The 57,671-nt window shown below is 71.4% G+C and carries 47 protein-coding genes, 2 pseudogenes and 1 riboswitch (1 of these 50 only partly in view); of the genes and pseudogenes, 22 read left to right on the top strand and 27 right to left on the bottom strand.

The genetic code is table 11. The features are described from left to right. Positions 1-282 precede the first annotated feature (282 nt). From AB0O21_RS09320 to AB0O21_RS09285, 8 genes are all read right to left on the bottom strand, one after another. On the bottom strand, positions 283-876 hold the full coding sequence (locus AB0O21_RS09320; protein WP_365168225.1) for a ferredoxin: 594 nt from the start codon (positions 874-876) through the stop codon (positions 283-285). Continuing rightward, positions 873-1,418 (bottom strand): ferredoxin, encoded by a 546-nt coding sequence (locus AB0O21_RS09315; RefSeq protein ID WP_365168223.1) that lies wholly within the window; start codon positions 1,416-1,418, stop codon positions 873-875. Before AB0O21_RS09315 ends, AB0O21_RS09320 begins: the two co-directional genes overlap by 4 nt. A 13-nt stretch (positions 1,419-1,431) precedes the next feature. Further along, positions 1,432-2,817 (bottom strand): aminotransferase class V-fold PLP-dependent enzyme, encoded by a 1,386-nt coding sequence (locus AB0O21_RS09310; RefSeq protein ID WP_365168221.1) that lies wholly within the window; start codon positions 2,815-2,817, stop codon positions 1,432-1,434. Between the two features lie 212 nt (positions 2,818-3,029). Next, positions 3,030-3,146: riboswitch (SAM riboswitch) on the bottom strand. An 88-nt stretch (positions 3,147-3,234) separates the two neighbouring features. Next, on the bottom strand, positions 3,235-4,299 hold the full coding sequence (gene trpD, locus AB0O21_RS09305; protein WP_365168219.1) for an anthranilate phosphoribosyltransferase: 1,065 nt from the start codon (positions 4,297-4,299) through the stop codon (positions 3,235-3,237). 177 nt (positions 4,300-4,476) lie between these two features. Further along, positions 4,477-6,108 carry a ubiquinol-cytochrome c reductase cytochrome b subunit gene (locus tag AB0O21_RS09300; protein WP_365168217.1) on the bottom strand — a complete coding sequence of 544 codons (1,632 nt, stop codon included), beginning with the start codon at positions 6,106-6,108 and terminating at the stop codon, positions 4,477-4,479. Then, positions 6,105-7,163, bottom strand: a complete 1,059-nt coding sequence (locus AB0O21_RS09295) for a Rieske 2Fe-2S domain-containing protein (RefSeq protein ID WP_365168215.1) — start codon at positions 7,161-7,163, stop codon at positions 6,105-6,107. The genes AB0O21_RS09300 and AB0O21_RS09295 overlap by 4 nt, the downstream gene beginning before the upstream one ends. Then, complete coding sequence (locus tag AB0O21_RS09290; protein ID WP_365168213.1) at positions 7,160-7,969, bottom strand: c-type cytochrome; 810 nt, start codon at positions 7,967-7,969, stop codon at positions 7,160-7,162. The genes AB0O21_RS09295 and AB0O21_RS09290 overlap by 4 nt, the downstream gene beginning before the upstream one ends. A gap of 76 nt (positions 7,970-8,045) precedes the next feature. Further along, positions 8,046-8,666 carry a heme-copper oxidase subunit III gene (locus AB0O21_RS09285; RefSeq protein ID WP_365168210.1) on the bottom strand — a complete coding sequence of 207 codons (621 nt, stop codon included), beginning with the start codon at positions 8,664-8,666 and terminating at the stop codon, positions 8,046-8,048. Between the two features lie 200 nt (positions 8,667-8,866). Between AB0O21_RS09285 and AB0O21_RS09280 the strand changes: the two genes are divergently transcribed. Then, entirely contained in the window at positions 8,867-9,268 is a 402-nt protein-coding gene (locus tag AB0O21_RS09280; protein WP_365168207.1) for a hypothetical protein, read from the top strand. Between the two features lie 72 nt (positions 9,269-9,340). Here AB0O21_RS09280 and AB0O21_RS09275 read toward each other — a convergent pair whose 3' ends face one another. The 4 genes from AB0O21_RS09275 to coxB all read right to left on the bottom strand — a co-directional run bounded on the left by AB0O21_RS09275 (position 9,341) and on the right by coxB (position 13,809). Next, the gene (locus AB0O21_RS09275) at positions 9,341-10,588 is read right to left on the bottom strand and encodes an Ig-like domain-containing protein (RefSeq protein ID WP_365168205.1); all 1,248 of its coding nucleotides are present in this window, start codon (positions 10,586-10,588) and stop codon (positions 9,341-9,343) included. 124 nt (positions 10,589-10,712) lie between these two features. After that, complete coding sequence (locus AB0O21_RS09270) at positions 10,713-11,111, bottom strand: cytochrome c oxidase subunit 4 (RefSeq protein WP_365168202.1); 399 nt, start codon at positions 11,109-11,111, stop codon at positions 10,713-10,715. Then, complete coding sequence (gene ctaD / locus AB0O21_RS09265; RefSeq protein WP_365168200.1) at positions 11,108-12,841, bottom strand: cytochrome c oxidase subunit I; 1,734 nt, start codon at positions 12,839-12,841, stop codon at positions 11,108-11,110. Before ctaD ends, AB0O21_RS09270 begins: the two co-directional genes overlap by 4 nt. Next, a complete protein-coding gene (coxB, locus tag AB0O21_RS09260; protein WP_365168197.1) occupies positions 12,838-13,809 on the bottom strand; it encodes a cytochrome c oxidase subunit II in 972 nt (323 codons plus the stop codon). Before coxB ends, ctaD begins: the two co-directional genes overlap by 4 nt. A 283-nt stretch (positions 13,810-14,092) precedes the next feature. Here coxB and AB0O21_RS09255 point away from each other — a divergent pair, with 283 nt between their 5' ends. Then, positions 14,093-15,472 (top strand): aminotransferase class V-fold PLP-dependent enzyme, encoded by a 1,380-nt coding sequence (locus AB0O21_RS09255; protein WP_365168194.1) that lies wholly within the window; start codon positions 14,093-14,095, stop codon positions 15,470-15,472. A 162-nt stretch (positions 15,473-15,634) separates the two neighbouring features. Here the strand turns inward: AB0O21_RS09255 and AB0O21_RS09250 are convergent, their stop codons facing one another. Then, the gene (locus AB0O21_RS09250) at positions 15,635-16,612 is read right to left on the bottom strand and encodes a carbohydrate kinase family protein (RefSeq protein ID WP_365168192.1); all 978 of its coding nucleotides are present in this window, start codon (positions 16,610-16,612) and stop codon (positions 15,635-15,637) included. A gap of 133 nt (positions 16,613-16,745) precedes the next feature. Between AB0O21_RS09250 and AB0O21_RS09245 the strand changes: the two genes are divergently transcribed. After that, the gene (locus AB0O21_RS09245) at positions 16,746-16,985 is read left to right on the top strand and encodes a hypothetical protein (RefSeq protein WP_365168190.1); all 240 of its coding nucleotides are present in this window, start codon (positions 16,746-16,748) and stop codon (positions 16,983-16,985) included. Between the two features lie 77 nt (positions 16,986-17,062). Beyond that, a complete protein-coding gene (locus tag AB0O21_RS09240; RefSeq protein ID WP_365168188.1) occupies positions 17,063-18,544 on the top strand; it encodes a hypothetical protein in 1,482 nt (493 codons plus the stop codon). A gap of 109 nt (positions 18,545-18,653) precedes the next feature. Here the strand turns inward: AB0O21_RS09240 and erpA are convergent, their stop codons facing one another. Continuing rightward, positions 18,654-19,010 (bottom strand): iron-sulfur cluster insertion protein ErpA, encoded by a 357-nt coding sequence (gene erpA, locus AB0O21_RS09235; protein ID WP_030010511.1) that lies wholly within the window; start codon positions 19,008-19,010, stop codon positions 18,654-18,656. Between the two features lie 300 nt (positions 19,011-19,310). Here erpA and nadA point away from each other — a divergent pair, with 300 nt between their 5' ends. The 3 genes from nadA to AB0O21_RS09220 all read left to right on the top strand — a co-directional run bounded on the left by nadA (position 19,311) and on the right by AB0O21_RS09220 (position 23,301). Continuing rightward, entirely contained in the window at positions 19,311-20,498 is a 1,188-nt protein-coding gene (nadA, locus tag AB0O21_RS09230) for a quinolinate synthase NadA (protein WP_365168185.1), read from the top strand. Between the two features lie 84 nt (positions 20,499-20,582). Further along, the gene (locus AB0O21_RS09225; RefSeq protein ID WP_365168183.1) at positions 20,583-20,972 is read left to right on the top strand and encodes a hypothetical protein; all 390 of its coding nucleotides are present in this window, start codon (positions 20,583-20,585) and stop codon (positions 20,970-20,972) included. Next, complete coding sequence (locus AB0O21_RS09220) at positions 20,959-23,301, top strand: TCP-1/cpn60 chaperonin family protein (protein ID WP_365168181.1); 2,343 nt, start codon at positions 20,959-20,961, stop codon at positions 23,299-23,301. The genes AB0O21_RS09225 and AB0O21_RS09220 overlap by 14 nt, the downstream gene beginning before the upstream one ends. 64 nt (positions 23,302-23,365) lie before the next feature. Here AB0O21_RS09220 and AB0O21_RS09215 read toward each other — a convergent pair whose 3' ends face one another. From AB0O21_RS09215 to AB0O21_RS09205, 3 genes are all read right to left on the bottom strand, one after another. Further along, positions 23,366-26,485: an efflux RND transporter permease subunit gene (locus tag AB0O21_RS09215; protein ID WP_365168178.1), complete on the bottom strand. Its 3,120-nt coding sequence runs from the start codon at positions 26,483-26,485 to the stop codon at positions 23,366-23,368. 146 nt (positions 26,486-26,631) lie between these two features. Beyond that, on the bottom strand, positions 26,632-27,360 hold the full coding sequence (locus tag AB0O21_RS09210) for a response regulator transcription factor (RefSeq protein WP_365168176.1): 729 nt from the start codon (positions 27,358-27,360) through the stop codon (positions 26,632-26,634). 33 nt (positions 27,361-27,393) lie between these two features. Beyond that, complete coding sequence (locus AB0O21_RS09205; RefSeq protein WP_365168174.1) at positions 27,394-28,215, bottom strand: adenosylcobinamide-GDP ribazoletransferase; 822 nt, start codon at positions 28,213-28,215, stop codon at positions 27,394-27,396. A gap of 70 nt (positions 28,216-28,285) precedes the next feature. Here AB0O21_RS09205 and AB0O21_RS09200 point away from each other — a divergent pair, with 70 nt between their 5' ends. Next, on the top strand, positions 28,286-29,062 hold the full coding sequence (locus AB0O21_RS09200) for a hypothetical protein (protein ID WP_365168171.1): 777 nt from the start codon (positions 28,286-28,288) through the stop codon (positions 29,060-29,062). A 71-nt stretch (positions 29,063-29,133) separates the two neighbouring features. Here the strand turns inward: AB0O21_RS09200 and AB0O21_RS09195 are convergent, their stop codons facing one another. Together AB0O21_RS09195 and AB0O21_RS09190 are read right to left on the bottom strand one after the other, a co-directional pair. Continuing rightward, entirely contained in the window at positions 29,134-29,412 is a 279-nt protein-coding gene (locus AB0O21_RS09195) for a hypothetical protein (protein WP_365168169.1), read from the bottom strand. Between the two features lie 13 nt (positions 29,413-29,425). Beyond that, complete coding sequence (locus tag AB0O21_RS09190) at positions 29,426-30,220, bottom strand: PspA/IM30 family protein (RefSeq protein WP_365168167.1); 795 nt, start codon at positions 30,218-30,220, stop codon at positions 29,426-29,428. A gap of 255 nt (positions 30,221-30,475) precedes the next feature. On the opposite strand from AB0O21_RS09190, the gene AB0O21_RS09185 reads away from it, so the two are divergent. Then, positions 30,476-31,075, top strand: a complete 600-nt coding sequence (locus AB0O21_RS09185) for a DUF3043 domain-containing protein (protein ID WP_365168165.1) — start codon at positions 30,476-30,478, stop codon at positions 31,073-31,075. 74 nt (positions 31,076-31,149) lie between these two features. Beyond that, positions 31,150-31,860 (top strand): class I SAM-dependent methyltransferase, encoded by a 711-nt coding sequence (locus AB0O21_RS09180; protein WP_365168162.1) that lies wholly within the window; start codon positions 31,150-31,152, stop codon positions 31,858-31,860. 278 nt (positions 31,861-32,138) lie between these two features. Here the strand turns inward: AB0O21_RS09180 and AB0O21_RS09175 are convergent, their stop codons facing one another. After that, positions 32,139-32,351 carry a hypothetical protein gene (locus AB0O21_RS09175; protein ID WP_365168160.1) on the bottom strand — a complete coding sequence of 71 codons (213 nt, stop codon included), beginning with the start codon at positions 32,349-32,351 and terminating at the stop codon, positions 32,139-32,141. Positions 32,352-32,442: 91 nt separating this feature from the next. On the opposite strand from AB0O21_RS09175, the gene AB0O21_RS09170 reads away from it, so the two are divergent. The 6 genes from AB0O21_RS09170 to AB0O21_RS09145 all read left to right on the top strand — a co-directional run bounded on the left by AB0O21_RS09170 (position 32,443) and on the right by AB0O21_RS09145 (position 39,664). After that, on the top strand, positions 32,443-33,648 hold the full coding sequence (locus tag AB0O21_RS09170) for a bifunctional adenosylcobinamide kinase/adenosylcobinamide-phosphate guanylyltransferase (RefSeq protein WP_365168157.1): 1,206 nt from the start codon (positions 32,443-32,445) through the stop codon (positions 33,646-33,648). A gap of 34 nt (positions 33,649-33,682) precedes the next feature. Continuing rightward, the gene (locus tag AB0O21_RS09165; protein ID WP_365168155.1) at positions 33,683-34,588 is read left to right on the top strand and encodes a DMT family transporter; all 906 of its coding nucleotides are present in this window, start codon (positions 33,683-33,685) and stop codon (positions 34,586-34,588) included. A gap of 32 nt (positions 34,589-34,620) precedes the next feature. Next, the gene (gene cobT / locus AB0O21_RS09160) at positions 34,621-35,685 is read left to right on the top strand and encodes a nicotinate-nucleotide--dimethylbenzimidazole phosphoribosyltransferase (RefSeq protein WP_365168153.1); all 1,065 of its coding nucleotides are present in this window, start codon (positions 34,621-34,623) and stop codon (positions 35,683-35,685) included. Positions 35,686-35,769: 84 nt separating this feature from the next. Continuing rightward, positions 35,770-37,665, top strand: coding sequence for a phosphatidylglycerol lysyltransferase domain-containing protein (locus AB0O21_RS09155; protein ID WP_365168151.1), 1,896 nt, complete (start codon positions 35,770-35,772; stop codon positions 37,663-37,665). Beyond that, positions 37,662-38,396 (top strand): hypothetical protein, encoded by a 735-nt coding sequence (locus AB0O21_RS09150; RefSeq protein ID WP_365168149.1) that lies wholly within the window; start codon positions 37,662-37,664, stop codon positions 38,394-38,396. Before AB0O21_RS09155 ends, AB0O21_RS09150 begins: the two co-directional genes overlap by 4 nt. A 35-nt stretch (positions 38,397-38,431) precedes the next feature. Next, a complete protein-coding gene (locus AB0O21_RS09145; protein ID WP_365168146.1) occupies positions 38,432-39,664 on the top strand; it encodes a histidine kinase in 1,233 nt (410 codons plus the stop codon). 203 nt (positions 39,665-39,867) lie between these two features. On the opposite strand, the gene AB0O21_RS09140 is transcribed toward AB0O21_RS09145, so the two are convergent. From AB0O21_RS09140 to AB0O21_RS09120, 5 genes are all read right to left on the bottom strand, one after another. After that, positions 39,868-40,686: an endo alpha-1,4 polygalactosaminidase gene (locus AB0O21_RS09140; protein WP_365168144.1), complete on the bottom strand. Its 819-nt coding sequence runs from the start codon at positions 40,684-40,686 to the stop codon at positions 39,868-39,870. Beyond that, positions 40,683-41,354 (bottom strand): spherulation-specific family 4 protein, encoded by a 672-nt coding sequence (locus AB0O21_RS09135; protein ID WP_365168141.1) that lies wholly within the window; start codon positions 41,352-41,354, stop codon positions 40,683-40,685. Before AB0O21_RS09135 ends, AB0O21_RS09140 begins: the two co-directional genes overlap by 4 nt. Continuing rightward, positions 41,351-43,057 carry a hypothetical protein gene (locus AB0O21_RS09130; protein ID WP_365168138.1) on the bottom strand — a complete coding sequence of 569 codons (1,707 nt, stop codon included), beginning with the start codon at positions 43,055-43,057 and terminating at the stop codon, positions 41,351-41,353. The genes AB0O21_RS09135 and AB0O21_RS09130 overlap by 4 nt, the downstream gene beginning before the upstream one ends. Beyond that, positions 43,054-44,568: a GT4 family glycosyltransferase PelF gene (pelF, locus tag AB0O21_RS09125; protein ID WP_365168136.1), complete on the bottom strand. Its 1,515-nt coding sequence runs from the start codon at positions 44,566-44,568 to the stop codon at positions 43,054-43,056. The genes AB0O21_RS09130 and pelF overlap by 4 nt, the downstream gene beginning before the upstream one ends. Positions 44,569-44,677: 109 nt before the next feature. Continuing rightward, positions 44,678-46,687, bottom strand: a complete 2,010-nt coding sequence (locus AB0O21_RS09120; protein ID WP_365168134.1) for a hypothetical protein — start codon at positions 46,685-46,687, stop codon at positions 44,678-44,680. 364 nt (positions 46,688-47,051) lie between these two features. On the opposite strand from AB0O21_RS09120, the gene AB0O21_RS09115 reads away from it, so the two are divergent. From AB0O21_RS09115 to aceE, 5 genes are all read left to right on the top strand, one after another. Beyond that, on the top strand, positions 47,052-48,578 hold the full coding sequence (locus AB0O21_RS09115; RefSeq protein WP_365168132.1) for a leucyl aminopeptidase: 1,527 nt from the start codon (positions 47,052-47,054) through the stop codon (positions 48,576-48,578). Positions 48,579-48,887: 309 nt separating this feature from the next. After that, the gene (gene lpdA / locus AB0O21_RS09110; RefSeq protein WP_365168130.1) at positions 48,888-50,276 is read left to right on the top strand and encodes a dihydrolipoyl dehydrogenase; all 1,389 of its coding nucleotides are present in this window, start codon (positions 48,888-48,890) and stop codon (positions 50,274-50,276) included. A 54-nt stretch (positions 50,277-50,330) separates the two neighbouring features. Further along, positions 50,331-52,076, top strand: coding sequence for a 2-oxoglutarate dehydrogenase, E2 component, dihydrolipoamide succinyltransferase (gene sucB / locus AB0O21_RS09105; RefSeq protein WP_365168128.1), 1,746 nt, complete (start codon positions 50,331-50,333; stop codon positions 52,074-52,076). A gap of 218 nt (positions 52,077-52,294) precedes the next feature. Next, a complete protein-coding gene (locus AB0O21_RS09100) occupies positions 52,295-52,918 on the top strand; it encodes a GntR family transcriptional regulator (protein ID WP_365168326.1) in 624 nt (207 codons plus the stop codon). A gap of 219 nt (positions 52,919-53,137) precedes the next feature. Next, on the top strand, positions 53,138-55,822 hold the full coding sequence (aceE, locus tag AB0O21_RS09095) for a pyruvate dehydrogenase (acetyl-transferring), homodimeric type (protein ID WP_365168126.1): 2,685 nt from the start codon (positions 53,138-53,140) through the stop codon (positions 55,820-55,822). 96 nt (positions 55,823-55,918) lie between these two features. On the opposite strand, the pseudogene AB0O21_RS09090 reads toward aceE, so the two are convergent. After that, positions 55,919-56,344 (bottom strand): annotated as a pseudogene (locus AB0O21_RS09090) (cellulose-binding protein); the annotation flags it as partial. A 216-nt stretch (positions 56,345-56,560) separates the two neighbouring features. Next, a pseudogene (locus AB0O21_RS09085) lies at positions 56,561-57,343 on the bottom strand (serine/threonine-protein kinase); the annotation flags it as partial. Positions 57,344-57,469: 126 nt separating this feature from the next. On the opposite strand from AB0O21_RS09085, the gene AB0O21_RS09080 reads away from it, so the two are divergent. Further along, positions 57,470-57,671, top strand: partial view of a DUF4240 domain-containing protein gene (locus AB0O21_RS09080; RefSeq protein ID WP_365168324.1) — the 5' end (the start) only. It continues 317 nt past the right edge of the window; 202 of the gene's 519 nt are visible here — the first part of the coding sequence; its start codon is at positions 57,470-57,472; its stop codon lies beyond the right edge, outside the window.

The following is a 57,671-nucleotide window of genomic DNA, read 5'->3' as shown; positions in this document are numbered from 1 at the left end:
CTGCGGGGACGCCCCGCCGTGCCCCCGCTCCGCCCCCGCGGGTCGGGAGTGTGCTGTTGGGGTGGGGACACGCAGGAGGGTCCCCGCAGGACGAGCGCGCAACCACCCTCACGTGACGAAGCGGTGCCCGCAGGCGCGAGGACGAGGAGACACTCCGGAGGGGCACCGCCCCAACCCGACCGGTCCCGCCCCAGCGAAACTCCAGCCCCGCCGGCGATTGAGGCGCGGGGTCCGGGGCGGAGCCCCCGGAACGGCGCCGCACCCGGCGGCGAACGGCGGCGGTCACGCTCCAGGCAGCCCTGGCAGGCTTTCCGCGGGCCCGGCCGGGCGCCCCTCGGCCAGCCTGAAGAGGTAGCTCCGGAGGTACGGGCCGAGGTCGTGGTCGATGTGGGCGACGTACGCGCGGGCTCCGGCCGCGGCATCGCGCCGGTCCTCCCGTTCGGAGACCGACCACGTACGGTCCAAGGCCACGGCCCACTCGCGTACGCGCCCCCGCTCCCGCCACCAGTCCCGGACCAGCTCCGGGGTCCAGTGCGCGTCGCCGTCGCCTCCGTACCCGTCGAGGACCTCGCACTGGACCGCGCAGATCAGGTCGTAGACCTCGTGCGGGTTGCGGGGCTGGCGGAAGACGAACTCCTGGCCGTAGCCGTCGTCGTCGTACAGCACGTTCGCGGGCGCGCAGACGCGCCCCGTCCAGCAGGTGTCGGTCTCCGACGCGTAGAACGGGCCCGGGACACTGCGCCAGTCGCGCTTCTCCCACCCCTCGGGTGCCGGCCCGGACCAGTCGTGGCGCACCGGATCCGTCCAGTGCCTCCCCGGCGGCAACGGCTTGCCGACCACGGCCCGGACGGTCGGCAGCGGGTCCCAGTACGTCACGCGCCCAGCTCCGGCAGGCTCTCCCCGGGCCCGGCCGGGCGGCGCTCCTGGAGCCAGAAGAGGTAGCCGCGCAGGTAGTCCGCGAGGTCCCCGTCGATGTGGGCGACGAACGCGCGGGCTCCCGCGGCCGCCTCGCGCAGGTACTTGTCGGTCTCCGCCGACCAGCTCTGCTCTGTGCGCACCGCCCATGCGCGGACCTCGCCCCGGTCGCGCCACCAGTCGCGGACCAGTTCGGGGGTCCAGTGGTCGTCACCATCGAGGCCGTACCCGCCCCAGGGCTCGCACCCCACCGCGCACAGGACGGCGCGGGTCTCCTCCACCGTGCGCGGTTGCCGGAAGACGAACTCCTGGCAGAGGTAGTCCCCGTCGTCGTACATCACGTGGTCCGGCGCGCAGTTCCGTCCGGTCAGGCAGTTGTCCGTCTCGGCCCCGTAGAACGGGCCCGGCACATTGAGCCGGTTGCGCTGCGCCCACTTCTCGGGGGACGGCTCGAACCAGTTGGTGGTCGCCCGGACGGTGGCCATCGGGTCCCAGTAGGTCATGATCCGCAGCCTGTCAGACGGCCGGGACGCAGCGGCCCTCTTCCGTGCGGTACTGCCACTTGGCGCCGTCCGAGACGAGCTCCTTCACCGCGCGGACGAAGCGCTCCACGTGCTCGTCGGGGGTGCCGGCGCCGAAGCTGACGCGGATGGCGTTGAGGGAGCGCTCGCCCGGGGCGGCCTCGGGGGCTCCGCATTCGCCCTGGGCCTGGGGCTCGCTGCCCAGCAGGGTGCGGACCAGCGGGTGGGCGCAGAACAGGCCGTCGCGGACGCCGATGCCGTATTCGGCGGAGAGGGCCGCGGCGAAGTGGGAGCTGTTCCAGCCGTCCACCACGAAGGAGATGACGCCGACGCGCGGGGCGTCGTCCCCGAAGAGGGACAGGACGCGGACCGCCGGGACCTCCGCCAGGCCCTCGCGGACCGTGCGGATGAGGTGCTGCTCGCGGGCGACCAGGGTGTCGAAGCCCGCCTCGGTCAGGGCACGGCAGGCGGAGGCGATGGAGTACACGCCGATGACGTTCGGGGAGCCGGCCTCGTGGCGGGCGGCCGTGGTGTGCCACTCGACGTCCACGCCGCCGTCCTCGCGCCGGGCCACCTTGCGCGAGGCGCCGCCGCCGGCCAGGTAGGGCTCGGCCTCCTGGAGCCAGTCCGCGCGGCCGGCGAGCACGCCGGAGCCGAAGGGGGCGTAGAGCTTGTGGCCGGAGAACGCGACCCAGTCCACGTCCAGTTCGCGCACGGAGACGGGGTGGTGGGGGGCCAGCTGGGCGGCGTCCAGCACGATCCGCGCACCGTGGGCGTGCGCGGCGGCGGCGAGCTCCTTGACGGGCCACAGCTCGCCGGTGACGTTCGACGCGCCGGTGACGCAGACCAGCGCCGGGCCGTACGGCTCACGGTCGGCGAGGGCGCGCTCCAGGGTGGCGACGGCCTCGTCGGGGGTGCGGGGCGCGTTGAGGTAGGTGACCTGCGCGTTCGTCCACGGGAGGAGGGAGGCGTGATGCTCGGTTTCGAAGACGAAGACCTGGCAGTCGGCGGGGAGGACGGCCGCGAGCAGGTTGAGGGAGTCGGTGGTGGAGCGGGTGAAGACCACCTGGTCGGTGGGGCGGCAGTCGAGGAACTCGGCGACCGTGGCCCGGCTCTGCTCGAAGAGGTCGGTGGAGAGCTGCGAGAGGTAGCCGGCGCCGCGGTGCACGCTGCCGTAGTAGGGGGCGTACGCGGCCACGTCGTCCCAGACCCGCTGGAGCGCGGGGGCGCTGGCCGCGTAGTCGAGGGCCGCGTAGGTGACTTCGCCGCCGGTGACGAGCGGGACGGTCACGTCCCGGCCGAGGACCGCGAGGGGCTCGGCACAGGCGGGGTCGACGGCGGTGGCGGTGGCAGCGGCGGCGGTGTTCAGGGATGCGGACATGGCGGTATCTCCCGGCAGGCAGAGGTGAATGGCTTCGGTACGCCGTACGCGGGCACGTGGGTGTGCGGGTACGGGGAAGTCCTCGGAATCGATGCGCGGGTACGCGGAAGGGACCCTGTTCCGAGGGTTGAAGAAGGGGCGGAGTCGCCCTATCGCATTCGCTTGCTCACGGAAAACGCTCCTCGAGTAGACCAGGACCCCTGGTATCGAGGGATCCGCGCTTGCCGTAGGCCTTGCTGCCTACGACCTGGTCATCACCCGGGGCACCCCGCCACGGAAGGAGGGTTGCCGGACAGCAAGCCGGGGCCTACACGCTGTCACTCGTGACCTGATCAGCATCCTGCCACAAGATCCTCGGAGCGCAAGACCCCGGTCCACATGGTGGACCGGGGTCCAGGCTCGAAACGATCGGTGGATTCAGCCGTTGCTGGCCGCCACCCACCGCTCCAGCGCGGCCTGCGCGGAACCCGAGTCGATGGACTGGGCCGCGCGGGTGATGCCGGCCGCGAGCTGCTCCTCCAGCGTGCCCGTGCCCGGGTCCAGGGCGACGAGGGCCGCCGCCGCGTTCAGCAGCACCGCCTCGCGGACCGGGCCGCGCTCCCCCGCCAGCAGGCGGCGGGCGACGTCGGCGTTGTACGAGGGGTCGCCGCCGGCCAGGGCGGAGACGTCGACCAGGCCGATGCCGACGTCACGCGGGTCGAAGGACTGCTCCGAGACATTTCCGTCGCGGACCCACCAGACGCGCGAGGTGGCCGTGGTGGTCAGCTCGTCCAGGCCGTCGTCGCCGCGGAAGACCAGCGCGGAGGAACCCCGCTCGGCGAGCACGCCCGCCACGATCGGGGCCACCCGGGCGTCAGCGACGCCGGTGGCCTGGGCGCGTACCCGGGCCGGGTTGGTGAGGGGGCCGAGGAAGTTGAAGGTGGTCCGGATGCCCAGTTCCTTGCGGGCTGCCGCCACGTGCCGCAGCGCCGGGTGGAACTTCACCGCGAAGCAGAAGGTGATGCCGGCCTCCTCGGCGACCTCCGCGACCCGCTCCGGGGTGAGGTTGAGGTTGACGCCGAGCTTCTCCAGCACGTCCGAGGAGCCGCTCGCGGAGGAGGCGGCCCGGTTGCCGTGCTTGACGACCTTGGCGCCCGTGCCGGCCACCACGAGCGCCGACATCGTGGAGATGTTCACGGTCTTGGCCCCGTCGCCGCCCGTGCCGACGATGTCCACCGTGCGGCCCGGCACCTCGATGAGGTTGGCGTGCTCGTACATGGCCCGGACCAGGCCGTTGATCTCGCCGACCGTCTCGCCCTTCGCCCGCAGCGCGACCGCGAACCCGGCGATCTGGGCGTCGGTGGCCTCGCCCCGCATGATCCGGTCCATGGCCCAGGCGGTGTCGTCGGCACTCAGGTCCCGGCCGGTGAGCAGGGCGTCGAGGATGCCCGGCCAGCCACGGGCCGCCACGCTGTCGCCGCCTGCCGGGGTCACAACGTTCATGGTCCGCTCCTGATGGTCCACACGAATGGGAGAGATCTACGGGTCTCAGCCTATCCAGCCCAGGAGACGGCAAAGAGCCCCGTCCAGACACTGGACGGGGCTCTCGCCGTGGCGACACCAGGACTGACCGAAATCAGTCCCTCATGCAGTCATGCAGTCGTGCGGTCACTCGGGAGATCAGTGGTGGCCGTGGCCGGACTGGATCTCCTTGTACTCCTCAACCGTGGGCTTCGGAATCTGGTTGTTCTCCGCGTAGAAGCCCTTGCTGAGCTTCGCGCGAAGCTTCTCCATGGCCTTCACCTTGCGCTCGACACCGTTCTCGTCGACCGTCGGGCCGATCTCGACCGGCTTGTACTGCTCGTGCGCGGTGAGCGTGTGCAGGCGGCCCTGCGGCAGCGGCTCGTGGACCTCGACGAACTCACCGTGCGGCAGGCGCTTGATGATGCCGGTCTCGCGACCGTGCAGCACCTTGTCGTGGTCCCGGCGCTGGAGGCCGAGGCAGATCCGCTTGGTGACGATGAAGGCGACGACCGGGACGACGAAGAAGCCGATCCGGACGAACCAGGTGATCGAGTTGATCGACAGGTGGAAGTACTGGGCGAACATGTCGTTGCCGCCGCCGATGAGCAGTACGACGTACTCGGCGAGCCAGGCGACACCGAAGGCCGTACGGGTCGGGACGTTGCGCGGGCGGTCCAGGATGTGGTGCTCGCGCTTGTCACCGGTGACCCAGGCCTCGATGAACGGCCAGGCGGCGATCGAGCACAGCACCAGCGGGAAGAGCAGCAGCGGGATGAACACGCCCAGGACGAGCGTGTGGCCCCACAGGTTGATCTCCCAGCCCGGCATGGCTCGGATCAGGCCTTCCGGCATACCCATGTACCAGTCGGGCTGCGCACCGGTGGACACGTGGTCCGGCCGGTACGGGCCGAGCGCCCAGATCGGGTTGATCGAGGCGATGGCCGCGACGGCCGCGACGACACCGAAGACCAGGAAGAAGAAGCCTCCGGCCTTGGCCATGTAGACCGGCAGCAGCGGCATGCCGACGACGTTGTTGTTCGTCTTGCCGGGGCCCGCGAACTGGGTGTGCTTGTGGTAGAAGACCAGGATCAGGTGGGCCACCAGCAGGCCCATCATGATGCCGGGCAGCAGCAGGATGTGGATCGAGTAGAACCGTGCGACGAAGTCGCCGCCCGGGAACTCTCCGCCGAAGAGGAAGAACGACAGGTACGTGCCGATGACCGGCACGGACAGGATCGCGCCCTCCATGAAGCGGACACCGGTACCCGACAGCAGGTCGTCCGGCAGCGAGTAACCGGTGAAACCGGTGAACATGCCGAGGAACAGCAGCAGGAAGCCGAAGATCCAGTTGACCTCACGCGGCTTGCGGAACGCGCCGGTGAAGAAGACGCGCATCATGTGCACGACCATCGCCGCGACGAAGATCAGCGCCGCCCAGTGGTGGATCTGACGGATCAGCAGACCACCGCGGACGTCGAAGCTGATGTCGAGCGTCGAGGCGAAGGCCTCGGACATCAGGACGCCCTGCATCGGCACGTACGAGCCGTGGTACACGACCTCGTTCATGCTCGGGTGGAAGAACAGCGTCAGGTACACACCCGTGAGGATGATGATGATGAAGGTGTAAAGGCAGATCTCACCCAGCATGAAGGACCAGTGGTCCGGGAAGATCTTCCGCATGTTCGACTTGGCCAGGCTGTAGATGCCCAGGCGGCCGTCGAAGTAGTCGGCCACGCGCTCGCCGGCAGGCGCTTTGCGCGCCTTCGTGTCAGTGGTCGCAGTACTCATCCGCGCTCCCAGAATGCAGGACCGACGGGCTCTTCGAAGTCGCCGAGCGCCTCGAGGAAGCCTTCGTCATTCACGCCGATCCGCAGCTGCGGAAGCGCGTGACCGGCCGGGCCGAAGATGACACGGGCGCCGTCGGAGAGGTCGAAGGTGGACTGGTGGCACGGGCAGAGCACGTGGTGCGTCTGCTGCTCGTACAGGCTGATCGGGCAGCCGACGTGGGTGCAGATCTTGGAGTAGGCCACGATCCCGTCGTGGGACCACTCCAGCTCCTGCTTGTCCTTGATGTCCTCCGGCTTGATGCGGACGATCATCAGGGCGGCCTTGGCGATCTGGACCTGGAAGTCGTGCTGCTCCTCCTCCAGGCCTTCCGGCATGGCGAAGGTCAGCGAACCGACCAGCACGTCCTCGGGACGCAGCGGCTCCATCGTGTTCTGGTTGATGAGCAGCTTGCCCTTGGCCCACACGGTCTTGCGCAGGCTGTCCTCGGGCAGCGGGCCCGTGTCGCGCAGGAGCATCACGGCGGAGAGCGGCATCAGGGCCAGCGCGCCCAGCATCGTGTTGCGGATCAGCGGACGGCGGCCGATGGCGGACTCGTTCGCACCGTCGGCGAAGTCCTGCAGGACCTTGGCCTTGACCTCCGGCGAAGCGGCGATCTCGTGGCGCTCGTCGGCGACCTCGACGTCGGACATCAGGGTGCGGGCCCAGTGGACCGCGCCCGCGCCGATGCAGAAGAGGGCCGCGCCCAGGGTCATGCCCAGGGCGAAGTTGAGCGCGCTCACCTTCCCGATGGGGAAGATGTACACGATCTTGTCGACCGGGATCGCCACGTACGCGACGATGAAGGCGATCGTGGCCAGCATCGACAGCGTGAACAGCAGCGCGACGGTGCGCTCGGAGCGCCTCGCCGCCCGCTCGTCGATGTCCTGGATGCGCGGCTTGTGGACCGGGAGGCCCGGGTCCGCGAACGGGTCGTCCGCGACCGCTACGCCGGCGTGGTGGGCGTCGCCCTGCTCGCTCGGCAGGTGCTTCTCTTCGGGAATGTCTTGGCTACTCATGACTTCTTGGCCTTAGCGGTGTGGGCCGCGACCCAGACGGCGACAGCGATCAGCGCACCCAGAGCGAAGATCCAGCCGAAGAGACCCTCGGAGACGGGGCCGAGGCCACCGAGCTTCAGGCCGCCAGGGCTGACCGACTTCTCGCCGTTCACGTTCTGGATGTACGCGATGATGTCCTTCTTCTCCTTCTCCGGCATGGTGCTGTCGGGGAAGGAGGGCATGTTCTGCGGGCCGGTGAGCATGGCCTCGTAGATGTGCTTCGGCTCGACGCCCTCGAGGTTCGGGGCGTACTTGCCGTTCGTCAGCGCGCCGCCCTCGCCGGTGAAGTTGTGGCACTGCGCGCAGTTGTTGCGGAACAGCTCACCACCCTTGGCGATGTCGGCGCCCTTCGGGTCGTACTGCTTCTCGGTCGGCGTGATCGGGCCGGCGCCGAGGGACGCGATGTACGCGGCCAGCTGGTCGATCTGGGCCTGGGTGTAGATGTTGGGCTTCTTCGGCACCTGGGCGCCGGGCTGCTGGGCGGGCATGCGGCCCGTGCTCACCTGGAAGTCGACGGCCGCGGAGCCGACGCCGACCAGGCTGGGGCCGTCAGTGGAACCCTGACCGCCGGTTCCGTGGCAGCTTGCGCAGCCCACGGCGTAGAGCTTCTTGCCCTCCTCGATGGCGAGGGACTGGGCGGTTTCATCGGCCTGCGCCTTGCCCGCGGGGGCGAAGGCGGCGTACAGCCCCCCAGTGGCCGCCAGCGCGAGGAGTAGAACGACGACCGCCGCCAGCGGATGGCGTCGTCGTGCGGAGAGCTTTTTCACGGATTACCCCGGTGTCAGGATCTTCTGCGTCGGTGTTTCTGGATGGTGTGCCGGGTCGGGCCCGGTGACGTGTTCGCTACTTGATCAGGTAGATCGTCGCGAAGAGGCCGATCCAGACGACATCGACGAAGTGCCAGTAGTAGGACACGACGATGGCCGACGTGGCCTGTTCGTGGGTGAACCTCTTGGCCGCGTACGTCCGGCCGAGGACCAGCAGGAAGGCGATGAGACCGCCTGTCACGTGCAGACCGTGGAAGCCGGTGGTCAGGTAGAACACCGAGCCGTACGGGTCTGACGAGAGGCTCAGGCCCTCGTGCTTGACCAGCTCGGTGTACTCGAACACCTGGCCGCCAATGAAGATCGCACCCATGACGAACGTGATGATGAACCACGTCCGGAGCTTCTTCACGTCACCGCGCTCGGCGGCGAATACGCCGAGCTGGCAGGTGAGCGAGGAGAGCACCAGGATCGTCGTGTTCGTCGCCGAGAAGGGAAGGTTCAGGTAATCGGCCTGATGCTTCCAGAACTCGGCGCCTGTCACGGATCGCAGGGTGAAGTACATCGCGAAGAGGGCCGCGAAGAACATCAGCTCGGAACTCAACCAGATGATGGTTCCGACGCTGACGAGGTTCGGCCGGTTGACCGTCGGGTGCGCGTGCCCGGTATCTACTGTCGTTGCTGTCGCCACGACCGACATTATGTCGGTCGCTTATCCCGCCCTCACCCCGGGGGGTGCCGTTCGGAGTGTCAGGGGCGTGTGCAAGGCCCGAACGGCCCATCAGATGGCCCTCGCGGGGGCCCACGTGCGACATCTCCGAACCGATGTTGACAGCGCACCGGGAGGAGTAGCATCCCGCGCAACATCAACGTGATTCACGGGACACGTGGAGGAACGAAATGCGGGCGACTGCGCGGGTTCTGGTCTACAGCGACGACGCGGGCACCCGGGAGCAGGTGCGGCTGGCGGCGGGGCGCCGGCCGGCCGCGGACCTGCCGCCGGTGGAGTTCGTGGAGTGCGCGACGCTTCCGGCGGTCCTGACGGAACTGGACGCGGGCGGCGTCGACGTGTGCGTGCTGGACGGCGAGGCGGTTCCGGCCGGGGGCATGGGTGTGTGCCGGCAGATCAAGGACGAGATCTTCCGGTGTCCGCCGGTGCTGCTGCTGATGGGGCGCCCGCAGGACGCCTGGCTGGCCACGTGGAGCCGTGCGGACGCGGCGGTGACCCTGCCGGTGGACCCGGTGGAGTTCCCCGACGCCCTGGCGGGCCTGCTGCGCTCCCGGCTGTCCCTGGACGCCTGACGGTCCGACAGGCCGTCTCCGGGGCCCTGGGGGCCCCGGAGGCTGCGCGGGCGCGGGGAGGCGCATGGGGCCTCAGACGGTCGGTCGCAGGCGTGCCTGGTCGATCGGGCTGCGGCCTTCCTGGGTGCCCTTGAGGAGGGCGCTGCCCTGCCGCCAGTCCTTCCAGTCCATGTTCCAGTCGCCGAAGCCGTTGCCGAAGATGTCCATGTCGTCGCCGATGCTGTTGATCACCTTGACGATGTCGCCCTCGGTGATGTTCTCGTAGAACCAGGCGGCGTTGCCGGTGCTCATGCCGGTGCAGCCGTGGCTCACGTTCTCGTAGCCCTGGGAGCCGACGGACCACGGCGCGGCGTGCACGTATTCACCGCTCCACGTCACCCGGGTGGCGTAGTAGACGGGAAGGTTGTAGTACTCGCTGCCGCCGATGCCGACGGTGTCGCCGCGCATCTGGACGAAGTACTGCTTGCCGAGCACCACCTTGACCCCGTTGCGGGTGGAGAAGCCGGGCTTCCCGGTGGTCACCGGAATGGTGTTGATCACTTCTCCGTTGCGCCGGAACGTGAGGTAGTGGGAGGAGGCGTCGGTGGTGACCTCGACGCGGTCGCCGATCTCCAGCTTCAGCGGCTTGGCCGCGGCCCCGTAGAGGTGGTCGGAGACGCGGACGCCTTCCAGGTTGCTCCGTACGGAGACCGTGGTGTTGGCCGGCCAGTACTCCTTGGGGCGGTAGTGCAGCCTCTTGTCGTCGACCCAGTGCCAGGCGCCTTCCACGCCCGCCGGGGCGTCGACGACCAGGCCCCTCTCGACGACGGCGCGGGCCGCCTTCTCCTTGACGGGTTCGCTGAGTTCGGCCGTCAGGGGCTGTCCGACGCCGTACTTGCCCGCGTCCGGGCCGAATTCGACCTTGAGGACGCCTTTGGCCGGGGTGGTGTCGAACGTGGCCGTACGCCGCCCCTGGGCCCCCTTCCCGTTCTCCGTGCTCACGGTGACGGTGTAGCGGACGCCCGCGGCCATCGGGACGGTGTTGTGCCAGCGGTCCCCCTTGGCGGACAGCTCGCCCGCCAGGCGGCGGCCGTGGGTGTCCACGACCGTCACGTCGGTGATGCGGGCCTCGTCCCCCTTCGTGGTGACTTCCAGGGGCTTGTCGGGGTCCACGGGGCGGCTGCCGACGGTCTGGTTGAAGGCGACCTGATCGCCCGCGTCGTACGGGCGCGCGGACAGCGGGTTGCCATCGCCGGACCCGCAGGCGGTGGCGCCGGCCCCGAGGGACGCGACCAGCAGGGAGCAGCTGAGTACCGTCCAAAGACGCGGTGAGTGCTTCATGCGGCCAACGCTATGAAGATATGACAATTACGGCGCGCGGGGTGACTGCAAACGAGGGGCCCGGACTCCTCCATTGGAGGTGTCCGGGCCCCAAGTGCCACGCGGCGCTGCCGCGCGGGTGTTGCTACTGGTTCTGGTTCTCACCGCGGTAGTACTCGTACACCCAGCCCCACAGGCCGATCACGAGGATCGGGGCGGAGAAGTACAGGAGCCACCAGCCGAAGATGACGGCCATGAAGGCGAAGGCGCCACCGACCGCCAGCGAGAGCGGCTGCCAGCTGTGCGGGGAGAAGAACCCCAGCTCGCCCGCCTCGTCGGCGACGTCGGCCTCCAGGTTGTCCTGGGCCATCTCGTCCACGCGCTTGGCCGTGAAGGCCAGGTAGTAGCCGATCATGACGCTCAGGCCGAAGGCCAGGAAGAGCGCGGTGGTGCCGACGGGCTCCTTCGACCACACGCCGTACACGACGGCCATGATCAGGATGAAGAAGGAGAGCCAGAGGAACAGCTTGCCCTGGATCTTCACTTGCCGGCCTCCTTGCTGCCACCGGTGACGGCCTTGGAACCGGCGTGGTCCTCAAGGTGGTCGAGGGCCGCGATCTCCGGGTGGTGCAGGTCGAACGCCGGGGACTCGGAACGGATCCGCGGCAGGGTGAGGAAGTTGTGCCGCGGCGGCGGGCAGGAGGTCGCCCACTCGAGCGAACGGCCGTAGCCCCACGGGTCGTCGACCTCGATCTTCTTGCCGTACTTGGCGGTCTTCCAGACGTTGTACATGAACGGAAGCATCGACAGGCCGAGCAGGAAGGAGCTGATCGTCGAGATCGTGTTCAGCAGGGTGAAGCCGTCGGCGGCGAGGTAGTCCGCGTAGCGACGCGGCATGCCCTCGGCACCGAGCCAGTGCTGCACCAGGAACGTGCCGTGGAAGCCCACGAACAGCGTCCAGAAGGTGATCTTGCCGAGGCGCTCGTCCAGCATCTTGCCCGTGAACTTCGGCCACCAGAAGTGGAAGCCGGAGAACATCGCGAAGACCACGGTGCCGAAGATGACGTAGTGGAAGTGCGCGACGACGAAGTACGAGTCGGAGACGTGGAAGTCCAGCGGGGGCGAGGCCAGGATGACGCCGGTCAGGCCACCGAAGGTGAAGGTGACCAGGAAGCCGACGGCCCAGAGCATCGGGGTCTCGAAGGACAGCGAGCCCTTCCACATGGTGCCGATCCAGTTGAAGAACTTCACACCGGTCGGTACCGCGATCAGGAAGGTCATGAAGGAGAAGAACGGCAGCAGCACACCGCCGGTGACGTACATGTGGTGCGCCCACACGGTCACCGAGAGGCCGGCGATCGCGATCGTCGCCGCGATCAGACCGATGTAACCGAACATCGGCTTGCGGGAGAAGACCGGGATGACCTCGGAGATGATGCCGAAGAACGGCAGCGCGATGATGTACACCTCTGGGTGCCCGAAGAACCAGAAGAGGTGCTGCCACAGCAGGGCGCCGCCATTGGCCGCGTCGAAGACGTGCGAGCCGAACTTGCGGTCGGCCTCCAGCGCGAAGAGCGCGGCGGCCAGCACCGGGAAGGCGAGCAGGACCAGGACACCGGTCAGCAGCACGTTCCAGGTGAAGATCGGCATGCGGAACATCGTCATGCCCGGAGCGCGCATGCAGATGATCGTGGTGATGAAGTTGACCGAGCCGAGGATCGTGCCGAAGCCGGAGAAGGCCAGACCCATGATCCACATGTCCGCGCCGATGCCCGGCGAGCGGACCGCGTCGGTCAGCGGCGAGTAGGCGAACCAGCCGAAGTCGGCCGCACCCTGCGGGGTGAGGAAGCCGGCCACCGCGATGATCGAGCCGAAGAGGTACAGCCAGTACGCGAACATGTTCAGCCGCGGGAACGCCACGTCGGGCGCGCCGATCTGCAGCGGCATGATCCAGTTCGCGAAACCGGCGAACAGCGGCGTCGCGAACATCAGCAGCATGATCGTGCCGTGCATCGTGAACGCCTGGTTGAACTGCTCGTTCGACATGATCTGCGTGCCCGGGCGGGCCAGCTCGGCGCGCATGAACAGAGCCATGACGCCGCCGATGATGAAGAACACGAACGACGTGAGCAGGTACATCGTGCCGATGGTCTTGTGGTCGGTGGTGGTGAGCCACTTCACGACCACGTTGCCCGGCTGCTTGCGCCGTACCGGCAGCTCGTTCTCGTACGAGTCAGCTGCGGCGGCACCCTGGGATTCGTTGAGGATGCTCACAGTTTGTTCGTCTCCGCGTTCCGGGCCGGGTCGGTCTGCTTGATGCCGGCCGGGAGGAAGCCGGTCTGACCCTTCTCCGCCAGCTCCTTCAGGTGCGCCTGGTAGCGCTCCGGGGAGACCACCTTGACGTTGAAGAGCATCCGGGAGTGGTCGACGCCGCAGAGCTCGGCACACTTGCCCATGAAAGTGCCTTCTTCGGTCGGGGTGACCTCGAAGACGTTGGTGTGGCCCGGGATGACGTCCTGCTTGAACAGGAAGGGGACCACCCAGAAGGAGTGGATGACGTCATTGGACGACAGGATGAAGCGGACCTTCTCGCCCTTGGGGAGCCAGAGGGTCGGACCCGGGTTGCCCGTCTGCGGGTTCCGGTCGCTGGGGACGCCCTTGGTGTAGACACCTTCGGCGCCCGCCGGGAACTGCTTGGTGAAGCGGTCCGGGATGGAGGCGAGCTCCTTGGGAACCGCTCCCGCCTTCGGGGTGGCCGGGTCTCCATCGACGTTCTCGATGTAGTTGAAGCCCCAGCTCCACTGGTAGCCGACCACATTGATGGTGTGCTGCGGCTTGGAGAGCGCCAGCAGCTTCGACTCGTCACGCGCGGTGAAGTAGAAGAACACCGAGACGATGATGAGCGGGACCACCGTGTACAGCGCCTCGATGGGCATGTTGTACCGGGTCTGCGGGGGGACCTCCACCTTCGTCCGGCTGCGCCGGTGGAAGATGACGGACCACATGATCAGGCCCCAGACCAGGATGCCCGTGATGAGCGCGGCCGCCCAGGATCCCTGCCACAGGGAGAGGATGCGCGGCGCCTCCTCGGTTACCGGAGTCGGCATTCCGAGGCGGGGAAAGTCTTGCCAGTTAAGCGAGCAACCAGTGGCGGTCGCCAGGACCACGCCCGCAGTCAGCGCCTGCAGCAGCTTCCGCCGCATCGGGCGCCGCGGCGAGCGGTCGGAGCCGTAGGGACTCACGTAGCGCCTTCCCGAGAGTCTCGGCCCGCGCGGCCGGCCGCGGCCGTGTTCGGGTCGGTCGCCGGCCCTGACGCAGGCAGGGGTTTGGATGTTTATGCGGACCAAACCCTACTGGACGCTATTTGAGGTCGCGCGGGGAGGGTGCCCAACGCGCCGCCAGGGCCCCCGAAGGGATGGATCCGCCGTACGGGGGACGGGTCCAACACCCCTGAATGGCGGGCTCCGGAAGCCATCTGACGGCCCCTGACCTCGGCGGCTGCCGGGCTCCGGTTAGCGTGCCCGTATGCCGTACTTCGACAGCGCGTCCGCCGCGCCCCTGCACCCCGTGGCACGCCAGGCCTTGCAGGCCTCCCTCGACGACGGCTGGGCCGATCCGGCCCGGTTGTACCGGGAGGGTAGGAAGGCCCGGCTGCTGCTGGACGCGGCGCGGGAGGCGGCCGCGGAGGCGGTGGGATGCCGCGCGGACGAGCTCGTGTTCACTCCTTCGGGGACGCACGCGGTTCACGCGGGGGTCTCGGGGGCCCTCGCGGGGCGCCGGCGTGTCGGGAACGGGCTGGTCGTGTCCGCGGTCGAACACAGTTCTGTACTCCACGCGGCCGAGGTGCACGCGGCGAACGGCGGTGCGGTGGCGGAGGTCCCCGTGGACCGGTTCGGCGCGGTGTCCCCCGCCGGGTACGCGGACGCGCTGGGCCCGTCGACCGCGCTGGCCTGCCTGCAGTCGGCCAACCACGAGGTGGGCACGGTCCAGCCGGTGGCGGAGGTCGCGGAGGTCTGCGGCGCGGCCGGGGTGCCGCTCCTCGTCGACGCGGCGCAGTCGCTGGGCTGGGGTCCGGTGGAGGGCGCCTGGTCGGTGCTCGCGGCGAGCGCGCACAAATGGGGCGGGCCGCCGGGGGTGGGGCTGCTCGCGGTCCGCAAGGGGGTCCGCTTCTCGCCCCAAGGCCCGGCGGACGAACGGGAGTCGGGCCGTTCGCCCGGCTTCGTGAACCTCCCCGCGGTCGTGGCGGCGGCGGCCTCGCTGCGGGCCGTGCGGGCCGAGGCGGAGGCGGAGGCGGCCCGGCTGCGGATCCTGGTGGACCGCATCCGGCGGCGGGTGGTCCGGCTGGTGCCGGACGTGGAGGTGGTGGGCCACCCCGACGCCCGCCTCCCCCACCTGGTCACCTTCTCCTGCCTGTACGTCGACGGGGAGACGCTGCTGCACGAGCTGGACCGGGCGGGCTTCTCGGTCAATTCGGGCTCCTCGTGCACCAGCTCCACGCTGACCCCGAGTCATGTGCTGCGGGCGATGGGGGTGCTGTCGGAGGGGAACGTACGGGTCTCGCTCCCGCCGGGCACGCCGGCGGAGGAGGTCAACGCGTTCCTGGAGGTACTGCCGGGCGCGGTGGCGGACGTACGGAAGCAGTTGGGCGTGTCGGAGCCGCCCGCGGTGGCGCCGGTGGCGGACTCCGTCGAGCTCGACGCGCTGGGGCTGCGCTGCCCGCAGCCGGTGATCGAACTGGCCCGGGCCATTCACAGGGTGCCGGTGGGGGGCACGGTGACGGTCGTCTCCGACGACGAGGTGGCGCGGCTGGACATCCCGGCGTGGTGCGGGATGCGGGGGCACGCGTACGTGGGGGAATCGCCCCGCCCGGTGGGCGTGGCGTACACCGTCCGCCGCCTGCACTGACCCGCGGCCCGCGTACTGGGGCTGCGCCCCAGACCCCGCGCCTCAAACGCCGGAGGGGCTGGAACCCCCGGCCTCGCCGGCGTTTGAGGCGCGGGGGTCCGGGGGCGGCGCCCCCGTGCGGCGGCGCCGCAGACGAGGGCACGGGAGCAACCCCGCAGGGGGTCAGGCGGAGAGGTGGGCCTGGACCTCGGCCGCGGCCTCGTCGCCGTACGCCTTCGTGAAGCGCTCCATGAAGTGCGCCCGCGCGAGCGTGTACTCCTGGGTGCCCAGGGTCTCGATGACCAGGGTCGCCAGCATGCAGCCCACCTGCGCGGCGCGCTCGAGGCCGACGCCCCACGCCAGCCCCGTGAGGAACCCGGCGCGGAACGCGTCGCCGACGCCCGTCGGGTCGACCTTCGCGTTCTCCTCGGGGCAGCCGACGACGATCGGCTCCGCCCCGACCCGCTCGATCCGCACGCCCTGCGAGCCCAGCGTGGTGACCCGGGTGCCGACCTTGGCCAGGATCTCCGCGTCCGTCCAGCCCGACTTCGACTCGATGAGGCCCTTCTCGTACTCGTTCGAGAAGAGGTACGTCGCGCCCTCCATCAGGGTGCGGATGTTCTCGCCGTCCATGCGGGCGATCTGCTGCGAGAAGTCGGCGGCGAAGGGGATCCCCCGCGTCCGGCACTCCTCCGTGTGGCGCAGCATCGCCTCGGGGTCGTCCGCGCCGATGAGGACCAGGTCGAGCCCGCCCACGCGGTCGGCGACCGACTTCAGCTCGATCAGGCGGGCCTCGCTCATCGCGCCCGTGTAGAAGGAGCCGATCTGGTTGTGGTCGACGTCCGTGGTGCACACGAAGCGCGCGGTGTGCAGCACCTCGGAGATGCGGACGGACTCGGTGTCGACGCCGTGCCGGTCCAGCCAGGCGCGGTACTCGTCGAAGTCGTAGCCGGCGGCCCCGACCAGGATCGGGCGGCTGCCGAGCTGCCCCATGCCGAAGCAGATGTTCGGGCCGACGCCGCCCCGCCGGACGTCGAGGTTGTCGACGAGGAAGGAGAGGGAGACCGTGTGGAGCTGGTCCGCGACGAGCTGGTCGGCGAAACGGCCCGGGAAGGTCATGAGGTGGTCGGTGGCGATGGAGCCGGTGACTGCGATGCGCACGGCGTGGACGCTCCTGCGGAGGACGGCAAGGGGGACATTCAAAACTACCCGGTAAGCGAGGCCGAGCCGAACGCACGAAACTACCCCGTAGTAGGTCTTTCTTCGCGCGATCGGCGGTGCCTACGGTGCCTGCATGACCTACACCGACGGTTTCGGCTACTCCGAGTACACCGCCGAGCGCCCCGGCGCGGAAGGCCCGCGTCAGCCAGGTTTCGCCGGCCTGCTGGGCGACTGCGCCCGCATGGCCCCGCACTGGGCGGTTCCCGCGGGCCCGCGGCCGGTGCGGGTGGCGCCCTCGCAGATCCACGGGATCAGCGTCCCGGCGGCCTCGGCGCGGCTGATCGCCTCCACCGCGGCGTACGGGGACCAGTAGGACCGGGAGGGAACCGGTTCCGCTTCTGCTTCGTCACACCCGCATCAGGCAGGTGGGACGGGTGAAGGAGCGATGCGGTGACCAGCGAAGAACCCGACACGGCCGGTACGGCCGACGCAGCGGAAACATCACGCGGCACGCGTCGTCGGCCCGGCTGGGCCGTCGGCTCGATCGCGGCCGCCGTGCTGCTGGTCGGCGGCGGGACCGCGTACTGGGGGTCCACGGCGTACGGCGACGCCTCCCGGAGCGAAGCGGCGGCCGCGCCCCGTGGCGCCGGTGAGCCGACGGGGCCGGGCATCGCGCCCGGGGAGCCCGACCCGTCGGGCGGCCCGGTGGTGTACCGGGCCGACGTCAAGCTCCCGGAGGGCCCGGCAACGGCGCCCACCTTCGCCGCGTCCGGGGACGTCGCCTCGGCGGAGGTGGCCCGGCTCGCGGCGGCCCTCGGCATCCAGGGCTCCCCGCGGCTGACCGGGGAGCTCTGGCTGGCCGGTGAGGCCGCGGACGGCTCGGGGCCGCTGCTCACCGTGAACCTCAAGGCTCCCGGCACGTGGCAGTTCAACCGCTTCCAGCGGGGCGGGGACGGCACCGGCAACGGCGCCGGGGACAACTGCGTGCGCGGCAAGGACACCTGCGGCCCGGCCACCCTCCCGGAGGGCGCGGGCGCCCCGGGGAACGCCGGCACCCCGGCGCCGGGCAAGCCGGTGTCGGAAGAGGCCGCGAAGGCCGCCGCGGGCCCGGTCCTGGTGGCCGCGGGCCTGGAGGGCACCCGGCCCGACGCGCGGCTCGTCCAGGGCTCGGTGCGCGTGGTGACGGCCGACCCGGCGTTCGGCGGGCTGCCCACGCAGGGCTGGTCGACCAGGGTGAGCGTCGCCGCCGACGGCTCGGTGGTGGCGGGCAGCGGCGAGCTGAAGGCCCCCGTACGGGCGGCCGAGCAGCCGGTGGTCGGGGCCGTGGAGGCGCTGGCCCGGCTGAACGCGCGGTCGAGCGGCCAGGAGGGCACCGGCCCCGGTCCCAGCGGCTGCGCGACCTCCGTCCCGCTGGATCCGGACACCGCGGTAGGGGCCACGGACACGCCGCCGTGCAACCCGGACCCCCGGCCGATGAAGCCGCCGCGCACGGAGACGGTCGAGGGCGCCGTGCTCGGCCTGGTGCCGGGGACGGTGGACGGGGCTCGCGGCCTGGTCCCGGCCTGGCTCTTCGAGGTGGCGGGCCAGGGCGGCGCGCCCGGGCACTCGGTGGCCGAGCCGGCCGCGGCGCAGGCTCCCCCCGGGACCACTCCCGGCGGCAAGGGCGGTCACGCCGTGCCCGGGTTCTCGTATGCGGAGGCGGACCGGAAGCTGACCGTGAACTTCTGGGGCAGCGTCTGCAGCACGTACGCGCTGGAGGCGCGGGAGTCCGCCGATTCGGTGCTGGTGAAGATCACGGACACCCCGAACCAGCCCGGCCAGGCCTGCATCATGCTCGCGCAGGAGATGTCCGTCACGGCCACGCTCGAGCAGCCGCTGGGCGCGCGGAAGGTGCTCGACGCGACCACGGGCAAGCCGCTCCCCCGGCAGTAGCCCCGTGGCCCCGTGGCCCCGTGGCCCCGGGCATACGGCGAGGGCCCGCCACCGGTCGGATGCGACCGGTGGCGGGCCCTCGTTCGTACGCGGTGCGCGTCGTCCAGGTTTAGCTGAACGAGTCGCCGCAGGCGCAGGAGCCCGTGGCGTTCGGGTTGTCGATCGTGAAGCCCTGCTTCTCGATGGTGTCGACGAAGTCGATGGAGGCGCCGTGGAGGTACGGGGAGCTCATCCGGTCCGTGACGACCTTCACGCCGTCGAAGTCCTTCACGACGTCGCCGTCGAGCGAGCGCTCGTCGAAGAAGAGCTGGTAGCGCAGGCCGGAGCAGCCGCCGGGCTGGACGGCGACGCGGAGCGCCAGGTCATCGCGGCCTTCCTGCTCCAGCAGGGTCCTGACCTTCTCGGCGGCGGCGTCGGACAGGAGGATGCCGTCGCTCACAGTGGTCTTGTCGTCCTGTACGGACATCTGCATTCACTCCCGAAGTGGGCGGCTCCCCGCCGGAACGGGGAAACGTCGGACTCTTGCCGTCGGTGGCAACGAGCGGGACCGCGGATTCATTCCGGGACCCGACGCTTGTTTCAGATATTCATGCTCGCACACCGCGCGGGGGCGGACCCTAGCGGACGGGATGGATCCGCGGGCTGATGCGTCACATTGACACTATCGGCATCGTCAAACTGACATGAAGCGGTTATGATAGATAGCGTCATATAGACGAGAAGCCGAAGCGATCTTCCAGAAGTCCCTTGTCGCAGAACAGAAAGGGTGCGTGTCGTGACCACCGCCCAGCCTTTGGACGTCCAGCCGACGCCCCTTGCCCTGCTGCTGCTCGGCCGTGAGGCCGACCCCAAGAGCGAGCGCGGGGTGGAGTGCCCTGGCGACCTGCCCTCGCCGTCCGACCCGGACCTCGTGGCGCGCGCCCGCGCGGCCAAGGAGAAGCTCGGCGACAAGGTCTTCATCCTCGGCCACCACTACCAGCGTGACGAGGTCATCGAGTTCGCCGACGTCACCGGCGACTCCTTCAAGCTGGCCAAGGACGCGGCCGCCAAGCCGGAGGCCGAGTACATCGTCTTCTGCGGCGTGCACTTCATGGCCGAATCCGCGGACATCCTGACCTCGGACGACCAGAAGGTGGTCCTGCCGGACCTGGCCGCCGGCTGCTCGATGGCCGACATGGCCACCGCCGAGCAGGTCGCGGAGTGCTGGGACGTGCTGACCGAGGCCGGCATCGCCGGTTCGACCGTCCCCGTCTCGTACATGAACTCCTCCGCCGACATCAAGGCCTTCACCGGCAAGCACGGCGGCACGATCTGCACGTCCTCCAACGCGAAGAAGGCTCTGGAGTGGGCCTTCGAGCAGGGCGAGAAGGTGCTCTTCCTCCCGGACCAGCACCTGGGCCGCAACACCGCCGTCCGCGACATGGGCATGTCGCTGGACGACTGCGTGCTCTACAACCCGCACAAGCCGAACGGCGGCCTGACCGTCGAGGAGCTGCGGAACGCCAAGATGATCCTGTGGCGCGGCCACTGCTCGGTGCACGGCCGGTTCTCGGTCGACTCCGTCAACGACGTGCGCGCCCGGATCCCCGGCGTGAACGTCCTGGTGCACCCCGAGTGCAAGCACGAGGTCGTCGCGGCGGCGGACTACGTCGGCTCGACGGAGTACATCATCAAGGCGCTGGAGGCGGCCCCGGCCGGCTCCAAGTGGGCCATCGGCACGGAGCTGAACCTGGTCCGCCGCCTGGCGAACCGTTTCGCCGCGGAGGACAAGGAGGTCGTCTTCCTCGACAAGACGGTCTGCTTCTGCTCGACGATGAACCGCATCGACCTCCCCCACCTGGTGTGGACCCTGGAGTCCCTGGCCGAGGGCAACCTCGTCAACCAGATCCAGGTCGACAAGGAGACGGAGAGCTTCGCGAAGCTCGCGCTGGAGCGGATGCTCGCGCTGCCGTAGCCGACGGGCCGGATCGTTGGAAGGGGCACCCCTCGGGGTGCCCCTTTTGTTTAACCTCCCCGGTACGGAGGGGAGTTGACCGCCATGACGCGCTACATCGAGGTACTGGCCGACGCAGGTCCGGACGCCGACGGGCAGGAGCAGGCCGAGGCCCGGGCCGAGCTGGTGGCGGCCCTGGAGGAGCTCGGCGTGGACGAGGTCCGCGTACGGGAACTACCCGCGCCGCCCGGTGCCAAGTCCGGTGGCCTCGGCACCGCCGAAATCCTGGTCGCCGTCGTGCCGTCGCTGTTCGCCTCGGTGGTCGCGGCCTTCGACTCCTGGGCCCAGTGGGCGGCCTCGCGGCGGGTGCGGGTGAAGTTCGGGGAGGACGAGTTCGAGGCCTCCCAGCTGAGCCCCGAGCAGCGGCAGGCGCTGGTGGACCACTTCATCGCCCGGACCACGAGGGTTCAGGAGCCGCCCAGTGGCGGTGCGTGAGGCGCTGGTCGTCGCCACCTCCTCGTACAAGGACACCCGGCTGAACCAGCTGAACTCGCCCGGCCTGGACGCGATGAGCCTCTCCGAGGTGCTCAGCGACCCCGGCATCGGCGACTACGCGGTCCGGCCGCTCATCGACCAGCCGGCGCATGTCGTGCAGCAAGAGATCGAGCGCTTCTTCAAACGTCGCAAGCCGGACGACCAGCTGCTGCTGTACATGTCCTGCCACGGCATCAAGGACTCGACGCTCCAGCTGTACTTCGCCGCTGCCAACACCAACCGGGACCTGCTCGACTCGACCTCCGTCCCGGCGGTCTTCCTCAACGGCCAGCTGATCCGCTGCGCGTCACGCAAGATCCTGGTGCTGCTGGACTGCTGCTACAGCGGGGCATTCAAGCCGGGCGGCACGAAGTCGGCGGACACGGAGGTGCACCTGCTGGAGGAGTTCAAGGACACCGGGGTCGCGGTGATCACGGCCACGGACGCCCTCCAGCAGGCCTGGGAGGGCGACGGCCCGGTCACCGACACGGGAGAGGGGCAGCTGTCCGTCTTCACAGCGGCGGCAGTGGAGGGGCTGCGCTCGGGCCGGGCGGACCGGGACGGCGACGGCTGGGTCTCGGTCGAGGACCTGTACGGATATGTCCGCGAGGAGATGCTGGCCCGCGATGCCCGGCAGAACCCGCTGCGCTGGATCTTGGGCGGCCAGGGCACGTTGAAGGTGGCCCGCCGGGCCGACGCCGGCTCGGCGCCGCTGCCCCTTCCCCGGCCGCTGCCCACCCTGGGCAGCCCGGCCGTGGAGATCCTCGGCGCCGTCTCGGCCGCCGCCGCGGCGCTGCGCCGGACCCTGGGACCGATCCCGCGGAAGGTCCTCCTCACCGGCCCGGACGGGACACCGTACGGCAGCACCGACACCCGGGAGATCGTCGCGGCCCTGCCCACCGGGATCGGCCACGCGGCGATCGGGACCGGCCTCGTCCGCGATCTCGTGGCCGACCAGTACGCGCGGACCCAGGACGGCACCGCGACGGCGGTGGTGCTCTTCGAGGCAGTCCTACGGGGTCTCCAGCCGGCGCTGGCCCGGGGAGCCCATCCGACGGTGCTCGTCAGAGTGGTCTCAGTCGTCCTGGAAAAGGCGCGCGCGATCCTCTTCAACCTCGTCCGGGACTGGACGACCACTGCACAAGACCTCGTCCTGGCCATGCAGGCGCGGGTTTCGGACTCCTGGATACTGAAAACCGTGCTCGAAGCCTTGACCGGCACCGGCACCGGCTTCGGCTGCCCCGACGGGGGCTACATCGCCATCGCACCGTCCGCCGGGCGCGACATCACCTGCCACATCTCCGAGGGCTGCATCCTGGGCTCCGCCCACCTCTCGCGCCATCTCGTCCCCGACGAAGTGACGGGACAGAGCGTGCTGCGCGAGGCCCATGTGCTGCTGTGTGCGGAACGCGTCTCCTCGGCAGCCGACGCTCGGGCCGCCGGGTCGCTCGCGACGCTCGGCGGACGGCCCCTTCTCGTCGTGGCCGCCGGATTCGGCGAGGACGCCCTGGACGCTTTCGCGGCGCACACTCCTGAGATCGGCCCCATCTGCGTCCCCGTACCCCTGCCGGATTCCGTCCCGTACTGTCCCGGGTCCGACCCGTACTGGCTCGCGCTCCAGCCCGGCATCGTGTCGCTCTTCACGGGTGCCCGCGTCTTCCAGCAGGCCCAGGGGATACGGACGGCCACCCCACAGGACCTCGGCACCGCCCGGCGGGCGGTGGTCGCCCCACACCTCACGGCCCTGGTCGGTGGCGGCGGGGACGCCGACCTCCACGCCGCTCACATCGAGCGCCTCAAGATCGAGCACCGCGAGGCAAGCCGATACACCGTTCTCTCGCCCCACCTGCTGGCGGGCCGCGTCGCGGAGATCGCAGTGGGCGGCACGGACGAAACGGCAACCCGGCGGTCCATCTCGCAGGTGCAGCAGGCTCTGCGCGTGGGGATCGCGGCACAGCAGCGAGGCATCCTCCCCGGTGGGGCCGCCGCGCTGGCGGTGGCGGGGCACCGGCTCGGCGCGACGGTCGGCCTGCCAGAGCACGAGGCCACGACGGCATTGCTGCGGGCGCTCGACCAGCCCCTGTTCGCCCTGGCCGAGAACCACGGCGCGCAGGACCCCGGGGCCCTGATCGCACGGATCCACCGGGACTGGCCCGATGCCACCTACGACGCGGAGGACGGCATCACCACAACGCCTGTTCTGGCCTATTCCTGGATACCCACGGTGGACGTCTTGGCGATCGTCCGCTCCGTCGAAGCCTCCGTACTGACCTACCTGTCGCTGATCTGAGCCGTACGCACGCCGAAGGGGCGCCCCATGCGGACAAGGCGCCCCTTCGGGTCGGTCGGCCCGGTCAGACGCGGGCCGGGGAACCCTCGTCCGACGGCTGCGACGGGTTCGGGACCACCGTGAGGCGGGCCGTCTTCTTCGCGCGGCGGCGCTCCTTGCGCAGTTCCACCATCGTGTAGAGCGTCGGCACCAGGAGCAGCGTCAGCAGGGTCGAGGTGACCAGGCCGCCGATCACCACGACGGCGAGGGGCTGCGAGATGAAGCCGCCCTCGCCGGTGACGCCCAGGGCCATCGGGAGCAGCGCGAAGATCGTCGCGAGGGCCGTCATCAGGATCGGGCGCAGTCGGTGCCGGCCGCCCTCGACGACGGCTTCGACGACGCCGAGGCCCTGCGCCCGGTACTGGTTGACCAGGTCGATCAGGACGATCGCGTTGGTCACGACGATGCCGATGAGCATCAGCATGCCGATCATCGCGGGGACGCCCATCGGCGTGCCGGTGACGAGGAGCAGGCCGATCGCGCCGGTCGCCGCGAACGGGATGGAGACCAGCAGGATCAGAGGCTGGACCAGCGAGCGGAAGGTCGCGACCAGCAGCATGAAGACGATCGCGATGGCCGCGAACATGGCCAGGCCCAGCGAGGCGAAGGCCTCGTCCTGGTCCTCGGAGACGCCGCCGATGGAAGCGGTGGCGCCCTCCGGCAGCTTCAGGGCCTTGATCTTCGTCTGGAGGTCGGAGCTGACCGCGCCGGTGTTGTCGCCCACCGGCCGCGCGGTGATGGTGGCGGCGCGGGCGCCGTCGATCCGGGTCATCGCGACCGGGCCGGGGACCTCCTTGACCTCGGCGATGTCACCGAGCTTGAGGGGGCCGACGGGGAGGGCCCGCAGCTGGGCCAGGGTGGTGGCCGGCTGCGCGGACCTGATGACGATGTCCCGCTCGGTGTCGTCCAGTACGGCCTTGCCCGCCGGGTTGCCCCGTACGGCCTGCGCGACGATCCCGCCGAGCGCGGCCTGGTTCAGGCCGGCCTCGGCCGTCCGGGGGGTGGCGGTCACCGAGATGCGGGGCACGGACTGGGAAAGGTCGCTCTGCACGTCGGTGACGTTCTTGAGGGTGGCCACCTCGGCGCGGACCTGCTCGGCGGCCTTCGCGAGGACCCCGGCGTCCCCGGCCTTGACGACCACGCTGAGGTTCTGGTTGCCGAAGCCGTCGCCCGCGGCGATCCGGGTCTCGCCGATGCCGTCGAGGGCGGCGAGCTTGCCCTCGATCTGCTTCTTGACGGTCTCCGCCTTGCCGGAGTCCTTCAGGGAGACCTGGTACGAGGCCTGGTTGGAGCCCGTGCCGCCGCCGAAGGCCGCGAGGAAGCCGGAGGAGCCGACGGTGACCTGGTGGCTCTTGACGCCGTCGACCGAGGCGAGCACCTGCTCGATCTTGCGGCTCGCCTCGTCGGTGGCGGCCAGGGAGGTGCCGGGGGCCAGTTCCTGCTTGACCGTCAGGACCTCCTGCTCGCCCTGGTCGAAGAAGTTGGTCTTGAGCAGCGGGGTCATGCCGAAGGTGCCGACGAGGACGACGACCGCGATGGCCACGCTCGTCAGGCGGCGGCGGGTGGCGAAGCCCAGGACCCGTACGTAGAGGCGCTGGAGCCTGCTGCGGGCCTCCTTCTCCTCGGCCTCGCGGCGGGCCCGTTCCGGATCCTCCGCCGTGCCCTTGGGTGCCTTGAGGAACCAGTACGACAGCACCGGCACGACCGTCAGCGAGACGAGCAGCGAGGCCAGCAGGGCCGCGGTGACGGTGAGCGAGAAGGAGCCGAACAGCTCGCCGATCATGCCGCCGACCAGGCCGATCGGCAGGAAGACGGCGACGGTGGTGAGCGTGGAGGAGGTGACCGCGCCGGCCACCTCCTTGACCGCGGTGATGATGGCGCTCTCGCGCTCCTCGCCGTAGCCGAGGTGGCGCTTGATGTTCTCCAGGACCACGATCGAGTCGTCGACGACACGGCCGATGGCGATGGTGAGCGCGCCCAGCGTCAGCATGTTCAGCGACAGGTCGCGGGTCCAGAGCACGATCAGCGCGAGGACGACGGACAGCGGGATGGAGACCGCGGTGACCAGCGTCGAGCGCAGCGAGGCCAGGAACACCAGGATCACGATCACCGCGAAGAGCAGGCCGAGCATGCCCTCGGTGGTGAGGCTGGAGATGGACTTGGCGACGGCCGGGCCCTGGTCGCTGACGACGGTGAGCTCGGCGCCCGCGCCGAGGGTGGAGCGCAGCTCGGGCAGCTTGTCCTTGACGGCGTCGGAGATGGCGACGGCGCTGCCGTCCTTGTCCATGGTCAGGACGAGGGCGAGGCTCGGCTTGCCGTTGGTGCGGGTGAGGGAGACGGCCTTGGCGGGCTCCTGCTTCACGGTGGCGACGTCGCCGAGGCGCACCGCCGGCTTGCCCGGGCCGGGGCTGAGGCGCAGGTCCTCGACCTGGGCGAGGGAGGTGTAGCCGGTGCCGACGCGGACGGTCCGGTTCTTGCCCGCCTCGTCGAAGGAGCCGGCGGGGACGGTCGCGCCGCCCGCCTGGAGGCCCTGGGCGAGGGAGGCGCCGTCGAGGCCGGCTGCCGCGAGCTTCGCGTCGTCGGGGGTGACGGTGACCTGGAGGTCCTGGACGCCGTCGACGGTGACCTGGCCGACGCCGTCGATGTCCGACAGGACGGGGACGACGGAACGTTCCAGCTGGTCGGCGAGGGCCTGCTGGTCCTTGTCGGAGGTGACGGCGAGGATGACGGTGGGGATGTCGTCGGTGGAGCCGGCCACCACCTGCGGGTCCACCTCGGCGGGCAGCCGGACCCGGGCCCGGTTGACGGCCTGCTGGACGTCGGCGACGAGCTGCTTGGTGCCGCTGTCGCCGTAGTCGAAGGTGGCCATGATGAGGGCGTTGCCCTCGCTGGCGGTGGAGGTGATGCCGGTGATTCCGTCGACGCCCTTGAGCATGGCCTCGATCGGTTCGACGACCTGCTTCTCCACCACGTCGGGCGAGGCGCCCTGGTACGGCGCGAGCACGGACACCATCGGCAGTTCGATGGACGGCAGCAGCTGCTGCTTGAGCTGCGGGATGGCGATGGCGCCGAAGAGGAGCGCGACGAGCGACACGAGGCCGATCAACGCCCTTTGGGCAAGGCTGAAGCGGGACAGCCAGGACATGGGTGTGGGATCTCTCTGCAGTGGCGAACGCGAGGGCGTTCCCAGCCTGTCCCGTGATCCGGGCGCGTTGCGTCGCTCCCAGGTCCCGTCCTTATGTGCGGCATACCGCGTCCGCAGTACGCCGTACTACTGCGCCGCGTACGCCGCTACTCCGCGCGGGGCCGGACCAGTCCCGATTCGTAGGCAATGACCACCAATTGGGCGCGGTCGCGGGCGCCGAGCTTGGCCATGGCCCGGTTCACGTGGGTCTTGACGGTGAGCGGGCTGACCTCCAGCCGGCCGGCGATCCCGTCGTTGGACAGCCCGGCGGCCACGTGTACGAGGACCTCGCGCTCGCGGACGGTCAGTGCGGCGAGCCGCTCCGCGTGCGTGCCGGCCGAGGCCGCGGCGGCGGACGGGTCGGCGCCGCCGCCCTGGGCGAGGAAGGTGGCGATGAGCCCCTTGGTGGCGGCCGGGGAGAGCAGGGCCTCGCCGGCGGCGGCCACCCGGATCGCGTTGAGCAGCTCCTCGGGCTCGGCGCCCTTGCCGAGGAACCCGGAGGCACCGGCCCGCAGCGCCTGGACCACGTACTCGTCGACCTCGAAGGTCGTGAGCATCACCACGCGCACGGCGGCGAGTTCCGGGTCCGCGCTGATCATGCGGGTGGCGGCGAGTCCGTCGGTGCCGGGCATCCGGATGTCCATGAGCACGACGTCGGCGCGGGTCTCGCGGGCGAGCGCGAAGGCCTGCGCCCCGTCGGAGGCCTCCCCCACGACGTGCATGTCGGGCTCGGAGTCGACGAGCACCTTGAAGGCGGAGCGCAGCAGCGCCTGGTCGTCGGCGAGCAGCACCCTGATCGGCGCGGTGGCGGTCGGCTGCGTCGGAGTGTGGTCCACGGGGCGAGCGTACGCGGGCCTTGGCGCGCGGGGTCAGCCGAGGGCGAGCACGATCAGGGCGGTGGTCGCGGAGACTTCGGCGAGGGCGCCGAAGACGTCTCCGGTGACCCCGTCGAAGCGGCGCACGCAGCGGCGCAGCAGCCGGTCCGCGACGAGCAGGGCCGCCAGGACCGCCGCGGCGGCGCGGGCGGCCTCCGGGAGGCCGAGCGGGAGGGCGGCGGCCGCGGCGGCCACCGTGGTCAGGGCGGCCAGCGCGGCGGCCGTGCGGCGCGGGACCGCGCCGGCGACGGCGGCGCCGAGCCCCTCGGGCCGGGCTGGCGGGACACCCTCGCGGGAGGCCAGGGTCATCGCGAGGCGGGCGGTGACGGCGGCGGTGACGGCGGCGAGGGCGCCGCGCACCCAGCTGTCGGCGTAGGCGTCGGACAGGGCGGCGACCTGCACCAGCAGCGCCATGACCAGGGTGACGACCCCGAACGGCCCGATGTCGGACTGCTTCATGATGCGCAGCGCGTCTTCGGCCGGTTTGGCGCTGCCCAGGCCGTCCGCGGTGTCGGCGAGCCCGTCCAGGTGCAGCCCCCGGGTCAGCACCGCCGGAACGGCGACGGTGGCGGCCGCCGCGAGCAGCGGGCCGCCGCCGAGCACCAGCAGGAGCACTCCGGGCACGGCGGCGAGCAGGCCCACGACCAGCCCGGCGAGCGGGGCGCAGGCCATCCCGGTGCGGGCGGCGGGGCGGTCCCAGCGGGTGATGCGGGCGGGCAGCACGGTGAGCGTGCCGAAGGCGAAGCGGACGCCGTCGAGGAGGGAGGCGCGGTCCGCGGGCGGCGCGAGGGGCTGGTCTTCGAACGAATCTGTCATCGGCGCGAACGCTACCCGCTCACCACGGACGGTAAATTGCCCATTACCTACCAAATAGGGAGTCAGTGGGATGGGTCACTGGTGGTACCGGAACATCATCGAGCCGGGGAAGCTGCCCATGCTCCTCGCACTGCTCTCCTTCGTGACGTCGTTCCTGGTCACCCGTGTGATCACCCGGATGATCCGGGCCGGCAAGGGGCCCTTCCGCAACGTCACGCCGGGCGGCATGCACATCCACCACGTGGTGCCCGGCGTCATCCTCGTGATCATCGGCGGCTTCGGCGCGGTCGGCAGCGCCCGGCACGGCTTCGGCGCGGCGCTCTCGGCCGTGATCTTCGGGCTGGGGGCCGGCCTGGTCCTGGACGAGTTCGCGCTGATCCTGCACCTCGACGACGTGTACTGGAGCGAGGAGGGCCGCAAGAGCGTGGAGGTCGTCGTCCTGACGGCCGCGCTGGTGGCCCTGGTCCTGGGAGGGTTCGTGCCGTTCGGGGTGAACGACCTGACCGACGAGGAACGCCAGAGCCGCGGCCTGGTCGCCATGAACACGGCCACCAACTTCTTCCTCGCCCTGATCGCCCTGTGGAAGGGCAAGGCCCGCACCGCCATCTTCGGCGTGGTCATCCCGTTCGTGGCGCTCGTCGGCGCGGTCCGGCTGGCCCGGCCCGGTTCTCCGTACGCGAAGAAGTTCTACGCGAAACGCCCGCGCGCCCGCGCCAAGGCCGGCCTGCGCGCCTTCCACCACGACCGGCGCTGGGCGGCGCCCCGGCGCAAGTTCGAGAACTTCATCGGGGGGACCCCGGACCCGGAGCGCCCCGCCGTCTCCCTGGAGAAATCGGCTGACGAGTGAACGACGACGGGCCCGCCCCCAGAATAAGTGGGGGCGGGCCCGTCAGCTCGTGGCCGTGACCTGGTGCGCGCTCAGCCGGGGATCAGCCCGTCGTCGCTGAGCATGTCCCTGACCTCGTCCAGCGTCGCGTCCGGACCGGGCAGGATCAGCTCGGACGGCTCCAGCGCCTCGTCCGGCAGGGGCTCGCCGAGCCGCCGCACGGCTTCGAGCAGCGCGCCCAGCGTGCGCCGGAAGCCCTCCTCGTCGCCGCTCTCCATCTCCGCGAGCAGCTCGTCGTCCAGCTTGTTGAGCTCGGCGAAGTGGCTCTCGGCCACCTTCACCTGGCCTTCCCCCATGATGCGGACAATCACGACGGGCCCCGTTCTACTGCTTGTCGAACCGGTGCTGGTTCTGCGACTGCTGGCCGGTGCCCGGGGCGCCGCCCTCGATCGCCTGCTGCTGGGCGGACGGGCCGCCCGCCAGCTCGGCCTTCATGCGCTGGAGCTCCAGCTCGACGTCCGTACCGCCCGAGAGGCGGTCCAGCTCGGCCTGGATGTCGTCCTTGGTGCCGAGCCCGCTCTGGTCGTCGAGCGCGCCCGAGGCCAGCAGCTCGTCGATCGCGCCGGCCCGGGCCTGGAGCTGGGCGGTCTTGTCCTCGGCCCGCTGGATGGCCAGGCCGACGTCGCTCATTTCCTCGGAGATGCCGGAGAAGGACTCGGCGATCCGCGTCTGCGCCTGGGCCGCGGTGTAGGTGGCCTTGATGGTCTCCTTCTTCGTCCGGAAGGCGTCCACCTTGGCCTGCAGCCGCTGGGCGGCGAGGGTCAGCTTCTCCTCCTCGCCCTGCAGCGTCTGGTGCTGCACCTCCAGGTCGCTGACCTGCTGCTGGAGCGAGGCGCGACGGGACAGCGCCTCACGCGCCAGGTCCTCACGGCCGAGGGCGAGCGCCTTGCGGCCCTGGTCCTCCAGCTTGGCCGACTGCCCCTGCAGCTGGTTCAGCTGCAGCTCCAAGCGCTTGCGGGAGGTCGCCACGTCGGCGACTCCGCGACGCACCTTCTGAAGCAGCTCCAGCTGCTTCTGGTACGAGTAGTCGAGGGTCTCGCGCGGGTCCTCGGCCCGGTCAAGGGCCTTGTTCGCCTTCGCGCGGAAGATCATCCCCATACGCTTCATGACACCGCTCATGGGCTTCGCGCGCCCCCTTCTAGACGGACTGTGCTCCAGGTCACCGACAAGACCCACAGTACGGGGCCTGTCTCCATTACCGCACTGTTCGAGTACGGATGCGCTCCTCCTCCAGGACGACTCCGCCCCCGCCGTATCAGGCGTGAGGAGTAGGTGCGCCCCCGACGAGCCTCGCACCGAGGAGGACGCGCGCCGTTGCCGGATCGTTCCCCGCCGGGGTGGGGCCCATGCGCTCGACCACGTAGGGTTGGGTTTGTGTTTGGTAGCCGCTCCTCCAAGGAAGAGAAGGCCGCCGCCACCGACAAGGTGAGCGCCGACCTCTCGCAGCCCCGTGACCCGCAGGCCCCCAAGGGCCGCCCGACGCCGAAGCGTGCTGTGGCCCAGTCGCAGCGCAAGGCCGTCGTGGCCTCGACCGGCAACCGCAAGGAGGATGCCAAGCGAGCCCGTGAGCGCCGTCGCGTGGAGATGGCCAAGCAGCGCGAGGCGCTGGCCAGCGGCGACGAGCGTTACCTGCCCGCGCGTGACAAGGGCCCCGTCCGCCGCTTCGTCCGCGACTACGTGGACTCCCGCTTCTCGGTCGCCGAGATGTTCCTGCCCCTGGCTGTGATCATCCTGGTGCTGAGCATGGTCCGCCAGCCGGCCATCCAGAACATCGCCCTGCTGCTGTGGCTCGGCGTGATCGCCCTGATCATCGTCGACTCCATCGGCCTGGTGTTCCGCCTGCGCAAGGCCCTGAACGAGCGCTTCGCGAACGAGCCGCGCCGCGGCGCCGTCGCGTACGGCCTCATGCGCACGCTCCAGATGCGCCGGCTTCGCCTGCCGAAGCCGCAGGTCAAGCGCGGGGAACGGCCCTGAGCGGATTCTCCGAAGGCGCCCGGCTCTGGCTGGAGGGCCTGGGCGGACTGCGCAATGCCGTCCGCCAGGAACTCGTGGGCCGGCAGGTCGACGAACAGATCGCGCAGCGCTTCCCGGTAGGGCAGCGGCTGCGCGTTCTCGACGTGGGCATGGGGCAGGGCACGCAGGCGCTGCGCCTCGCCCGCGCCGGGCACAAGGTGACGGGCCTGGAGCAGGACCCCGGCATGCTCGCCGTCGCCCGTGAGGCGCTCCGGCAGGAGCCGGCCGGAATCCAGGACCGGGTCCGGCTCCTGGAGGGCGACGGCCGCGAGACCGGCGCGCACTTCCTGCCGGGCAGCTTCGACGTGGTGCTGTGCCACGGGGTGCTGATGTACGTGCCCGAGCCGGACGCCATGCTCGCCGGGCTGGCCCGCATGCTCGCCCCCGGAGGCCTCCTGTCCCTGCTGGTCCGCAACGGCGACGCGCTCGCCATGCGGCCGGGGCTGGACGGCGACTGGAAGGGCGCGCTGGCCGCCTTCGACACCGTCGACTACACGAACCGCCTCGGCCTGGACGTCCGCGCCGACCGGCTGGCCGGCCTGACGGCCACCCTGTCCGGCATCGGCGCCCCCCTCCAGTCCTGGTACGGGGTCCGCGTCTTCACCGACGGCACCGAGGCGGGCGAGTCCCTCCCGCCGGACGAGGAACTGGAACGCCTCCTCGCCGCCGAGGACCGCGCGGGCCGCACCGACCCCTACCGCGGCGTGGCCGCCCTCCTCCACCTCTGCGGCGTCCGCGGCCAGTAGCCTCCCGGCGGGGCCTGCGGTTCCTCGGGGGCGTGCCGCTCCGGCCGGGGCGGGGTGGGGCGGGCCGCTGCGCGGGGCCTCTCCCCCACCCCGCCCCTTCCCGTAACTGGGGCTCCGCCCCAGACCCCGGTCCTCAAGCGCCGGACGGGCTGGATTTTGCCCCTGCCGTCGGCCAGGTGCGGCAAATTTCAGCCTCGCCGGCGTTTGAGGCGCGGGGTCCGGGGCAGCGCCCCGGCAGCGGCGCCGCACCCGGACCCCGCAGAGCAACCCCGCAGGGGTCACGCGTCGAGGGCCTCCCGCAGGGACATCGCGTAGATCTCCACCCCGCCGTCGTCCGACAGGCGAACCCGCTCGGCGCCGCCCTCCAGCAGGTCCTTCCAGACCTCACCGATCCAGGACTCCGCATCCCCCTGCGTGGTGAACTCCTCGGGTACCACCGCCGGGGCCGTCTCCGTGCCGTCGGCCTTCTCGAACCGCCACGTCCACGCCATGTCCGCCTCCGTTGCTCGTCCGTCTGTCCTTGAGTGTGCCCGCAGAGTAACCGGGCGCGCAGCACTCTCGGGGACGCGGGAGGATCATCCTGTGGAACTCACTCTGCTCGGCACCGGCACACCCCAGGGCCTGCCCCGCCCCGGCTGTCCCTGTGCGGCCTGCGCGGTGTCCGTGGGCACCCGATCCAGGGCCGCCACGGCCGTACTCGTCGACGGGGCGCTGCTGCTCGACCTGACCCCCGGGGCGGTGCTGGCCGGCGCCCGGGCCGGGCATTCGCTGGCCGGCGTACGGCAGGTCCTGCTGACCCACCCGCACGACGGGCCCGCCGTGGAGCTGCCGCCCGGGCTGCCGGCCGCCGGGCGGGTCCCGGACGGGCGGGAGCTGTCGGTGATCTCGGGGCACCGGGTGCGGGCGGTACCGATGGACGCGCCGGGCACCGGCTACGAGGTGACGGGCCCGGACGGCGGCCGGCTGCTGTACCTGCCGCCCGGCGGCGCGCCCGCCGGGACCAACGGGACGACGCATCAGCGGCCGTACGACATGGTGCTCGCCGATGTGCTGGGCCGGCCCGAGGCCCTGGCCCGGCTGCGCGCGAGCGGTGCCGTCGGCCCGGCCACGGACGTGATCGCCGTCCACCTGGACCACGACACCCCGCCCGGCCGGGAGCTGGAGCGCCGGTGCGCGGCCGCCGGGGCACGGGCCGTACGGGACGGGACCACCGTGATCGTCGGGGAGTTCCACGCCGTGCCGGACCTGCCGCGCCGGACCCTGGTGCTGGGCGGGGCCCGCTCGGGCAAGTCCGTGGAGGCGGAGCGGCGGCTGGAGTCCTTCCCCGAGGTGGTCTACGTGGCCACCGGCGGCACTCGGGACGGGGACGCGGAGTGGGCCCAGCGGATCGGCCTGCACCGCGAGCGCCGGCCGGGGAGCTGGCGGACGCTGGAGACCTGCGAACTGGCGCCGCTGCTCGCGGAGCCCGGTCCGCCGCTGCTCATCGACTGCCTGGCCCTGTGGCTCACCGACGCGATGGACCGGGCCGGGGCGTGGGACGACGCGGTCTGGGCCGCGACCGGGCAGAAGGACCTGCGCGAGCGGACCGAGGAGCTGGTGGCGGCGGTGCGCGCGGCCCGCCGCCGGGTGGTGCTGGTCAGCAACGAGGTGGGCGGGGGCGTCGTCCCCGCGACGGCGTCGGGGCGCCGCTTCCGCGACGAGCTGGGCCGGCTGAACGCCACCGTCGCGGGCGAGTGCGAACACGTACTGCTCGTCGTGGCCGGGCAGGCGACCGTACTCAAGGAGTAGCCGAGGAGCAGCCGAGGAACGGCCGGGTGATCCCATGGACGACTCGAAAGCGGCCGCGGAGCGCGCCGGGCTCGCCGCGTTCACCGCGTGCTGCCTGTTCGGCGGCGGCAATGCGGTCGGGGTCAGGTTCAGCAACCGCGAGCTGGACCCGCTGTGGGGAGCCGCGGTGCGCTTCGGCGCGGCGGCCGTGGTGCTGCTGGCGGTGATGGCCGTCATGCGGCTGCCGATGCCCCGCGGCCGGGCACTGGCCGGGGCGGTGCTCTACGGGGTGCTCAACTTCGGGGTGACCTTCGCGCTGGCCTACTACGCGCTGGTACGGGTCCACGCCGGGCTGGGCCAGACCCTGCTGGCACTGGTTCCGCTGGCCGCCCTGCTGCTGGTGGTGGCGCAGCGTCAGGAGCCCTTCCGCGGGTCCGCGCTGGCGGGCACCCTCGTCGCGGTCGCCGGGGTGGCGCTGGCCTCGCGGGCGCCGCTGCAGGGCGGTGTGCCGGTGCTGTCGCTGCTGGCGGTGCTGGGCGCCGTGCTGTGCTTCGCCGAGGCGACCGTGCTCGTGCACCGGCTGCCTCCCGTCCACCCGGTGACGATGAACGCGGTCGGCATGAGCGCCGGGGCGGCGCTGCTGTTCGCCGGTTCGCTGGCCGCCGGGGACGTCTGGCGGCTGCCGGAGCGGGCGGAGACCTGGTGGGCGCTGGCGTACATGGTGGTGGCGGGGTCGGTGCTGACCTTCGTCCTGTACCTGGTGGTGGTGCGCCGCTGGGGCGCCTCGCGCGCGGCCTACGTGTTCGTCGTCGTCCCGGTGGTGACGATCGCGCTCTCCTCCTGGCTGGACGACGAGGAGTTGACGGTCGGTCTGCTCCTGGGCGCTCCGCTGGTGCTGCTCGGGGTGCACCTCGGAGCCCTGCGGCCGGGGAGGCGGGCCAGGGCCCGGAACGGGACCTGAGGGAGAGCCTCACCGGCTGTACTCTCTGGCAGATGAGCACGCTGAATCTCGACGACTTCTCCGATCTGATCGAGCGCCCCGACGGGGGCGTCCGGCGTGATGCCGAGGAACGCCGTGAGCGCCTCGCCGTGCCGCCCGGTGCGCTGGGCCGGCTCGACGAGCTCGCCGAGTGGCTGGCCGCCGCGCAGGGGCAGGTTCCGGTCAGGCCGATCGAGCGCCCGCGCGTGGTGCTGTTCGCCGCCGACCACGGGATCGCCGCCGAGGGCGTCTCCGCCCGGGCCGCCGGCACCGCCCACGAGCTGGTGCGGGGCGTGCTCGACGGGACCAGCCCGGTCGCCGTCCTGGCGGGCCGGCTCGGGGCCGGCGTGCGGATCGTCGACGCGGGGCTCGACTGCGACCCGGAGCTGCTGCCCGAGGACGTGGTCCGCCACCGGGTGCGGCGCGGCAGCGGCCGGATCGACGTGGAAGACGCGCTGACGGCCGAGGAGGCCGAGGCCGCGCTGCGGCTCGGGATGCGGATCGCCGACGAGGAGGCCGACTCCGGTACGGACCTGGTCGTGCTCGGCGACCTGAGCGTCGGCGGGACCACGGTCGCCGCCACCCTCGTCGCCGCGCTGTGCGGTACGGACGCCTCCGTGGTCACCGGCCGCGGCGGGGTGCCGATCGACGACCTGGCCTGGATGCGCAAGTGCGCGGCGATCCGCGACTCCCTGCGCCGGGCCCGCCCGGTCCTCGGCGACCAGGTCGCGCTGCTCGCGGCGGTCGGCGGCGCCGATCTGGCCGCCATCACCGGCTTCCTGCTCCAGTGCGCGGTCCGCCGTACGCCGGTCATCCTGGACGGCGTCGTCTCGGCGGCCTGCGGGCTGGTGGCCCAGCGGGCCGCGTTCCGGGCGCCGGACTGGTGGCTGGCCGGCCAGGCGAGCGGCGAGCCGGGCCAGGCGAAGGCGCTGGACCGGATGGCGCTCAACCCTCTGCTCGACCACGGCGTCACAGTGGGCGAAGGTACCGGGGCATTGCTGGCTCTCCCCCTCGTCCAGGCGGCCGCCGCTCTCGCGGCGGAGCTCCCGGAGCGGGCGGCGCAGGAGCCGGCCGAATGAGCCGCCGGGGTTCGCGGTCCTGACCAGGCCGTGGCCCCGGAGCCGCCCGCTCATGGACGGTAACGCCCCATATGATCGGTTTTTATGGGAGAGGTCCGTTTGACCAGCGCAGAGACCGACCGCGGCGCCGTACCGGCGAACGGTCCGTCATCCGGCAGGAAAGAGACCGGCGGTTCCCCCGCCGGCGGGGGAACCGACAAGGGGACGGACAGGGGGACGGACAAGGGCACCGGAAAGGGCGCCGACAGGGGGACCGCGCACGCGCGGCGCGGCGCCGCGTTCGCGATCTGGTACCTGCGGACGATCGCCTTCGTCAACTTCCTGAGCGCGGTGTGGGTTTCCCTCGGGCAGGACCTGCGGAACCACAACACCGACGACTTCTACACCCCTTACATGCTCACGGCGGGCTTCGCCTCCGGGCTGTTCACCCTGCTGCTCGCCGTCACCCTCGGCCGCCGCAAGCGCGCCTCCTGGATCCTCAACCTCGCGCTCAGCGGCCTCCTGGCACTGCTGCTCGCGCACGCCCTGTACCGGTACGAGGAGATCCGCGAGCACGCCCAGAACTGGGTCTCCCTCGGGGTGACCGCCCTCTTCGTCGGCGCCCTGCTGCTGGGCCGCCGCGAGTCCTACGCCAAGGGCGACCGCTCCAACCCGGCGCTCGCCAGCGCCGTCGCCGCCTTCGGCCTGCTGGCCACCTCGCTGGTCGCAGCCCTGCTGGTCGGCGCCACCAACACCGCCCCGCACAGCGCCGAGGCCACCTTCTGGGACCGCTGGCTGTACGGGGTGATGCGGCTGATCACCCTGGAGCCGGAAGCCAAGATCAAACACATGATCAGCACGCCCGGCTGGGTCAACGTCTTCATCAACGTCATGTCGATGCTGCTGCTGGTCGCCGTACTGTTCGCCGCCTTCCGCTCGCGCCGCGCCGTCGACCCGATCACCGAGGAGGACGAGGAGCGGCTGCGCGCACTCCTCGCCCGGCAGGGCGACCGCGACTCGCTCGGCTACTTCGCGCTGCGCCGCGAGAAGTCCGTCATCTGGTCCCCCACCGGCAAGGCCGCCGTCACCTACCGCGTCGTCGGCGGGGTCTCCCTCGCCTCCGGCGACCCCATCGGAGACCCCGAGGCCTGGCCCGGCGCCATCGAACCGTGGCTGGCCGAGGCCCGCGAGCACGGCTGGGTGCCGGCCGTGATGGGGGCGAGCGAGGAGGCCGGGCAGATCTACGCCCGGCACGGCCTGGACGCCCTGGAACTCGGCGACGAGGCCATCGTCGAAACCGGCGAGTTCACCCTGGAGGGCCGCGCCATGCGCACCGTCCGCCAGGCCTACAACCGCGTCAAGCGGGCCGGGTACACCGTCCGCATCCGCCGCCACGCCGACATCCCCGCCGACGAGATGGACGAGCTGCTGCGCCGCGCCGACGACTGGCGCGACGGCGCGACCGAACGCGGCTTCTCCATGGCGCTGGGCCGACTGGGCGATCCCGCCGACGGCCAGTGCGTGATGCTGGAGTGCACCGACGGCAACGGCGATCTGCGGGCCGTGCTGTCCTTCGTACCGTGGGGGCCCAAGGGCCTGTCGCTGGACCTGATGCGCCGCGACCGGGACTCCGAGAACGGCCTGATGGAGTTCATGGTCATCGAACTCCTGGAACGCTCCAAGGAGATCGGGGTCTCCCAGGTCTCGCTGAACTTCGCCATGTTCCGCTCCGTCTTCGAGCGCGGCTCCCGCCTCGGGGCCGGTCCGGTGCTGCGGATGTGGCGCTCGCTGCTGAGCTTCTTCTCCCGCTGGTGGCAGATCGAGTCCCTCTACCGGGCCAACGCCAAATACCGGCCTATCTGGGAACCGCGGTTCATGCTCTTCGAGAAGAGTTCGGACCTACTGCGGATCGGCATCGCGGCGGGCCGGGCCGAGGGCTTCCTCGAAGCCCCCGGCCTTCCGAAGTGGCTGCACCGCAGACACCTGGAGACCCGCCGTTGACAGCGCGGACCACATCCCCACTCCGGCAGTTCGCGAGCCGTGAGTGGGGGCCCCTGCTCGGGACCGTCCGGGACGCGCTCGCCCGCGACAAGTGGCGGGCGATCCCGATGACGATCGGAGCGGTCTGCCTGACCTCCGTCTTCCAGATCGTGCAGAACACCTCCTGGGGCTTCCAGCCCGTCCAGAACCTCGGCTCGGTCAAGGCCGCCGACCCGCTGTGGCTGGCCCTGCTGCGCACCCCCCTGTCGCTCTTCGTCCCGGCCCTGGACCTGCCGGTGTGGGGGGCGCTCGCGCAGATCCTGATCGTCTTCGGGATCTCCGAGATCTGCATCGGCTGGTGGCGCACGCTGGTGATCGGTTACGTGGCCACGCTCGCCGGGACCACGTACGCGCGGATCGGGCTCTCGCTCGGCCCCGACCACCCCTTCGGCCTGCCGGTGTCCGACCGGATCGTCAACGACACCGGGCCCTCGGCCGCGGTCGTCGGCCTCGCGATCTACGTCTGCTGGCGCTACCGGGCGTACGTGACCGGGGCCCTGGTCATCCTCGTGATGATCGGCGAGGTGCTGATCAAGGACAACCTGGCGGGCAAGGAACACCTGGCGGCCATCGCCGCGGTCATGGCCGTGTGCGTGGTCCGCGCGAAGTGGGGGCCGGCCCGCTCCCGGATGCCGCTGGGGCAGCGGCATCCGCCGGGGCCCTCGGGGCCGCAGGGGCCGTCTCCGGCGTAGGGGCCCGGGCGGAACAGGCCGTACCGTGTCCTACCGTGACGACAGACCTCGGGCCCATCGCGTCCTGCCGGCAGTGGACGCGGGCCCACCCGCTCGCCACCGACGCCGTGCTGGCCTTCGGGGCGCTCGTCGCGATGGTCGTCGGGTCCTTCGCCGATCCGCACGGCCCGCACGGCCAGCCCACCTTCGGGACCCGCACCCCCGAGCCCTTCTCGCTCCTGCTCATGCTGCTCGGCGCGGCCGCCCTGGTGTTCCGGCGCCGGCAGCCGCGCGCGGTGCTCGCCGTCACCTGCGGGCTCTCGCTGCTGGAGCTCACCACCGGGGAGCCGCGGGCGCCCGTCGCGATGTGCGCGGTGATCGCCCTGTACACGGTGGCCGCGCAGACCGACCGGCCCACGACCTGGCGGATCGGCCTGCTCACCATGACGGGGCTGACGGGCGTGGCCATGCTCGCCGGGCCGTTGCCGTGGTACGCGCAGGAGAACATCGGCATCTTCGCCTGGACCGGGATGGCCGCCGCCGCCGGGGACGCGGTGCGCAGCCGGCGGGCCTTCGTCGACGCCATCCGGGAACGGGCCGAACGGGCCGAGCGGACCCGGGAGGAAGAGGCCCGGCGCCGGGTCGCCGAGGAGCGGCTGCGGATCGCGCGAGACCTCCATGACGTGGTGGCGCACCACATCGCGCTGGTCAACGTGCAGGCGGGGGTCGCGGCGCACGTCATGGACAAGCGTCCGGACCAGGCGAAGGAGGCCCTCGCGCACGTACGGGACGCCAGCCGCTCCGCGCTGAACGAGCTGCGGGCCACGGTGGGGCTGCTGAGGCAGTCCGGCGACCCGGAGGCGCCGACGGAGCCGGCGCCGGGGCTGGCCGTCCTGGACGAACTCGCCGACACCTTCCGCAACGCCGGGCTGCCGGTACGGGTCATGGTCGAGCTGGGGCCGGAGCCGCTGGCGGCGGCGGTGGACCTGGCGTCGTACCGGGTGATCCAGGAGGCGCTGACGAACGTACGGAAGCACGCGGGGCCGGGGGTGCGGGCGGAGGTCAGCGTGGTGCGGGTCGGGCCGTCGGTGGAGGTGACCGTCCTGGACGACGGCGGCGCCGCTCCGGCGGAGCCGGGCGAGGCGGGCGAGGCGGGCGAGGCGGGCGAGGCGGGCGGGGGCCACGGGCTGCTCGGCATGCGGGAGCGTGCCACGGCTCTGGGCGGGTCGTGCTTCGCGGGCCCCCGCTTCGGCGGCGGCTACCGCGTCCACGCCATCCTCCCGACCTGACCACCCCCGCTGCGCGGAGCCGTCCCCGGGCGCTGCCCGGACCCGGTCCTCAACCGCCGGGCGGGCTGAAGCACCTGGGGCTCCGCCCCAGACCCCGCGCCTCAAACGCCGGCGAGGCTGGATCGTGCCCCCTCCGGCGTTTGAGGAGCGGGTCTGGGCAGAGCCCAGGGCGCCGCGCAGCGGCGGTTCCAGCGTCGGCCCGGTCAGCGGCAAGGGCGGCGCCAGGCGTCCAGGTCGTACCGCTTCTGCAGGGAGCTCAGTTTCAGCTCGCGCGCGACCTTGCAGAACCGGTCGGGCGTCAACTCGTACTCCGCGTGGAAGACGGCCTTCCCCGCTTCCACGAAGGGCGTCAGCCGCTCGCACTCCGCATATTGCGCGCACTGCTCGTTCACCGCGAAGTCGAAGTCCCCCACCAGCTCCGGGATCTGGTCGAGGTCGTTCTTCAGCCCCACCGCCAGCCCCCGGTCGTGCGCCAGCTTCGCGATGAGCCGGTTGTAGCGCAGCTGGTCGTCCGCGGTGAGCGGGAAGCCCGAGTCGTTGCGGTAGGCGTCCATGTTGTCCGGCTCGACCGCGTCGAAGCCCTTCTCCCGGCACATGTCGAACCGTTTCGCGATCAGCGGTTCCAGCTCGCTCAGCCGGCGGATGTCCAGCCAGCGTTCGCCCTCCCAGCCGTTGCCCTTGCCGCGCGTCGACTCCGGGAACGCGTCCGCGTCGGGGCGGAAGTCCTCCCAGGCTCCGGTGGAGAGGTAGCAGATGGTCTTGCGGCCGGCCTTCTTCAGCGCGGCGACCTGCTGCTTCGTCGTGGTGAAGCCGTCCACGTCGTAGACCGGCGCCTTCACCGAGGTGTCGAGCTTCCCGGTCAGCTGCCACTGCCAGCCGGTCCCGGGCCTCGGCTGCCACCGCTCCCCGGGAGCCTGGTCGGGCCACGACGGGGCCGGCTCGTCCTCCTCCGGCGCGGCCGTGCAGCCCGCGAGCAGGACGAGGGCGGCCACCAGGAGGGTCCGGATACGGGTGCGTCTCATCCGGTCGCCTCCAGCGCGTACGGCAGGGTCCCCCACGGGTGCGGGCCCGTCCCCGGGACCGCGCAGTGCACCCCGGCCCCGCGCTGCGCGGCGAGTTCGGCGGCGGGCGCGCCCGCCGGGACGGCGTAGACGAGGTGGCAGAACCGCTGGGCGGGGTGGTCCGCGGTCCAGTCCGGGGCGGCGGGCGCCTCGCGGTAGGCGTCCCAGGGGCCCTCGAAGGTGACGAGCAGGTCGGCGAGTTCGGCGTAGCCCGGGTCCGGGTGGACCCCGTGGTTGAGGACCAGCGTACGGGCGCCCGCCGCCCGCGCCGCGACGGCGAGCCGGCCGTAGTGCGGGAGGCGTTCCGGGGCGGAGCAGGCCTGGTCGAGGAAGGCCCCGTCGGTGGCGTACCAGTCGCGGTGGCGCAGCAGGTCCCGTACGACGGCGGCGTGCGGGCGCCGCCCGTAGTCGGTGTCGACGTATCCGAGGACGGGCACCCCGGCCTCGCGCAGCCGCTCGGCGACGCGGGCGAACCGCTCGTCGGGGGCGGCGCCCGGGCCGCTGTCGGGGTTCAGCACCACGGAGTGCAGGCGGCCCGCGGAGCGGATCAGCAGCTCCCAGTCCTCGGGCCGGTCGGCGGGGTGCTCGTACAGGGGCACCAGCAGCATGGGGTCCTTGTCGTTTCTCATCGGTGGGCCGTCGCCCGGCCGAGCAGCAGGCACACCAGGGTCGCCAGCACGGCCGCGGCCGCGCCGGCCACCACCAGCTGCACCAGCCGGGGCTGGCCCAGCCCGGTCAGCAGGGCCAGGCTCTGCGCGACGGCGGCCGAGGCGCAGACCACCGCGGCGGGCCGGACCGCGCCGAAGGACTGCAGGAGCAGCCCGGTCCACATCACGGCGCCGAGCAGCAGCAGGGTGGCGGCGCGGAGCCCGGTGAGCGCGGGGGCGCCGGGCCAGAGCAGGGTGCCGGCGAGCCCGAGGGCGAGCAGCACCGCCAGGTAGGCGGCCAGGCAGCCGGCCAGGGTGGTCAGCATGCGCTGCCGGAACGCCCCGGCGGAGCGGGCGGCCCGCAGCCCGGCAAGGCTGCCGCTGCGGAAGCGGTGGAGCAGCCATTCGGCGGGGCCCATGCTGAGGGTGAGGGCCACCGCCGAGGGGGCGGCGACCGCTTCGGCGGGGCCGCCGGCGAGCACCTCGCCGAGGGCGGCGTACAGCACGAGCAGGCCGGTGCCGAGGCCGAAGACCCCGTACGGGACGGAGTCCCCGAGCCGGGGGCCGCGCGGCCCGAACTCCTCCTCGGCGCCCCGCAGCATCCGCCAGCGCACCGGGCCCTCGCCCGGCCGCCGCCGCGCCCGGTCCCGGATCCGGCGCGCGCCGGCCCGTACGCCCTCGACCAGCGGGAGTTCCCGTACGGCCAGGGTGCAGGCGGCGAGCAGGGACACCACGAGCAGGGTCACGCGGACCGGCACCGGCAGGTCCACGAAGAGGGCGAGCACCGCCCCCGCGGCCATCGGGCCGAGCGCGGCGAGCAGCACCCGTTCCCGGCCGAGGACGAGCAGGACGGTGGCGGCCCCGACGTAGACGGCCTGTCCGGCGGCGAAGGCGTACGAGAACGGCGGCCCGCCGGGCACGGCGAGCGCGGCGGCGGTGCCGAGCAGGGACCCGGCGGGGGCGCCGACGAGCAGGGTCCGCCCGGCGGCGGCCCGGTCGCCGAGGCCGAGCCAGGAGTAGGCGCGGTGGGACAGGGTCTGGTCCCAGACCCAGCCGATGAGCGCTCCGGCGAGCAGGGTCAGGGTCCCGGCGGGCAGGCCGAGGCGGTCCGGCGGGCCGTCGAGGAGGGGCGCGCCGAGGACGTAGGCGAGCCCGGGCAGGGCGAAGATCACCCCACGGAGCAGGCAGGCGGTGAGGGAGACCTTCCAGGGGTCGGGGGCGCTCTCGGGCTCCGGGAAGGCGCGGGGCACCCGGGCGTAGAGCTCCTCGGCGAGGGCGAAGGAGTCGTGGCGGCCGTAGGTGAGGCGGATGTACTCGTCGGTCATGCCGTCGGATTCGAGGACGGCGGCGATCTCGTCGGGATGCACGGCGGCGGCCACGAGGCCGTCGAGGCGCGCGGTGAGCTCGTCGAGGGGGTCGGCGGCCCACGGCCCGTCACGGCGCGGCCGCGGGACGGCGGGCAGCGTGTCCACGCGACCCGCCCCGGCCGAGAATCCGTCCGCCCCCGGCCCGGCGGCACCGGGCGAGCCCGGATCGGCAGGGCCGGGGCCCTGCCCGCCACCGGGTACACCGGCCGCGCCCGGAGCCGCGGGGCCGGGGAGGTGCCCGGCCGCGGCCATGCGGGCCGCGCCCGGGCGGCCGGGCTGTCCGGGCTGCGGCGGCTTCAGCCAGAGGGATCCGCTCACCACAGGCTCCCGTCGGCGGCGAGTTCGCGGTACCAGGGGTCGGCGAGGCGCTGGGTCCAGGTGTCGCCCTCGTGTACGGCGACCACGGGCTGGCCCGCGAGTTCCCGGTAGATGTGCCGGAAGCCGTCCACGGACTGGTGGAGGGTGAACTTCTCGACCACCCGCTTGCGGGACATCCGGCCGAGCTCGGCGCGGCGTTCGTCGTCGCGGAGCAGGGCAAGGGTGGCGCGGGCCATGGTCTCGGGCTCGCGGGGCGGGACGACGAGGCCGGTGTCCCCGACGGCTTCGCGGACCCCGCCGACGTCGGTGGAGACGGTGGTGCGGCCGCAGGACATGGCTTCGATGATGCTGAAGGGGAAGCCCTCGCTGATGGAGGAGAGCATCACGATGCTGCCGGCCGCGTATGCCTTGGCGACCTGGTCGATGCGGCCCTCGAAGGTGATGCCGTCGCTGACGCCGAGTTCGGCGGCGAGTTTCTCCAGGCGGAGCCGGTACTCCTCGCAGCCCGCCGGGACCGGCCCGAAGAGGCGCAGCCGCAGGGCGGGGAGTTCCTCGCGCATGAAGGCGTAGGCGCGGACGAGGGTTTCGAGGTCCTTGATCGGGTCGATGCGGCCGCACCAGCTGAGGGTGGGCACCTCGGGTTCGGGTCCGGCCTCGGGGAAGAGGTGCGGGTCGACTCCGTTGTAGACGGTGCGGATGCGCGTGGAGTCGGCGCCCCCGCGCTCCTCCCAGCGGCGGTTGTACCGGTTGCAGGGGGTGATCAGGTCGGCCTGCCGGTAGCCCTCGGTGTTGAGCTCGCGGTAGAAGCCGAGCATGAGGGACTTGACGGGCCAGCGCTGTTCGGCGCTGCGGTAGCCGAGGTAGCGCTCGCGCAGGTAGATGCCGTGCTCGGTGAGGAGGAAGGGGACCCCGTCGAGGTGTTTGGCGGCGAGGGCGGGGAGGGTGGCGAGGCCGCTGCTGACGGCGTGCGCGACGCTGTCGGGCGGGATGCGCACGGCGAGCGGGCGCAGCGCGTGCTCCAGCAGGTCGGTGGCGGTGAGCGCGTCGTGGATGGTGGGCTCGGCTTCGGCGGTGGTCAGGGCCGGCCGGGTCCACACGTCCATCAGGAGCCGCAGGACGGACTCGGAGCGCAGGGCGGGGGCGAGTTTGCCGGCCCGGGCGAGGAGGGCCAGTTCGCGCAGGGCTTCGGAGAATCCCCCGTGCGCCGGGTCGAGCAGTGACAGCAGGAAGGTTTCGTACACCTCGGTGAAGCGGCGGTGGGCCTTGCCGCGCAGGGCGGACCGGCGGCCGCGCCCGGGCGGAGGGCCCCAGAGCGGGACGGCGGTGTGCCGGTACACGTTGCGCGGGAGTTCCCAGGTGACCGGCTCGCGTCCGGAGCCGGTCAGGGCTATGACGTTGAAGTCGACCTCCGGCATCCCGCGTACCAGTTGGTCGCACCAGGTGCTGACGCCCCCGTGGACGTGCGGGTAGGTGCCTTCGGTGAGCATGGTGACATGACGCCCATGGCTCATGCGGTGTGTCCCCCCAGGACGGAAAAGGGGCCGGCGCCCGTGGTTCGCGGAGCGCCGGCGCAGGTGGTACTCGTGACGGCTTGCGGCGTACGTGCGGAGCGGACTCCGGTCAGCTGGGCAGGCGCAGCGTCACCGCGGTCTGGAGCAGCTCCGGCCCGGTCCAGGTGGAGCGGCTGCCCGCGTAGGCGGTTCCGAAGTCGGAGGTGCCGAGCAGCAGTTGCTTCTTGGTGCCGGTGGGGGCGGTGACCGGGGCGAGGAGCCCGGCGGGCGCCTTGACGGTGACGGTGGTGCCGATGCGGTAGGCGGTGACCTTGCCGGCGGCGAGCGCGCTGTCCCAGGCGGCGCGGCGGCCGAGCTCGACCCCGGTGTCCTTCATGCTCTGGTTGACGATCGGGGCGCTGGGCGCGTAGAGCGCCCGGTAGGTGTCGAGGACCTGGCCCAGCACCGGGTAGAGGGTGCGGTCCTCGGCGAGGTTGGACTGGTGGACGTAGTGCGGCCGCGGGTCGTTGGCCAGCACGTGGCGCAGGGCGGTGCGGGCCTCCTGCGGGACGATGTGGTCCAGGTAGCCGGTGGTGACGTCGAGGGCCGCCGGGAGGCAGGTGGAGGTCGCCGGGTTGTCCTCGCAGATGCCGCTGCCGCCGTCCGCGCGGGAGGCGTAGATCCAGTTGTACTCGTCGGCCATCTCCGCGTTGGTGCCCGTGTTGTAGTACACGTTCATCGGGTGGCGGGGCACGGTCATGGCCGCGCCGACCGCCCGCTGCGCGGGTTCGCGGGAGTTGTCGCTGCCCGCCCACTTGATGCCGTTGTCGGCGAAGGCGCCGGCCAGGTTGGGGTTGTCCTGGGGCTGCTGCGGGTTGGTCTTGAGGCCCGAGTGCTCGCCGGTGACGATCTCGGTCCGGTCGGTGGTGATGCCCTTGGACGCGGCCCAGTTGTTGTTGTCGCGGATCTGGGCGGAGATCTCGGCGCGGCTCATGTACTGGATGGCGCCCGAGGCGTCCTTCACGCAGGTCCAGGGCACGGTGCTGGTGTCCTGGACGCAGCCGAGGAACGGGTGCGTGTAGGTGTGGTTCATCCAGCGGTACTTGGCCCGGTCCGCGACGAGTTGGGCGGTGAGGGCGTCGGTGCCGCCGTTCTCGGCCTTCCACTCCTCGCCGGCGCCGCCGTTGAAGAGCATGTCGAGCTTGAAGTTCTTGGACGTCTGCCACTGCGCCGCGTACACGGCGTCGGCGGCGGTCATCCGGATGGTGCTCTCCTTGCCCTCGCCGCCCGCGCAGGCGTAGTCGCCGGGCGTGCAGTTGAGCTCCTTGTTCCAGCGGGCGTCCGGGGCGAAGACGTCGTCGACGTGGACCGCGAAGTAGTTGCGGCTCTGGCCGAGGTGGACGCCCTGGGTGAGCCATTCGACGATGCCCCGGGCGAGCAGCCGGAACTGCTGCTGGTACTGGTTGTAGCCGAAGGTGACGACCAGTTCGCTGCGGCCGTCGTGGGTGTACTCGCCGACGAGCGAGGCCCGGCCGGAGCCGACCGGGGCGTCCAGGTAGCTGGTGTAGCCGGCGCGCGGCTTGCCCATGAAGCCGTAGCTCTCCGGGACGAGCGCCGAGTTGTCCTCGAAGGCGACCTGGCCGCCGAGGTAGCCGAAGGGCCCCGCCTTGCCGGCGGCGGTGACCGCGGCCTGGGTGCCGTCGAGCTGGCCGCTGTAGCCGCCGTTGTCGGTGTACTCCAGGCCGACGCCCGGGTGGGCCCAGGTGTAGGCGTCGACCTGGCGGATCCCGTACGTCGTCTCGTACGCGCTCAGCGCGGCCATCTCGGCCGACCCCTCCCCGAAGGGGTTCTCGTTCGGCAGGACCACGCCCTGGTACTTGGCGCGCGGCCGGCCGTCGACCGTGTCGCTGAGGAAGGCGGCGTTGATGACCGGGCGGCCGGCGCTGCCCAGTTCGACGCGGGTGTACGGGACTCCGGTGTCGCGGAGCTCCGCGGTGATCGCGCCGACCGAGCTGCCGCCGTCGTCGACGACGAGCACCTTCAGGTCGATGCGCGGAGCCGTGGCCGCCTGGGCGGTCGCGGCGGGCACTGCCACGGACACCAGCACCGCGGCGGCCATCATGGCGGCGGCCCTGTTCATCCGATTCCTATTGACCATTTCGGCCTTTCCCCCCGCAGGCATCCCTCGACAGCGGCCCTTGGCGGATGGCCGGACCGGGGAGGCGCTGTGGAAATCATGCAAAGGAACCCCACGTCCCCTTGCGAGAGTGGACCGAGTCTCTCGGACCTCGTCAGGTCTACGGGGCAAACCTGGAGCAGAGTCCACAGATGGGTGAACCTGATGACCCGTTGATCGAACAATCTGCCAAACCTTCGAGTGGCGTACGGACGAGTCCGCACGCGTAGGCTCATTTCTGGCGGCCCTCGGGCCGGAATACGATCGCTGCGGATGGCCGTCCACCCACTCGGCCCACACATACAAACGGAAGCGAGACTTCACCACCGTGACTGCTCTGACTCTCAGCACTGCCGGCGCTGCGACGCTGCGCGCCGACGCCCTCGTGGTCGGCGTGGCGAAGGGCCCCAAGGGCCCGATCGTGGCCGCCGGAGCCGAGGCCGTGGACAAGGCGTACGACGGAAAGCTCGCCGACGTGCTCGACGCGCTCGGCGCCACGGGCGCCGAAGGCGAGACCACCAAGCTGCCGGCGCCGGCGGGCCTCAAGGTCCCGGTCGTGCTGGCGGTGGGGCTCGGCTCCGTCCCCGAGAAGGACGAGTCGTTCGACGAGGAGGTGCTGCGCCGCGCCGCCGGTGCCGCCGCCCGCGCGCTGCACGGCAGCAAGAAGGCCGGCTTCGCCCTTCCCCTGGACGACGCCTCCGCCGTCACCGCCGTGGCCGAGGGCGCGCTGCTGGGCGCGTACTCCTTCACCGCCTACCAGGGCGGCGAGAAGAAGGCCGCCAAGAACGGCGCCAAGCTGCCGCTGGCCGAGGTCGCCCTGCTGGGCGCCAAGCCGCGCGACAAGGAGCACAAGGCCGCAGTCGAGCGCGCCACGGCCGTCGCGACCGAGGTCAACGTGGCCCGCGACCTGGTCAACACCCCGCCGAACGACCTCACCCCGGAGGCCTTCGCCGCCGTCGCGACCGCGACCGCGAAGGAGAACGGCATCAAGGTCCAGGTGCTGGACGAGAAGGCGCTGGTCAAGGGCGGCTACGGCGGCATCATGGGCGTCGGCAAGGGCTCCGAGAACCCGCCGCGCCTGGTGAAGCTCTCCTACACCCACCCCAAGGCGGAGAAGACCCTCGCCTTCGTCGGCAAGGGCATCACCTACGACTCGGGCGGCATCTCCCTGAAGCCGGCCGGCCACAACGAGACGATGAAGTGCGACATGGCCGGCGCCGCCGCCGTCTTCGCCTCCGTCGTCGCGGCCGCGAAGCTGGGCCTCCAGGTCAACGTCACCGGCTGGCTCGCGCTCGCCGAGAACATGCCGTCCGGCTCCGCCACCAAGCCCGGCGACGTGCTGCGCATGTACAGCGGCAAGACCGTCGAGGTGCTCAACACGGACGCCGAGGGCCGCCTGGTCCTCGGTGACGCGCTGACCCGCGCCTCCGAGGAGAACCCGGACGCGATCGTCGACGTCGCCACCCTGACCGGCGCCATGGTGCTGGCGCTGGGCAACCGCACCTTCGCGGTCATGGCCAACGACGACGCCTTCCGCACCTCGGTCCACGAGATCGCCGAGGAGGTCGGCGAGGCCTCCTGGCCGATGCCGATGCCCGAGCACCTGCGCAAGACCTTCGACTCCCCCACCGCGGACATCGCGAACATGGGCGAGCGCGCGGGCGGCGGCCTGCTGGCCGGCCTCTTCCTGCAGGAGTTCGTCGGCGAGGGCATCACCTGGGCCCACCTCGACATCGCGGGCCCGGCCTTCCACGAGGGCGCCCCGTTCGGCTACACCCCCAAGGGCGGCACCGGCACGGCCGTGCGCACCCTGGTGCGGCTGGCCGAGCGCACGGCCACGGGCGACCTGGGCTGACGCCACTCCTGATGAAGGTGTCGATGTGACACACAGCACCCCGGGCCTTGATCGTCCTTCGGTCAGGGCCCGGGGTGCGTTCCGCTCACAACGAAATCCGTAGGTTTCTACGCAGCGGTAACCCGAGCTTCGGACGGAACGACCTGCCACATGCCGGGCCCGGCGTCCCGCGTTCCCCCGACAAATGCGAAGATGGGTTCTCGGCAGGACAGGGCCCCCACCACAGGGCCGAAGAAACAGCGGCCGTATACCAGCCGCCGCCCGGTCACAGAGGACCGGTGCCCGGCGCACATGCATGGAGGACGTGACGTGGCGAACGACGCCAGCACCGTTTTCGACCTAGTGATCCTCGGCGGTGGCAGTGGCGGTTACGCCGCGGCGCTGCGCGCATCCCAGCTGGGTCTGGACGTTGCCCTGATCGAGAAGAACAAGCTCGGCGGCACCTGCCTGCACAACGGCTGCATCCCCACGAAGGCTCTGCTGCACGCGGGCGAGATCGCGGACCAGGCGCGCGAAGGCGCCCAGTTCGGCGTGAAGACCACCTTCGAGGGCATCGACATCGCGGGTGTCCACAAGTACAAGGACGAGATCATCGCGGGCCTGTACAAGGGCCTGCAGGGTCTTGTGGCCTCCCGCAAGGTGACGTACATCGAGGGTGAGGGCCGCCTCTCCTCCCCGACTTCCGTCGACGTGAACGGCCAGCGCATCCAGGGCCGCCACGTCCTGCTGGCGACCGGCTCCGTGCCGAAGTCGCTGCCGGGCCTGGAGATCGACGGCAACCGCATCATCTCCTCCGACCACGCGCTGGTCCTGGACCGCGTCCCCGAGTCGGCGATCGTGCTGGGCGGCGGCGTCATCGGCGTCGAGTTCGCCTCGGCGTGGAAGTCCTTCGGCTCCGACGTCACCGTCATCGAGGGCCTCAAGCACCTCGTTCCGGTCGAGGACGAGAACAGCTCGAAGCTGCTGGAGCGCGCGTTCCGCAAGCGCGGCATCAAGTTCAACCTCGGCACCTTCTTCGACAAGGCCGAGTACACCGAGAACGGCGTGCGCGTCACGCTGGCCGACGGCAAGACCTTCGAGGCCGAGGTGCTGCTGGTCGCCGTCGGCCGCGGTCCGGTCTCGCAGGGCCTGGGCTACGAGGAGCAGGGCGTCGCGATGGACCGCGGCTACGTCCTGGTCGACGAGTACATGCAGACCAACGTGCCGACCATCTCGGCCGTCGGTGACCTCGTCCCGACCCTGCAGCTCGCGCACGTCGGCTTCGCCGAGGGCATCCTGGTCGCGGAGCGTCTGGCCGGCCTCAAGGCCGTCCCGATCGACTACGACGGTGTCCCGCGCGTCACCTACTGCCACCCCGAGGTCGCTTCCGTCGGCATCACCGAGGCCAAGGCCAAGGAGATCTACGGCGCGGACAAGGTCGTGGCGCTGAAGTACAACCTTGCGGGCAACGGCAAGAGCAAGATCCTGAAGACCTCGGGCGAGATCAAGCTCGTCCAGGTCAAGGACGGTGCCGTGGTCGGCGTCCACATGGTCGGTGACCGGATGGGCGAGCAGGTCGGCGAAGCCCAGCTGATCTACAACTGGGAAGCTCTGCCGGCCGAGGTCGCGCAGCTCATCCACGCGCACCCGACGCAGAACGAGGCGATGGGCGAGGCCCACCTGGCGCTCGCCGGCAAGCCGCTGCACGCACACGACTAATCGTCACTGGGCGCGACGACCACTTCCGCACTTTCGTTAGGAGCAACAGAAACCATGTCGGTTTCCGTAACCCTTCCGGCGCTCGGTGAGAGCGTCACCGAGGGCACTGTCACCCGTTGGCTGAAGGCCGAGGGCGAGCGCGTCGAGGCCGACGAGCCGCTGCTCGAGGTCTCGACCGACAAGGTCGACACCGAGATCCCCTCCCCCGTCTCCGGCATCCTGGCGTCCATCAAGGTCGCCGAGGACGAGACCGTCGAGGTCGGCGCCGAGCTGGCCGTCATCGACGACGGCTCCGGCGCCCCGGCCGCTGCCGCGGCTCCGGCCGCCGAGCCCGTCGCCGCCGCTCCGGCTCCGGTCGTGGAGGCCCCCGCGGCCCCCGCCCCGGTCGCCGAGGCCGCTGCCCCCGCCGCCGCTGCTCCGGCAGCGTCCGGCACCGATGTCGTGCTGCCCGCGCTGGGCGAGTCCGTCACCGAGGGCACCGTCACCCGCTGGCTGAAGGCCGTCGGCGAGTCGGTCGAGGCCGACGAGCCGCTGCTCGAGGTCTCCACGGACAAGGTCGACACCGAGATCCCCGCGCCGGTCTCCGGCACGCTGCTGGAGATCCTGGTCGGCGAGGACGAGACCGCCGAGGTCGGCGCCCGTCTGGCCGTCATCGGCGTCGCGGGTGCGGCTCCGGCCGCCGCCCCGGCCGCCGCTGCCCCGGCTCCGGTCGCCGCTCCGGCCCCGGTCGCCGCCCCCGCCCCGGTGGCCGCCCCGGCTCCGGTCGTGGCCGCCCCGGTCGCCGCTCCGGCTCCGGTGGCCGCTCCGGCCCCGGTGGCCGCTCCGGCTCCGGTCGCCCCGGCCGCTCCCGCCGCCCCGGTTTCCGCCGGTGACGAGGGCGCCTACGTGACCCCGCTGGTGCGCAAGCTCGCCTCGGAGTCCGGCGTCAACCTGTCGCAGGTCACGGGCACCGGCGTCGGTGGCCGCATCCGCAAGCAGGACGTCCTGGCCGCCGCCGAGGCCGCCAGGGCCGCCGCTGCCGCCCCGGCCCCGGTCGCCGCTGCTCCGGCCGCGAAGGCTCCGGCCGCCGCGGTCTCCGAGCTGCGCGGTCAGACGGTCAAGATGACCCGCATGCGCAAGGTCATCGGCGACAACATGATGAAGGCCCTGCACTCGCAGGCGCAGCTCAGCTCCGTGGTCGAGGTGGACATCACCAAGATCATGAAGCTGCGTGAGAAGGCCAAGGCCGGCTTCCTCGCCCGCGAGGGCGTCAAGCTGTCCCCGATGCCGTTCTTCGTCAAGGCCGCTGCCCAGGCGCTGAAGGCCCACGCGGTCGTCAACGCCCGGATCAACGACGACGAGGGCACCATCACCTACTTCGACTCGGAGAACATCGGCATCGCCGTGGACTCCGAGAAGGGCCTGATGACCCCGGTCATCAAGGGTGCCGGTGACCTCAACCTGGCGGGCATCTCCAAGGCGACCGCCGACCTGGCCGCCAAGGTCCGCGGCAACAAGATCACGCCGGACGAGCTGTCGGGCGCGACCTTCACCATCAGCAACACCGGTTCGCGCGGCGCCCTGTTCGACACGGTCATCGTGCCGCCGAACCAGGTCGCCATCCTGGGCATCGGTGCCACGGTCAAGCGCCCGGTGGTCATCGAGACCGCCGAGGGCACGAACATCGGCATCCGTGACATGACGTACCTGACCCTGTCCTACGACCACCGCCTGGTGGACGGCGCGGACGCGGCCCGGTACCTCTCGGCCGTCAAGGCCATCCTGGAGGCCGGCGAGTTCGAGGTCGAGCTCGGCCTGTAAGGCTCACCGCTCCACCAGCTGTCGCGTACGGCGCCCCCGCCCGGATCTCTCCGGGCGGGGGCGCCGTCGTCGTACCCTGGGCGCTCCGGCGGCCCCTGTAACCAGCCTCACCCGCCGCCTGTCACCTGGAACGCTTCGTGTTCGCGCGCGCCGCCGTATTGTCTACGCATCAGGCCCCGCACGTTCCTGCACACCCCTCAGGAGTTGAAGCCCCGATGATCACCCCACCCGTCGTGCACTCGCTGCGCGAGCAGATCCGCGAGCACATCGTGGAGGGGATCGTCAGCGGCCGCTGGAAGCCCGGCGAGCGGATCGTCGAGCGGCGGATCGCCGTGGAGCTGGAGGTCAGCCAGACGCCGGTGCGCGAGGCGCTGCGCGAGCTGGAGACGCTGCGGCTGATCGAGTCCGCGCCGAACAAGGGCGTGCGCGTACGGAACCTGTCGGCGGCGGACCTGGAGGAGATCTACCCGGTCCGGGCGGGCCTGGAGCAGATCGCCGCCGAGCTGGCGGCACCCCGGCTGGCGGCCGACTGCTCGGCGCTGGAACCGCACGTGGCGGCCCTGTGGGAGGCCGACCGCAGCGAGGACGGCACGGCGCAGGTGCGGCACACGGTGGGCTTCCACCGGGAGATGGTCCGGGCGGCCGGGAACAGCGTGCTGCTGCACACCTGGGAGAGCCTGGGCATCGAGGTGTTCACGGCCCTGTCCATCCGGTGGCTGGGAACCGTCCAGAAGTCCTACGCGGAGGAGCACGAGGCCCTCGTGGAGGCGTTCCGCAATCAGGATCCGGACATCGGCCTGCTCGTGAAGCGGCATGTCCTGGGATGCGCTCCGCGCGCCTGACCGGCCTTATTGTCCCGATTTGCCCGGCACCGGGTGCCCGATTCCCTGGCACCCGGTGCCGACTTTTGCCCGATGGACGTTTCTTCGTCACATTTATTTGATCGATCATCGATCAGGGATTTACAGTCATCGCGGACCTCAACCAGGTCCATCGACCCTGTCCTGCCCGTCAGGGATTTTTTCACCACCTCTCCATTACCCGGAAGGCGGCGCACAGCGATGTCCGACCCCGTAGGAAAGCTTCCGAGCGAGCTCGACCAGCTCCCGGACCGCGACACCGAAGAGACCGCCGAATGGGCGGCCTCCCTCGACGCCGTCGCAAAGGCCGCCGGTACGCGCCGGGCCGAATACCTGCTGCGTCGCACCCTCCAGCACGCCGAGGCCGCCGGCCTCGCGCTCCCCAAGCTGCTGGAGACGGACTACGTCAACACCATCCCCACCGCCGCCGAGCCGGAGTTCCCCGGTGACGAGGCGATGGAAGCCAGGATCACCGCATGGAACCGCTGGAACGCGGCCGCCATGGTGACCCGCGGCTCCAAGTACGGCGTCGGCGGCCACATCGCCACCTTCGCCTCGGCGGCCTGGCTCTACGAGACCGGCTTCCAGCACTTCTTCCGCGGGAAGGAGGCCGACGGATCGGGCGACCAGCTCTACATCCAGGGCCACGCCTCCCCCGGCATCTACGCCCGCGCGTTCCTCGACGGACGCGTCTCCGAGCAGCAGCTCGACAACTTCCGCCAGGAGTCCGGCGGCAACGGCCTGCCGTCCTACCCGCACCCGCGGCGCCTGCCGTGGCTGTGGGAGTTCCCCACGGTCTCCATGGGCCTCGGCCCGCTCTCCGCGATCTACCAGGCGCGCTTCAACCGCTACCTGCAGAACCGGAACATCAAGGACACCGCGAACTCGCACGTCTGGGCCTTCCTGGGCGACGGCGAGATGGACGAGCCCGAGTCGACCGCCGCCCTGGCCCTCGCCTCCCGCGAGCAGCTCGACAACCTGACCTTCGTCATCAACTGCAACCTGCAGCGCCTCGACGGTCCGGTCCGCGCCAACTTCCGCGTCGTCCAGGAGCTGGAAGCCCAGTTCCGCGGCGCCGGCTGGAACGTCATCAAGACCCTGTGGGGCTCCGCCTGGGACGAGCTGTTCCAGCTCGACACCACGGGCGCCCTGGTACGCCGCCTGCGCGAGGTACCGGACGCGCAGTTCCAGACGTACGCGACCCGCGACGTGGCCTACATCCGCCAGCACTTCTTCGGCGCCAACGCCGAGCTCACCGCCCTGGGCGGCCTGCTCTCCGACGCGAAGATCGCCGAGTGCTTCCACACCTCCCGCGGCGGCCACGAGCCCCGCAAGGTGTACGCCGCGTACAAGGCCGCCCTCGAGCACAAGGGCGCGCCGACGGTCATCCTCGCGCAGACCGTCAAGGGCTACACGCTGGGCGCCGGGTTCGAGTCGAAGAACGCGAACCACCAGATGAAGAAGCTGACGATCGACGAGTTCAAGGACATGCGCGACCTCCTTGGCCTCCCGATCCCGGACAGCGCCTTCGCCGACGGCAAGGTCCCGTACGGCCACCCGGGCGCCAACAGCCCCGAGGTCCAGTACCTGAACGAGCGCCGCGCGGCCCTCGGCGGCCCGGCCCCGGCCCGCAAGGTCAAGCACGTGGCCCTGCCGGCTCCGGCCGAGCGCTCCTTCGCCCCGCTGCTCAAGGGTTCCGGCAAGCAGGAGATGGCCACCACCATGGCCTTCGTCCGCCTCGTCAAGGACCTGATGCGGGACAAGGAGACCGGCAAGCGCTGGGTGCCGATCGTCCCGGACGAGGCCCGTACCTTCGGTATGGAGTCCCTCTTCCCGTCCGCCGGCATCTACTCCCCGCTGGGCCAGACGTACGAGCCGGTCGACCGCGACCAGCTGATGTACTACAAGGAAGCCAAGGACGGCCAGATCCTCAACGAGGGGATCACCGAGGCCGGCGCCATGGCCGACTTCATCGCCGCCTGTACGTCGTACGCGACGCACGGCGAGCCGATGATCCCCTTCTACATCTTCTACTCGATGTTCGGCTGGCAGCGCACCGCCGACCAGATGTGGCAGCTCGCCGACCAGCTCGGCAAGGGCTTCATCGTCGGCGCCACCGCCGGCCGCACCACGCTGACCGGTGAGGGCCTGCAGCACGCGGACGGCCACTCGCACCTGATCGCGTCCACGAACCCGGCGTCGCTGAACTACGACCCGGCCTTCGCGTACGAGATCGCGGTGATCGTCAAGGACGGTCTGCGCCGGATGTACGGCGAGAAGCCGGAAGACGTCTTCTACTACCTGACGGTCTACAACGAGCCGAAGCCGCAGCCCGCGATGCCCGCAGGCGTCGAGGAAGGCATCATCAAGGGTCTGTACCGCTTCAACACGGCGGCGGACCTGGCGGAGGCGGCCCCGGCCGCCGACGCCCCGAAGATCCAGCTGATGGCCTCGGGCACCGCGATCCACTGGGTCCTGGAGGCGCAGCAGCTGCTCGCCGCCGACTGGAACGTGGCCGCCGACGTCTGGTCCGCCACCTCCTGGGGCGAGCTGCGGCGCGACGCGCTGGAGTGCGACGAGGCGCTGCTGCGCGGCGAGCTGCGCACCCCGTACGTCACCCGCGCGCTGGAGGGCGTCACCAGCCCGGTCCTCGCGGTCTCCGACTGGATGCGCCAGGTCCCGGACCAGATCAGCCAGTGGGTGGAGCAGGACTACACCTCACTGGGCACGGACGGCTTCGGCCTGTCCGACACCCGCGAGGGTGCCCGCCGTCACTTCGGTGTCGACGCCCAGTCGATCGTCGTGGCCGCGCTGGCCCAGCTCGCCCGCCGCGGCGAGGTCCCGGCGTCCTCCGTCAAGGAGGCCCGGGAGCGCTACGGCCTCTGAGCCGTACGAGTCCGACCGTGAGGCGGCCCGTCCCTTCGAGGACGGGCCGCCTCACGGCGTTTCGGGCAACGGTTTGCCCTGGGCCTCCCGCGGGAACGCCGCTCCCATCTGCGTCGCCGGCATCTCGCGGACGTTTGCCATCTGGGCGTTGATCGCGTCGCGGCGTTCGTCGACTGCCTCGGCCTCTCGGTTGAGTTCGGTGCGGAGACGGTCCGCCTTGGCGTTGGCGTCGGCCACGATGTCCTCGGCCAGCCCCTGCGCGGTCTCCACCGTCTGGCGGGCCCGGCGCTCGGCGTCCGTACGGAGCTTCTCCGCCTCCAGACGCAGGTGCTCGGCGCGGTGCTCGATCTCCGCGAGGCGCTTCTCGGCCTTGTTCTGCCGGGCGGCGAGGTCGCGTTCGGACTGCTCGCGGCGCTTGGCCAGGATGGTCTCGAAGTCCGCGGCGGCCTGGGCGGCCTTGGCGCGGGTCTCCTCGAAGAGGGCGTCGGCCGCCTCGCGCTTGGCGGCGGCGTCCCGCTGCGCCATCGCGCGTACGGCCATCACGTCGCGTGTGACCTGCTCCCGCAGCTCCGCGATCTCCCGTTCGGCCTCGGCGCGCATCCGGGCCACCTCGGCCGCCCCTTCCGTCGCACCGCCCGCACCGCCCGGCGCGACGGGCGGCTGGTACGGGGGCTGCCGGTACGCGACCAGGCTCCGGTCCAGTTCGCGTACGACGGTGGCCGCGTCGGGCGGGCGGTGTGCCGGGTCCTTCGCCAGGAGGTGCATCACCAGGTCTCCGAGGCCGGCGGGGGCACAGCCCGCGGGGAGCGGGCGGGGCGGCTCGTGCACCTGCTGGTAGAGCAGCGCGTGCGGCGCGGTGTTGGTGAAGGGCGGGCGCCCGGTGAGGCCCTCGTAGAGCAGGCAGCCCAGGCTGTAGAGGTCCGCGCGGTGGTCGATGCCGGAGTCGCCCCGGCACTGTTCGGGGGACATGTACGCGAAGGTGCCCATGGTGGTACCGGTGTAGGTGAGGTCCGCGACCCGCAGGGTCTCGCCCAGGATCTTCGCGAGGCCGAAGTCCAGGACCTTGATCACGCCGGTCTCGGTGAGCATCACGTTCTGCGGCTTGATGTCGCGGTGGACGATGCCGCGTTCGTGGGCCGCGGACAGGGCGGTCGCGATCTGGCCGGCCCAGTTCGCGACGTCGTACCAGGGCACGGGCGCGGGCCCGCGGAAGAGCTGGGCGAGCGTGCTGCCGTCGAGGCGTTCCATGACCAGGTAGAGCAGCCGGCGGCCCGCCAGCACGGCCTCGCCGCAGTCGTGGACGGTCACCGTGTGCCGGTGCGGAAGATTGGCCGCCGAGCGCACCTCGTGGATGAACCGCCCCTCGACCTGGGCCGCGTCCATGCCCGGTACGGCATGCACGAGTTTCGCGGCGACCGGCCGCATCATCCGGACGTCCGTGGCGCTCCAGACCTCGCCCATGCCGCCGCCGCCCAGCCGCTCCTCCAGCCGGTACCGGCCTTCGAGCAGTTCCCCCCGCATCGGACCCCTCCCCCTCGCCGCCGTGCCCGTGGAATCCGAGTATGCGGCCAGGCGGGGGTCGGACACGGGCCTTTGGCCGTATGAGCGGTGGCGGCGAGGGGGTCGACCCGTGATGCTGGGACGGTGATGGACGAGACGGAGTTCTGGGAGATCGTCGACCGTACCCGCGAGGCCGCCGAGGGCGACCCCGAGGAGCACGCCGAGCTGCTCGTGGAGCGGCTCGCGCAGCTCGATCCGGACTCCGTCCTGGACTTCGCCCGGCACTTCGAGGCCCGCTACAACCGGGCCTACACCTGGGACCTGTGGGGTGCGGCCTGGGTGCTGCTCG

It is taken from the genome of Streptomyces sp. NPDC091371, from assembly GCF_040684275.1.
Classification (GTDB): Bacteria; Actinomycetota; Actinomycetes; order Streptomycetales; family Streptomycetaceae; genus Streptomyces.
The sequence above is the reverse complement of the archived record's forward strand: the minus strand, read 5'-3'. Positions and strand labels throughout refer to the sequence as shown.

Excerpts from the sequence above, each read along its gene's own strand:
- AB0O21_RS09315 (WP_365168223.1), bottom strand. The coding sequence starts at position 1,418 with ATGACCTACTGGGACCCGATGGCCACCGTCCGGGCGACCACCAACTGG.
- AB0O21_RS09310 (WP_365168221.1), bottom strand. The coding sequence starts at position 2,817 with ATGTCCGCATCCCTGAACACCGCCGCCGCTGCCACCGCCACCGCCGTC.
- trpD (WP_365168219.1), bottom strand. The coding sequence starts at position 4,299 with ATGAACGTTGTGACCCCGGCAGGCGGCGACAGCGTGGCGGCCCGTGGC.
- AB0O21_RS09300 (WP_365168217.1), bottom strand. The coding sequence starts at position 6,108 with ATGAGTACTGCGACCACTGACACGAAGGCGCGCAAAGCGCCTGCCGGC.
- AB0O21_RS09295 (WP_365168215.1), bottom strand. The coding sequence starts at position 7,163 with ATGAGTAGCCAAGACATTCCCGAAGAGAAGCACCTGCCGAGCGAGCAG.
- AB0O21_RS09285 (WP_365168210.1), bottom strand. The coding sequence starts at position 8,666 with ATGTCGGTCGTGGCGACAGCAACGACAGTAGATACCGGGCACGCGCAC.
- AB0O21_RS09280 (WP_365168207.1), top strand. The coding sequence starts at position 8,867 with ATGCGGGCGACTGCGCGGGTTCTGGTCTACAGCGACGACGCGGGCACC.
- AB0O21_RS09275 (WP_365168205.1), bottom strand. The coding sequence starts at position 10,588 with ATGAAGCACTCACCGCGTCTTTGGACGGTACTCAGCTGCTCCCTGCTG.
- AB0O21_RS09255 (WP_365168194.1), top strand. The coding sequence starts at position 14,093 with ATGCCGTACTTCGACAGCGCGTCCGCCGCGCCCCTGCACCCCGTGGCA.
- AB0O21_RS09245 (WP_365168190.1), top strand. The coding sequence starts at position 16,746 with ATGACCTACACCGACGGTTTCGGCTACTCCGAGTACACCGCCGAGCGC.
- erpA (WP_030010511.1), bottom strand. The coding sequence starts at position 19,010 with ATGTCCGTACAGGACGACAAGACCACTGTGAGCGACGGCATCCTCCTG.
- AB0O21_RS09225 (WP_365168183.1), top strand. The coding sequence starts at position 20,583 with ATGACGCGCTACATCGAGGTACTGGCCGACGCAGGTCCGGACGCCGAC.
- AB0O21_RS09215 (WP_365168178.1), bottom strand. The coding sequence starts at position 26,485 with ATGTCCTGGCTGTCCCGCTTCAGCCTTGCCCAAAGGGCGTTGATCGGC.
- AB0O21_RS09205 (WP_365168174.1), bottom strand. The coding sequence starts at position 28,215 with ATGACAGATTCGTTCGAAGACCAGCCCCTCGCGCCGCCCGCGGACCGC.
- AB0O21_RS09200 (WP_365168171.1), top strand. The coding sequence starts at position 28,286 with ATGGGTCACTGGTGGTACCGGAACATCATCGAGCCGGGGAAGCTGCCC.
- AB0O21_RS09190 (WP_365168167.1), bottom strand. The coding sequence starts at position 30,220 with ATGAGCGGTGTCATGAAGCGTATGGGGATGATCTTCCGCGCGAAGGCG.
- AB0O21_RS09175 (WP_365168160.1), bottom strand. The coding sequence starts at position 32,351 with ATGGCGTGGACGTGGCGGTTCGAGAAGGCCGACGGCACGGAGACGGCC.
- AB0O21_RS09165 (WP_365168155.1), top strand. The coding sequence starts at position 33,683 with ATGGACGACTCGAAAGCGGCCGCGGAGCGCGCCGGGCTCGCCGCGTTC.
- cobT (WP_365168153.1), top strand. The coding sequence starts at position 34,621 with ATGAGCACGCTGAATCTCGACGACTTCTCCGATCTGATCGAGCGCCCC.
- AB0O21_RS09155 (WP_365168151.1), top strand. The coding sequence starts at position 35,770 with ATGGGAGAGGTCCGTTTGACCAGCGCAGAGACCGACCGCGGCGCCGTA.
- AB0O21_RS09140 (WP_365168144.1), bottom strand. The coding sequence starts at position 40,686 with ATGAGACGCACCCGTATCCGGACCCTCCTGGTGGCCGCCCTCGTCCTG.
- AB0O21_RS09135 (WP_365168141.1), bottom strand. The coding sequence starts at position 41,354 with ATGAGAAACGACAAGGACCCCATGCTGCTGGTGCCCCTGTACGAGCAC.
- pelF (WP_365168136.1), bottom strand. The coding sequence starts at position 44,568 with ATGAGCCATGGGCGTCATGTCACCATGCTCACCGAAGGCACCTACCCG.
- AB0O21_RS09120 (WP_365168134.1), bottom strand. The coding sequence starts at position 46,687 with ATGAACAGGGCCGCCGCCATGATGGCCGCCGCGGTGCTGGTGTCCGTG.
- sucB (WP_365168128.1), top strand. The coding sequence starts at position 50,331 with ATGTCGGTTTCCGTAACCCTTCCGGCGCTCGGTGAGAGCGTCACCGAG.
- aceE (WP_365168126.1), top strand. The coding sequence starts at position 53,138 with ATGTCCGACCCCGTAGGAAAGCTTCCGAGCGAGCTCGACCAGCTCCCG.